Origin of the sequence: Pedobacter sp. BAL39 (genome assembly GCF_000170795.1) — a bacterium.
In the GTDB taxonomy this organism is placed as follows: Bacteria; Bacteroidota; Bacteroidia; order Sphingobacteriales; family Sphingobacteriaceae; genus Pedobacter.
In genome coordinates this window covers 1-57,671 of record NZ_ABCM01000020.1, presented here as the reverse complement: position 1 = coordinate 57,671, position 57,671 = coordinate 1, and the positions used below count along the sequence as shown (strand labels likewise).

At 45.9% G+C, this 57,671-nt stretch carries 49 protein-coding genes (1 of these 49 running past the window's edge); 24 read left to right on the top strand and 25 right to left on the bottom strand.

From position 1 onward, the window contains the following. The 8 genes from PBAL39_RS20370 to PBAL39_RS20335 all read right to left on the bottom strand — a co-directional run. Positions 1 to 1,154, bottom strand: the 5' portion of a protein-coding gene (locus PBAL39_RS20370; protein ID WP_008245111.1) for a BamA/TamA family outer membrane protein. 64 nt of this gene lie to the left of the window's left edge; the window shows 1,154 of its 1,218 coding nt (coding positions 1-1,154); its start codon is at positions 1,152 to 1,154; its stop codon lies beyond the left edge, outside the window. An 89-nt stretch (positions 1,155 to 1,243) separates the two neighbouring features. Further along, positions 1,244 to 2,887, bottom strand: coding sequence for an alpha-L-fucosidase (locus tag PBAL39_RS20365; protein ID WP_008245109.1), 1,644 nt, complete (start codon positions 2,885 to 2,887; stop codon positions 1,244 to 1,246). A gap of 13 nt (positions 2,888 to 2,900) precedes the next feature. After that, the gene (locus tag PBAL39_RS20360; protein WP_008245107.1) at positions 2,901 to 4,436 is read right to left on the bottom strand and encodes a SusD/RagB family nutrient-binding outer membrane lipoprotein; all 1,536 of its coding nucleotides are present in this window, start codon (positions 4,434 to 4,436) and stop codon (positions 2,901 to 2,903) included. Positions 4,437 to 4,453: 17 nt separating this feature from the next. Continuing rightward, on the bottom strand, positions 4,454 to 7,873 hold the full coding sequence (locus tag PBAL39_RS20355) for a SusC/RagA family TonB-linked outer membrane protein (RefSeq protein ID WP_008245106.1): 3,420 nt from the start codon (positions 7,871 to 7,873) through the stop codon (positions 4,454 to 4,456). A gap of 51 nt (positions 7,874 to 7,924) precedes the next feature. Further along, positions 7,925 to 8,944 (bottom strand): FecR family protein, encoded by a 1,020-nt coding sequence (locus PBAL39_RS24855; protein WP_008245104.1) that lies wholly within the window; start codon positions 8,942 to 8,944, stop codon positions 7,925 to 7,927. 72 nt (positions 8,945 to 9,016) lie between these two features. Continuing rightward, on the bottom strand, positions 9,017 to 9,643 hold the full coding sequence (locus PBAL39_RS20345; RefSeq protein ID WP_008245103.1) for an RNA polymerase sigma factor: 627 nt from the start codon (positions 9,641 to 9,643) through the stop codon (positions 9,017 to 9,019). 148 nt (positions 9,644 to 9,791) lie between these two features. Beyond that, on the bottom strand, positions 9,792 to 10,970 hold the full coding sequence (gene pncB, locus PBAL39_RS20340; RefSeq protein WP_008245102.1) for a nicotinate phosphoribosyltransferase: 1,179 nt from the start codon (positions 10,968 to 10,970) through the stop codon (positions 9,792 to 9,794). 45 nt (positions 10,971 to 11,015) lie between these two features. Further along, positions 11,016 to 11,747: a DUF481 domain-containing protein gene (locus PBAL39_RS20335; protein ID WP_039867281.1), complete on the bottom strand. Its 732-nt coding sequence runs from the start codon at positions 11,745 to 11,747 to the stop codon at positions 11,016 to 11,018. A 153-nt stretch (positions 11,748 to 11,900) separates the two neighbouring features. Here PBAL39_RS20335 and PBAL39_RS20330 point away from each other — a divergent pair, with 153 nt between their 5' ends. Together PBAL39_RS20330 and PBAL39_RS20325 are read left to right on the top strand one after the other, a co-directional pair. Then, on the top strand, positions 11,901 to 13,055 hold the full coding sequence (locus PBAL39_RS20330; RefSeq protein ID WP_008245100.1) for a sterol desaturase family protein: 1,155 nt from the start codon (positions 11,901 to 11,903) through the stop codon (positions 13,053 to 13,055). 175 nt (positions 13,056 to 13,230) lie between these two features. After that, on the top strand, positions 13,231 to 13,410 hold the full coding sequence (locus PBAL39_RS20325) for a hypothetical protein (RefSeq protein ID WP_008245099.1): 180 nt from the start codon (positions 13,231 to 13,233) through the stop codon (positions 13,408 to 13,410). A 60-nt stretch (positions 13,411 to 13,470) separates the two neighbouring features. On the opposite strand, the gene tssD (PBAL39_RS20320) is transcribed toward PBAL39_RS20325, so the two are convergent. The 10 genes from tssD (PBAL39_RS20320) to PBAL39_RS20275 all read right to left on the bottom strand — a co-directional run bounded on the left by tssD (PBAL39_RS20320) (position 13,471) and on the right by PBAL39_RS20275 (position 24,079). Next, complete coding sequence (gene tssD, locus PBAL39_RS20320) at positions 13,471 to 13,866, bottom strand: type VI secretion system tube protein TssD (RefSeq protein WP_008245098.1); 396 nt, start codon at positions 13,864 to 13,866, stop codon at positions 13,471 to 13,473. Positions 13,867 to 13,931: 65 nt separating this feature from the next. Continuing rightward, positions 13,932 to 14,327, bottom strand: a complete 396-nt coding sequence (gene tssD, locus PBAL39_RS20315) for a type VI secretion system tube protein TssD (protein WP_008245096.1) — start codon at positions 14,325 to 14,327, stop codon at positions 13,932 to 13,934. Positions 14,328 to 14,597: 270 nt separating this feature from the next. After that, positions 14,598 to 15,167: an NAD(P)H-dependent oxidoreductase gene (locus tag PBAL39_RS20310; protein ID WP_008245095.1), complete on the bottom strand. Its 570-nt coding sequence runs from the start codon at positions 15,165 to 15,167 to the stop codon at positions 14,598 to 14,600. 104 nt (positions 15,168 to 15,271) lie between these two features. Then, positions 15,272 to 16,663 carry a DUF5458 family protein gene (locus PBAL39_RS20305; protein ID WP_008245092.1) on the bottom strand — a complete coding sequence of 464 codons (1,392 nt, stop codon included), beginning with the start codon at positions 16,661 to 16,663 and terminating at the stop codon, positions 15,272 to 15,274. Positions 16,664 to 16,674: 11 nt separating this feature from the next. Continuing rightward, on the bottom strand, positions 16,675 to 17,124 hold the full coding sequence (locus tag PBAL39_RS20300) for a hypothetical protein (RefSeq protein ID WP_008245091.1): 450 nt from the start codon (positions 17,122 to 17,124) through the stop codon (positions 16,675 to 16,677). A 33-nt stretch (positions 17,125 to 17,157) separates the two neighbouring features. Then, a complete protein-coding gene (locus PBAL39_RS20295; protein WP_008245090.1) occupies positions 17,158 to 19,644 on the bottom strand; it encodes an ATP-dependent Clp protease ATP-binding subunit in 2,487 nt (828 codons plus the stop codon). A 3-nt stretch (positions 19,645 to 19,647) separates the two neighbouring features. Further along, positions 19,648 to 22,011 carry a type VI secretion system protein TssR domain-containing protein gene (gene tssR / locus PBAL39_RS20290; RefSeq protein WP_008245089.1) on the bottom strand — a complete coding sequence of 788 codons (2,364 nt, stop codon included), beginning with the start codon at positions 22,009 to 22,011 and terminating at the stop codon, positions 19,648 to 19,650. Between the two features lie 74 nt (positions 22,012 to 22,085). Next, positions 22,086 to 23,036, bottom strand: a complete 951-nt coding sequence (locus PBAL39_RS20285; RefSeq protein WP_008245088.1) for a PKD domain-containing protein — start codon at positions 23,034 to 23,036, stop codon at positions 22,086 to 22,088. Positions 23,037 to 23,061: 25 nt separating this feature from the next. Then, positions 23,062 to 23,553, bottom strand: coding sequence for a type VI secretion system transmembrane protein TssO (locus PBAL39_RS20280; protein WP_039867280.1), 492 nt, complete (start codon positions 23,551 to 23,553; stop codon positions 23,062 to 23,064). A gap of 4 nt (positions 23,554 to 23,557) precedes the next feature. Further along, positions 23,558 to 24,079: a hypothetical protein gene (locus PBAL39_RS20275; protein ID WP_008245085.1), complete on the bottom strand. Its 522-nt coding sequence runs from the start codon at positions 24,077 to 24,079 to the stop codon at positions 23,558 to 23,560. A gap of 146 nt (positions 24,080 to 24,225) precedes the next feature. Between PBAL39_RS20275 and PBAL39_RS20270 the strand changes: the two genes are divergently transcribed. Together PBAL39_RS20270 and PBAL39_RS20265 are read left to right on the top strand one after the other, a co-directional pair. Next, on the top strand, positions 24,226 to 24,660 hold the full coding sequence (locus PBAL39_RS20270; protein ID WP_008245083.1) for a GPW/gp25 family protein: 435 nt from the start codon (positions 24,226 to 24,228) through the stop codon (positions 24,658 to 24,660). Between the two features lie 80 nt (positions 24,661 to 24,740). After that, positions 24,741 to 26,609, top strand: coding sequence for a type VI secretion system baseplate subunit TssF (locus PBAL39_RS20265; RefSeq protein WP_008245080.1), 1,869 nt, complete (start codon positions 24,741 to 24,743; stop codon positions 26,607 to 26,609). Between the two features lie 13 nt (positions 26,610 to 26,622). On the opposite strand, the gene PBAL39_RS20260 is transcribed toward PBAL39_RS20265, so the two are convergent. Next, a complete protein-coding gene (locus tag PBAL39_RS20260; RefSeq protein ID WP_008245079.1) occupies positions 26,623 to 27,561 on the bottom strand; it encodes a type VI secretion system baseplate subunit TssG in 939 nt (312 codons plus the stop codon). A 112-nt stretch (positions 27,562 to 27,673) separates the two neighbouring features. Here PBAL39_RS20260 and PBAL39_RS20255 point away from each other — a divergent pair, with 112 nt between their 5' ends. Together PBAL39_RS20255 and PBAL39_RS20250 are read left to right on the top strand one after the other, a co-directional pair. Beyond that, positions 27,674 to 28,567 (top strand): TssN family type VI secretion system protein, encoded by an 894-nt coding sequence (locus tag PBAL39_RS20255; RefSeq protein ID WP_008245078.1) that lies wholly within the window; start codon positions 27,674 to 27,676, stop codon positions 28,565 to 28,567. Positions 28,568 to 28,607: 40 nt separating this feature from the next. Beyond that, entirely contained in the window at positions 28,608 to 29,765 is a 1,158-nt protein-coding gene (locus PBAL39_RS20250; protein WP_008245077.1) for a hypothetical protein, read from the top strand. A 43-nt stretch (positions 29,766 to 29,808) separates the two neighbouring features. Here PBAL39_RS20250 and surE read toward each other — a convergent pair whose 3' ends face one another. Continuing rightward, the gene (gene surE / locus PBAL39_RS20245) at positions 29,809 to 30,558 is read right to left on the bottom strand and encodes a 5'/3'-nucleotidase SurE (protein WP_008245076.1); all 750 of its coding nucleotides are present in this window, start codon (positions 30,556 to 30,558) and stop codon (positions 29,809 to 29,811) included. 77 nt (positions 30,559 to 30,635) lie between these two features. On the opposite strand from surE, the gene PBAL39_RS20240 reads away from it, so the two are divergent. Further along, positions 30,636 to 31,556 (top strand): diacylglycerol kinase family protein, encoded by a 921-nt coding sequence (locus tag PBAL39_RS20240; RefSeq protein WP_008245075.1) that lies wholly within the window; start codon positions 30,636 to 30,638, stop codon positions 31,554 to 31,556. 79 nt (positions 31,557 to 31,635) lie between these two features. On the opposite strand, the gene PBAL39_RS20235 is transcribed toward PBAL39_RS20240, so the two are convergent. The 3 genes from PBAL39_RS20235 to PBAL39_RS20225 form a co-directional block, all read right to left on the bottom strand. Beyond that, a complete protein-coding gene (locus tag PBAL39_RS20235; RefSeq protein WP_157274137.1) occupies positions 31,636 to 31,848 on the bottom strand; it encodes a DUF3606 domain-containing protein in 213 nt (70 codons plus the stop codon). Positions 31,849 to 31,909: 61 nt separating this feature from the next. Further along, positions 31,910 to 32,149, bottom strand: a complete 240-nt coding sequence (locus PBAL39_RS20230) for a hypothetical protein (RefSeq protein ID WP_008245073.1) — start codon at positions 32,147 to 32,149, stop codon at positions 31,910 to 31,912. A 100-nt stretch (positions 32,150 to 32,249) separates the two neighbouring features. Then, positions 32,250 to 32,714: an NUDIX domain-containing protein gene (locus PBAL39_RS20225; protein ID WP_039867289.1), complete on the bottom strand. Its 465-nt coding sequence runs from the start codon at positions 32,712 to 32,714 to the stop codon at positions 32,250 to 32,252. 187 nt (positions 32,715 to 32,901) lie between these two features. Here PBAL39_RS20225 and PBAL39_RS20220 point away from each other — a divergent pair, with 187 nt between their 5' ends. From PBAL39_RS20220 to PBAL39_RS20140, 17 genes are all read left to right on the top strand, one after another. Beyond that, entirely contained in the window at positions 32,902 to 33,447 is a 546-nt protein-coding gene (locus tag PBAL39_RS20220; protein ID WP_008245070.1) for a sigma-70 family RNA polymerase sigma factor, read from the top strand. A gap of 85 nt (positions 33,448 to 33,532) precedes the next feature. Continuing rightward, a complete protein-coding gene (locus tag PBAL39_RS20215; RefSeq protein ID WP_008245069.1) occupies positions 33,533 to 34,186 on the top strand; it encodes a hypothetical protein in 654 nt (217 codons plus the stop codon). A 14-nt stretch (positions 34,187 to 34,200) separates the two neighbouring features. Further along, positions 34,201 to 35,439, top strand: coding sequence for a hypothetical protein (locus PBAL39_RS20210; RefSeq protein WP_008245068.1), 1,239 nt, complete (start codon positions 34,201 to 34,203; stop codon positions 35,437 to 35,439). Positions 35,440 to 35,518: 79 nt separating this feature from the next. Continuing rightward, the gene (locus tag PBAL39_RS20205) at positions 35,519 to 37,903 is read left to right on the top strand and encodes a TonB-dependent receptor (protein WP_008245067.1); all 2,385 of its coding nucleotides are present in this window, start codon (positions 35,519 to 35,521) and stop codon (positions 37,901 to 37,903) included. Between the two features lie 42 nt (positions 37,904 to 37,945). After that, on the top strand, positions 37,946 to 39,148 hold the full coding sequence (locus PBAL39_RS20200; protein ID WP_157274136.1) for a DUF4374 domain-containing protein: 1,203 nt from the start codon (positions 37,946 to 37,948) through the stop codon (positions 39,146 to 39,148). 82 nt (positions 39,149 to 39,230) lie between these two features. Continuing rightward, complete coding sequence (locus tag PBAL39_RS20195) at positions 39,231 to 40,346, top strand: PepSY domain-containing protein (RefSeq protein WP_008245065.1); 1,116 nt, start codon at positions 39,231 to 39,233, stop codon at positions 40,344 to 40,346. A 39-nt stretch (positions 40,347 to 40,385) separates the two neighbouring features. Continuing rightward, positions 40,386 to 42,686, top strand: a complete 2,301-nt coding sequence (gene mbhE / locus PBAL39_RS20190) for a hydrogen gas-evolving membrane-bound hydrogenase subunit E (RefSeq protein ID WP_039867279.1) — start codon at positions 40,386 to 40,388, stop codon at positions 42,684 to 42,686. Positions 42,687 to 42,688: 2 nt separating this feature from the next. Further along, positions 42,689 to 43,099: a Na+/H+ antiporter subunit B gene (locus PBAL39_RS20185; protein ID WP_008245063.1), complete on the top strand. Its 411-nt coding sequence runs from the start codon at positions 42,689 to 42,691 to the stop codon at positions 43,097 to 43,099. Between the two features lie 2 nt (positions 43,100 to 43,101). Continuing rightward, a complete protein-coding gene (locus PBAL39_RS20180; protein ID WP_008245061.1) occupies positions 43,102 to 43,455 on the top strand; it encodes a Na+/H+ antiporter subunit C in 354 nt (117 codons plus the stop codon). After that, on the top strand, positions 43,452 to 44,969 hold the full coding sequence (locus tag PBAL39_RS20175) for a proton-conducting transporter membrane subunit (RefSeq protein ID WP_008245060.1): 1,518 nt from the start codon (positions 43,452 to 43,454) through the stop codon (positions 44,967 to 44,969). Before PBAL39_RS20180 ends, PBAL39_RS20175 begins: the two co-directional genes overlap by 4 nt. 12 nt (positions 44,970 to 44,981) lie before the next feature. After that, positions 44,982 to 45,458, top strand: coding sequence for a Na+/H+ antiporter subunit E (locus PBAL39_RS20170; protein ID WP_039867277.1), 477 nt, complete (start codon positions 44,982 to 44,984; stop codon positions 45,456 to 45,458). After that, positions 45,455 to 45,730, top strand: coding sequence for a cation:proton antiporter (locus tag PBAL39_RS20165; RefSeq protein ID WP_008245058.1), 276 nt, complete (start codon positions 45,455 to 45,457; stop codon positions 45,728 to 45,730). Before PBAL39_RS20170 ends, PBAL39_RS20165 begins: the two co-directional genes overlap by 4 nt. Next, positions 45,723 to 46,109, top strand: a complete 387-nt coding sequence (gene mnhG / locus PBAL39_RS20160; protein WP_008245057.1) for a monovalent cation/H(+) antiporter subunit G — start codon at positions 45,723 to 45,725, stop codon at positions 46,107 to 46,109. Before PBAL39_RS20165 ends, mnhG begins: the two co-directional genes overlap by 8 nt. Before the next feature lie 484 nt (positions 46,110 to 46,593). Beyond that, positions 46,594 to 47,226, top strand: a complete 633-nt coding sequence (locus tag PBAL39_RS20155) for an RNA polymerase sigma-70 factor (RefSeq protein ID WP_157274135.1) — start codon at positions 46,594 to 46,596, stop codon at positions 47,224 to 47,226. Positions 47,227 to 47,318: 92 nt separating this feature from the next. Beyond that, a complete protein-coding gene (locus tag PBAL39_RS20150) occupies positions 47,319 to 48,353 on the top strand; it encodes a FecR family protein (protein WP_008245047.1) in 1,035 nt (344 codons plus the stop codon). 238 nt (positions 48,354 to 48,591) lie between these two features. After that, entirely contained in the window at positions 48,592 to 51,822 is a 3,231-nt protein-coding gene (locus PBAL39_RS20145; RefSeq protein ID WP_157274134.1) for a SusC/RagA family TonB-linked outer membrane protein, read from the top strand. 10 nt (positions 51,823 to 51,832) lie between these two features. Next, positions 51,833 to 53,530: a RagB/SusD family nutrient uptake outer membrane protein gene (locus PBAL39_RS20140; RefSeq protein ID WP_008245043.1), complete on the top strand. Its 1,698-nt coding sequence runs from the start codon at positions 51,833 to 51,835 to the stop codon at positions 53,528 to 53,530. A 210-nt stretch (positions 53,531 to 53,740) separates the two neighbouring features. On the opposite strand, the gene PBAL39_RS20135 is transcribed toward PBAL39_RS20140, so the two are convergent. Both PBAL39_RS20135 and PBAL39_RS20130 read right to left on the bottom strand, forming a co-directional pair. Beyond that, entirely contained in the window at positions 53,741 to 55,852 is a 2,112-nt protein-coding gene (locus PBAL39_RS20135; RefSeq protein WP_008245041.1) for a discoidin domain-containing protein, read from the bottom strand. A gap of 32 nt (positions 55,853 to 55,884) precedes the next feature. Beyond that, the coding region (locus PBAL39_RS20130) for a beta-galactosidase family protein (RefSeq protein WP_008245039.1) at positions 55,885 to 57,671 on the bottom strand (1,787 nt) is incomplete at its 5' end.

Here is a 57,671-nt window from a genome sequence, read left to right as displayed (position 1 = left end):
CCGAAATTGGTATTGGATCCTTTGTTGAGTTTGATCCTCAGGCCGGAACCTGCTGCCGGATGCCAGGTCTGAAACATAGAGCCTGTACCGGTAAGGGTCGTGACATTCGCAAAGACCACAAATCCAAGGAAGCCATCCTCGGTAATGTCCCGGCGAAATTCACTTTCGAAGTATAACAATGACCTCCCGCGGTACCTGTTTTGTGCAAAGCCTCTTCCTGACCGGTTACTGGGATCCCAGCCCAGGCTAGGCAGGTCCAGATATGGGGTCTTGCTATCAAGTGCCGTCCAGAAATAAGACCAGAAGGCCAGTGTATTCTGCTGATTGGGCTTGGCAGGATTTAAGGAAACATATTTCCTCAGATCAAGGTACATGGAACGCCAGGTAGAATTGCTGCCCATCATGACCGGATTGACGCGATAAATAAGGTTGGCATAACAGCCAGGCATTGGGTTAATGGAATTGTTCCTGGTGTCGTATAACAGGTTGAGACTGATACCGGAAGAAAACGAGTTTTCTGAAGTCCCATATTTGTATCCAGTATGCTGGATTAGGTTCAGGTTGGGTTTGTCACTTTTCATATTAAAGTGATAGTCCAGATTATAGCCAATACCGGCAAAAAAATAAGGCGTGATGCGTTTCAAGGCACTCTGATAAAAACGGATATAGTTATAATCCAGCAAGATGCGGTCAGCATTACCACTACTGCCAAGTCCCCAGGTATTCTGCGGATACACAAGGAAGCGGGTATCGCCCTGAAACAACCAGCTGTTGTCCCTCAGCCAGATCCTGGTACGCAGTGGTAAGCCAAAGCGATTGTGTAAATTCCAGTATGGTGCAAAGGAGGCTGTGGAAAGATTTGTGGTGGCCTTTGGTCCTAGATACATACCTGCCGTAGTACTCGTCACCAGTGTATTGCCTACACCCCCCGGCAGGGCATTACTTACAGGAAGTACTGAAAAATAAAGTTTGCTGTGCTCTTTTGGTTTGATGGGCTTTGGCGAAATGCGGAACATCAGCTTGGCTACATCAATCAAATCGGTCTGATTGGCAGTATCCTTTACCACATTATTATGCGGCATCATATTTCTCGCATTTTGCGCACACAGCGCATAAGGCATCAGAAAGATGAATAGGATACTGATTTTTAACATAGATTACTGGGAATAATTAACCGCCTATTGACAATCCAATATATGTAATATTTCGGTAAAAATAATTATTCCCAATAATTATGCTAAAACTATTTATTGCTCCACACTTTGTTCTCACCCTCCACTAACACTTGCTGCTGCTCTACAATGGCTTTATACTCATATGAAACGCCCTTCTTTAGTCCTTTAATCTGGACATCAAAGCTGCCCTCTTTTTTGACCGGTGTCCATATTGTTTCCTTCCATGCCTCTGCATATAAAGTTTCTACCTGCCCTAGATAAGGACGATAATAAAACCTGGCGCGTGCTGCTTTTACCGTTCTGTAATTAAGCAGCCTACCTTTCATCAGTACGACACCCTGCCCTGCCGGCTGTACATCACCGGTCTGCACCATGGCAGCCTCTTTAAATACAGGGTTTACATTTTCGAGTTTGATGACTACAGGATTGGGCCAGCGGTGATCATCATAGATGCGCTGAGCCTTCAGCACCGATAGCTCCAGACCATTGTCAGTTTGCCGAAAGCGGCTGCTCACATCCAGGTCTGGCTTGTATTCCATAATTTGGCTGTTTTGTCCCAGCACGCTGATTTTCGTATCGGCTGTGCTTTTTGCGGAGCGCAGTGTGAAGGTACGGCGCTCTCCTTCTTTCCAGTTTCCGGCATCCATAACAATGGCAAACAAGATATTATCTTTCCTGGTAAACCATATATTTCCTTCTTTACTTACCACCCAGCTGCGCACATCATCCATCGCTTCATGGTTGATGAAGTACCAGCCTGCCATTTCCCGCAGCCGGTTTTCCTGCTCCTCCGGCAGCGCCCCATTTGCCTTAGGACCTACATTTAGCAAGAGTGACCCACCCTTTGCCCGCGCTTCAATCAGTAAATCGATCAGCTGGCTGCCGGACTTATACCTGTCGTTTGTCGGCTGAAACTGCCAGGCCGTGCCCATAGTAATCGGCGACAACCAGGGCTGGGTAATTTTAGTACCCGGAAGGGTCTGCTCGGGTGTTTTAATCGCACCCCTGGTAATCAGGATGTCCGGTTGCAGGCGCCAGGAAGTTTCTTTAACCACCTCCTTAGGATCACCATCAATGAACAGCACATCCACCTTCCCATACTTCGTCATCAACTCTTCGACCTGTTTCCTGTTGTAATCGTCGTATGCCATTCTTGTGCCCTCATCCATCCGGACATTACTTCTGCTGATGGGAATCTTGTGGTCGTATAAAAAGCGAAAGTCTTCAGGAGAAAAGTAAAAACCCACATCCAGCCCCGCAGCCCTTGTGGCTTCCACGAACTCCTTCAGCAGATCTTTTTTGTAGGGCGTTTTGGTGATGTTGAAATCCGTGGTTTTCGTATCCCAAAAGCAAAACCCTGCATGGTGTTTGGTGGTAAAACAAATGTACTTCATTCCAGCCAGCCTCGCCAGCTCCGCAATTTCTTTTGGATTGAAGCTGGAAGGGTTAAACGTCTTGGGAAGGTCGTTAAAATAACGATTCACAAAATCATCCGAGGCGCCAACAAGGGCGTGACTGATCACGATCCCCAGCTGCGCATCTACGTTAAAATGAATAAATAAGCCCGCGCCCGTATTACGCAACCATTCCTCTCTTGCGGGCTTATTTAAATTGTAATTGCTGGACACTTCATCTTCCACGACATCGTTACGCTGTGCAACAGCGATGTTTCCTGTGAACAACAGGCAAAAAAGCAAATAACTATATTTCATCAATACGTATAATTTACAAAGGTCTCTTATCCCACCATATCCTTGTCAGAAATTCATCGGGCCCCTGCCGGCCGATGGCGTCCTTCAGTGAGGCACCATTCAGGTTTTGTTCCGATAAGGGGTACAACATCCTGCGGAAGATCCGTCCTCCTGTAGCATTACCCGCGTAATTTACGGGTACCAGCGCCGGATACCCCGTTCTGCGATACGCATTAAACACCTCCTGCGCATCCGGGAACATGCCAATCCAAAACTCTGTATAGAGCTGCCTCATCTGCACATCAAATGAACCTGCAGTATTCAATGGGTGATATTTAATATATGTACTGATCTGCAGTTCCGAAATGATGCCGTCTGTAGGTGCTATAATTGCCCATTGTTTCATGGACGAACGGATGGCACTTTCATACAACGTTGCGGCATTGCCTGTATGCCAGCCCCTGAGCGCGGCTTCTGCCAGCAGGAAGTTGCTCTCCGCCGTGGTAAAGATCAGCTTTGCAGTGCCCAGGCCCGCCACCGTTTTCAGGTTAGGTTCTGAGTAGGTCACAAAGTCGGCAGGTTTGGCACTCAGCGTTGCCGCCATCCCCTTTTGCAGGGCAGCGGTGGTGTCTGGCACTTTGTTGACGTAGACGACCGACCAGATGCCCATGCGGGGATCCTTGTTATTTTTCATATAGGTGATGAAGGGTTCCTGATATTTCCCGCCTTCGGCATTACTGGTACCATCGGCCTTGATGTAATCATCGTTGTACAATTTAAGTGCTACAGGGTTTTTATTGATGTCCTGCCCCGCTGCCGAATATAGGATCTTCGCAATGTCCAGGTCTTCGGTAATTACTCCTCCGGCAATGGCTTTCTTCACCCAGGTCTCCGCCAAAGGAGCATCAACCTCAGTCAGCCGCATGCCCAACCGCAGCATCAGGGAATAGGCGAATTTTTTCCACTTGTCTGTACTGCCCGCATAAATCAGGTCGGCAGCACCAAAGGTGGGCTTCCCACTGTTGAGGCTCAATGCAGCCTCCTCCAACTCTTTCAGTAAATCGGCATAGATGGCCTGCTGCGCATCATACTTCGGCGTGTAAATAGCTTGTGTAAAGCCTTTTGCAGCTTCAGAATAGGGAATATCTCCATACAGGTCAGTGATCCGACTGTAACAGTAGGCCCTCCAGATCCGCGCAGCCGCAAGCAGGTTTACCTTCTCCGGATCGGGAGCAACATTGGCAATGACCAGCTCAATCTCGTTGATTTCCTGATTATAAGCTGCACTGAACACGGCACTGGATTGCTGACTCTGACTGGACACATATTTGGAGCCAAAGCCCGCTACATCATTGAAACTGGTGGTGTATTGCATGGTGCCCAAAAGCAGAAGCAGGTTGTTTTTGGCGCCATCGTAGAGCGCCTTGGTAAACACAAAAGCCGGCTGGATGTTGGCTGAGGCTTCTGGATCAGTATTGATCTCCTCAAAATCTTTGGTGCATGATCCTGTACTGACCGCAATTAGCAGCAGGCAAAGGAGCGATTGATATTTATGTTTAAAATTTTTCATTTTTAGGGCCGTTGATGTTAGAATTTAACCATTAAGTTCAAACCGAAGGTTCTGGTTCTTGGGAGTCCGATGGATTCAAATCCCTGCGCATTGCCATTGGTGAAGCTGGACTCCGGGTCGAAGTTGTCTGTCTTCTTGTATAAGGTAGCAATGTTCCTGGCAACCAGGGATACACTTGCCGACTGCACCTTAACGAACTTCAGGCTGCTCACCGGAATGTTGTAAGAAAGGATTGCCTGACGTAGCTTGATGAAACTGCCATCGTGTACAAACAACTCTGAGTAATTCCTCATGTCATTATAGTACCCGCGAAGTTCGGTTAAAGGGATAGTGGTCGAAAATGGATTTCCTGACTGGTCTACACCAGACAGTGCCAATCCGTTCTCCCTGCCTGGAAGCGTAGACTTCATCAGACCAAGGCGTGTAGCATATACTTCCTTAATTGAAAATACCTTATTGCCAAACTTACCATCTACCAGGAAGCTGAATGTAAAAGCCTTATATTTAAAATCCTGTGTCAGTCCCATGGTCAAGGGCGGTACGCCATCACCTAGCTCCTGCAAACCGGTCGCCACAGGCCTCCTCGTACTTGCATTGTAGACGATCTGCCCCTCGTCATTGCGCAGGATGCGGGTACCGACAATCGTTCCATAGGAGCTGCCAACGGTTTGATTGATGTAAGCCCAGTTTCCTACGGAGTTGGTCATCTGGAAGGTATTGGTACCATCAACCAGCTTGATCACCTTACTTTTGTTGTAAGACATATTATAGCTGATGTTCCAGGAGAACTCGGAACTCCGCACCGGAGTGCCTGTAAGCAAGGCTTCGATACCTTTGTTGCTGAGCTCACCCACGTTGAGCACCGCATTGTTATATCCTGACGTCGACGAAATTGCCGCAGTAAGGATGTCGTTTGTTGTCTTACGGTTGTAGTACGTCAGGTCCAAACCTAATCTATGGCCAAACAGCTTTAATTCCATCCCGCCCTCGTAAGTAGTAGAGGTATAGGGCTTCAGCGCTTTGTTGGTGACGTCGTTGGTCGTTACATTCTGAAGCGGCTGCCCCGAGCTTGGGATATTGCTATAGGTCTGATTGATCTTATAAGGGTCTGCTGCACCCCCTCCTACTTCAGCCCATGACGCCCGGAACCTCAGCATATCAAAAGCCTCCGGCAGCTCAAAAGCATCCGTGGCCACAAAACTACCGCCGACACTCTGATAAAGGATGCTGTTGTTGTCAGGGCTTAATGTAGAAAACCAGTCGTTCCTGGCAGTGTAGGTCAGGAATAGCATATTTTTGTAATCTACATCTGCCGATCCGAAGATAGAGTTGGTGCGAACACGGTCGTGACGCGGGATGGTGCTGGCTGTAGCCAGGTTTTTGTAACTATAGAAATAAGGGATGGTAAAAGTGTTGCCATCCATGTTGAGTTGTTTGTTCTCGAAACGGCGACTGTTGGCACCTCCTAGAACGGATATCCCAAAATTCTCATTTATTTTTGCCCTGTAGTTCGCGGTCAGCAATCCATTGGTCTCGGAGACATCAGACTTGATTCCCCAATACTGGCCATTAGGAATGTAAATGTCTCCTGTAGGAAGGATATTCGTATAGTTGTAGTTATAAAAATCCCTGCTGATGACCCCTTTCAGGGTAAGGTTTTTTAACACATCATAAGTGATGGACCCCTGTCCGATGAACCTGTTTTTGGTATCATTCTGTTTGTATTTGTTCTTCACAAAGTAACCATTAGTTGCAATGCCGGCATCATTCCAGGGTGTTTGGTTCCCGCTGGCATCAAAACCCGGGGCCAACCACCGTACATCTACCGTATTGGCAACTTCATAAGGTGTCCAGTTGGGATTTCCCAATGCATCGCCGGCGAGTGTCCTGTTGAAACCACGCTCCAGGTTATACTGTGCAAGCCCTTCCACCGTGATCTTATCGTTGATCTTGGCATTGATGTTCAGGTTGGCAGTTTGCCTTTTAAAACGGGTAGTGGAGATGATGCCCTTGCTGTCCAGGTCTGCGACTGAAAGGCGGTATACTACACCATCGTTACCGCCGGAAAAGGCCAGTGTATTGGTAAAATTGGTCCCTGTATCGTAAAAATGTTTGATGTTATCTTTCTGCGCACTGTAAGGATGTGTCAGTCCATCTGCAGCAACGTAGTCAGAGCCATCGATTTTCGCACCGAAGGAAAGACGGCCAGTGGCGATGGCGTCATTTTGGTTCATAGGCTTAACACCATTTAATCCTTGTCCGTATTCATACTGATAGTCATTGTCGTTGATGGCCTGTTCCAGAGTATAGGTACTATTGTATTCTATTCCTACCCCCTTCTGTTTGACCCCCTTTTTGGTGGTGATGAGGATCACCCCGTTGCTGGCCCGCGAGCCATACAATGCCGCTGCTGTTCCGCCCTTCAGGACGGTGATGGACTCAATATCGTCGGGGTTGATACTGGAGATTCCATCTCCGCGGTCTACATTGTTACCCAAAGTATTGGCTGTTGCTGCATCACCGGGCACACTATTGTCAATAGGCATCCCGTTGACCACATACAATGGCTGGTTGTTGCCATTGAAGGATCCATTACCGCGGATAATGACGCGACTGGAGCCGCCTGGCCCGGTAGAAAGTCCGGTAGCATTGACACCGGCAACCTTACCGCTGAGGGCGTTGGCCACATTGTTTTCCCTGGCCTGCGTAAATTCAGAACCTTTTACTTCTGTAAGTGAATAACCAAGTGCCTTGGTGTCTCTTTTAATCCCGAGGGCAGTGACCACCACCTCGTTCAGCTTGGCACTGCTCTCCACCAATGTGATACTGAGTGGCTTGGCAAAGTCTGTTACGGTGACCTCCTGTGGTGTATACCCTACTGATGCAATGGTCAGTGTAAGCGCTTTCCCTTTCAGCTCCGCAGGAATATTCAGGCTGAAGTTGCCTTGTGCATCCGTAGACGCCCCTGTTTTAGTGCCCTTGATGTAGACCGTGGCACCGATTAAGGGCAGCTGGTCCGTTCCGGAGATCACTTTTCCTTTGATGACGTCCGCACGCTGAATGTGTACCGGCATTTCCACAATGGTAAACTGAGTAGCACTGATCCTGTTCAATTGCAGAGGAGTGTCCTGTAGCATCAGCTGGAGCGCCGCGGATGGATCTGTAAATGTGGCGTCCTCAAATTGAGAAAGTGGAATGGTCTTATTGTCCAGCAAGCCTTCCCGGTAGGCAAGCTGAATGTTAAATTGTCTCTCTACCCCTTCGATGGCACTCTTCAGGGACGTTCTGATTGCTGCAGGTGGCTGAAGCCTGTTGGTTTCTTTCAGGTGGACATTGTTCTTCGCAATGATCTGGGCATGGCTAAAGACAACTGTGCCTGAAAACAGCGTGAACAGGCAGCAGCATCTAATCGCCTTTTCAGCGTAAAATCTCCTCATAGTCGGTCTGGTTAGTTTTAGTTTTTTATTGGTTAGTTTTTTGTGTTCTGGTTACATCATAATTCTTTTATCATTTTTTTCCACCTTCAGGTCCAGCGTCGAAGAAATCACCTCCAGTAATTCCTCTACGGTAGCCACATTGATCTCACCCTCAATTTTCATTTTCAAAATACCCTCGTCACTGATGGTCACCTTGTATCCGAGATCATCCTCCAGCACCTGCACAATTTCCTGCAGCGTAGCGTCCTTAAACAGCAGCCTGTGGTCCAGCCAGACCAGCAGCTTTTGTGGTTCTGACAGTTTCGTCCGGCTGAGGTACCGCCTGCCCTGCTGCCTGATGAAATCCCCCGGAACCATCACCAGTACCTGTGGTTTTACCTGGTCTTCCTGCAGATAGCTGACCTTTATTTTGCCTTCCAGCAACCCTACATCGGTTTGTTCGCGTCTGCTCCTGACATTGAAGGTGGTTCCTAATACTTCAATATTCAGATTGTCACAGTGTACCACAAACCGCTCTCCCTCCATTATATGTTCCGGATCTTTGTTCAGGTGTTTTACTTTGAACAACGCCTCGCCACTAAGCCTCACCGACCTTTTGCCCTTTCCAAAATCATTTCCATAACTCAGCCTGGAATTTCCATTCAGGGTGACCTCTGATCCGTCCGGCAATACAATTCTGCGGATCTGGCCAAAGCGGGTATGCTGTTCCACATCCTTATTGATCAGCCAGAACAACAGCCCTGCCTGAAGCACAACCAGCAGCACAGCAGCGATCTTTGCAAACCGACCGATGTGGATCAGGGGTCGCCTGCGCCCTTCCTCCTTTACAGAGGCGGCAATACGGTCAAACAATCGATCTTCAGCTGACTCATTGTAAAAGGTTTCCTGCCTGCGGTAGTCATGAACCAGCTGCGCTGCACTTCTTACCATACCTTCCTTCTCCGGATAAGCACACATAAAGGCATTCCAGAATGCCGACGACTCTTCTGTTGGCGCCAGGACATGGCTTAGAAAAACGTCATCGTTCAGTAAATCCTCCGGTGTATAAGTATGGTATGTTCTAAAATCCATTGATTTAACTTGGTTGTTATGATTCCTATATACATGCCCCCCCGGGAATTATCCCCTCGTCCTGAAAAAAAACTAAATTATTTCTGCGTTTACACTCTGGCAGCCCAAAAAGCCGAGCAACAACAGTACATCCTTCATTTTAAAATGATCATGAAGTTTGTTCAGGGCCTTATACAATAATTTATAGGTCGAATTTGCATTCAGGTTCATGATATCTGCAATTTCCTCGTAAGCCATACCTTCATAAAATCGGAGGAAGATGATTTCCTGCTGCCTGGGCGGTAACGTGAGGATGATGCTTTTCATCTTTTCCTGCATCACACGCTCTGACTCCGTTTTGATAATCTGATGGTCAAAAGATACTTCAAAATGAAAGGGATAATCGGCATCATGTTCTACATTGACAAACCGAGTCTGGGTCTTGATCTTCCTGAAAATGATGTTCCGCAGTGCTTTGTACAAGTAGTTTTTTACAGACACCGGATTTCCCAACTGTGTCCTTTTTGTCCAAAGGTTCACAAACAGATCATGAACAGAATCTTCAATCAGACTGATGTCCCTCGTGAATTTATACCCGTAATTGTTCAGGATTTTAAAATGTGCTTTGTATAGCAAATTATATGCACTCCAGTTCCCTTCCTTGAAAGAATTCCAGTCTGCGGAACTGGCCTCGGCAAGAAGAATAGGCTTTGCTGACATATAATGCGTGGTTGATTTGACTAACTTAATAAATGTTAGCCATTAATCAGCAAAAAAACGACAGCTTATTTGCAAAAAAATTGCAAATAAGCGCTCTACGCTTAAAAAACAATGTTAGAGGAGATCAGATTACAGGAGATACCCGGGATCAGCGGATGTCCAGAATGGTTTTTGCGAGCGCAATCATTTTTTCTGTACCAGTATATTTCCCATGTTCGTCAGAAAGTTTGACCACATCAGTCCAGATTCCATCCTGCGGATGCGCGGCGGTCATCTTAATCACGATGTTCATTGCCTGCGGGCCAACATCATTTGTGAGATTGGTCCCTATCCCGAATGACATCCCGATTTTGTCTCTGCAGTAGTCTGCGATAACTGCCACCTTTTCATAGTTCAGGCCATCAGAAAAGATGATCGTTTTTGTTGTCGGATCAATTCCCATCTGTTCATAATGAGCAATCACCTGATCGGCAAACGCCACTGGGTCACCACTATCATGGCGCACGCCATCGAATAATTTTGAAAACATCTTATCAAACTGACTAAAGAAAACTGCTGTCGTATAGGTATCGGACAAGGCAATCCCCAGGTCGCCACGGTAAACAGCCACCCAATGTTCCAGTCCCATCACATTCGCCATTTTGAAGCCGTATTTTGCAGCATGAAACATAAACCATTCATGGGCATGGGTACCAATTGGCCGCGTTTGGTGTAACATCGCAAGATGAACATTACTGGTACCGATAAAACTCCGGGCACCATGGTCTGAGAGCGACTCGAGCACCAGCCGGTGTACGTCGTAGGAGTGCCTTCTCCTGGTACCAAAATCAGCAACAGTAACACCAAGGTCCTGATAACGTTCAATTTTTTTGCAGGTACGGCCAAGCACTTCGTCGTCACTCACACGTATTGCACCTGTTAGCTGATAAAACAGCTCACAGATCAATGCCATGAGTGGGACCTCCCACAAAATCGTACGGTACCACAAGCCTTCCACCTCTACAGAAAGCTGGTCTCCTTCCTGCCGGATCCGCACTTCCTTAGGGTTGTACCTATAGCCTTCCAGAAAATCAAGATATACCGGATCGAGATAAGGACAAGTCACCTGCAGGAACTGTTTTTCTGCGGTACTCAGTTTCAGCAATGCCATCTCACCGACAGCCCGGCGCAGGTGATCCTCAAAACCCTCTGGAAAGGAATGCTGCCCACGGTTGATCAGATGGTACTTTGCCCCCGCACCAGGAAAAAGACGGATTACCCCCTGCTGCATCGTGAACTTATAAAAATCGTTATCAAGGATCGACCGGAATGAAAATGATGTTGACATATGCATGTGCGTAAAATACTATTTATTCTACAAATCTGAATCCCGTTAAAAGTACCGATCGAAAGTAAGCCCATAACTCAGTAACGAGTTTTCACGATCGGTGCGCGACAGGCGGTTGTATTTGTACGCAGTCGTGAAACTCAGCCACCGGTTTAGTTTCAACGACAAGGCTAGATCTGATTTCAGGATATAATCGCGCCCATCGCGGAGCGATACCTGGTAAAAATTGGAGCCATTAAATACCACCCGCTGCCATATCTCAAACCTGAAAGACAGCCGCAGGGAGTTTCTTGTAGTCTGGTACACGTCACGTATATTACCCGCTAACAACAGGTCACTGCTGTCAAACAACAAGCCGTCACTAATATTCAGATAGGCATCCTCCCGGTCGTAAATGCTGTAGGCAATTCCTGCACCCGCCAGCAGTTGGTTATTGATTTGTAGCGACTTACTGGTATTGTAACTGGCCAGTCCCCAGTAAAAAAAATGCGGCAGGCTTTTATACAGGTTAAAGTCAAGGGTGGAAGAAAAATCATTGTTGGTCAGTTGGTCATTCTGCTTCCCATACACCCATACATTACTGGAATTTAGGCTGATGTCTTTTTTTCTGATGCCAAACCGCAATGCGTTATTCAGCAGGTATGCACGACTATCGTTGGTCTTATTCAATGAGCCTGTAGAGGTATAGTTCAACCGATAATAGGTGGAGTCGTTGAATTGCGCACTACAGGCGAAAGCGCATAAAAAGAAAAGAAAAAAAGGTAGTGTTCTCGCCATTGTAATGCAAAAGGTTCAAACTTATTTAACAAGTTTTCAGATCAATTGTTTACGACCTCCCAAGTCCTCTTTTCAATTATTTTCCAATAGAAAGAATTAAATCCTATTTTTGATAATCATAACCAATGAAAAGATAACCACACCACCTCACCTATGACCACATCAGGCATCCCTAAAAACAAGCGACTGAAAGTCGGCAACGGACAAATCAGCGGCTATATATCGATATTTCTTGCCATACTTTGTTTACTCGGCATCTTCTGCTTCCGCTATCCGGAACAACTGACTACTCCGGAATTTCGGGAGATCTACACTAAAGAAAGTATGGAGATACTGATGGCCGGAGGTATCGTAGCCTCTTTTTTCTTCGCCTTGCTCAGTATCATCCTCAGCAAGAAATTTAAGTGGGCACTGATAGGTACAGCGATAGCCGGACTGGCCATCATATTGGGCGCCTTCTCTGTGGAAGGTAGAGCGGTAGAGAAAACCAGCTGGCACTTTGGCCTGGACTGGATGCTCCTCGACCTCTTGCTCATGACCATTATTTTCATTCCACTGGAGCTGTTTTTTCCAAAAAACAAATCGCAGACGAAGTTCCATGAAGAATGGCGTACCGACCTGATGTATTTTGTAATCAGTCACCTTTTCATTCAATTTTTTGGTATCGTCACACAGAAGCCGGCAGTGCTGTTCTTCGGCTGGATCGGTCTGGATCAGGTACATGCCTGGGTGCAAAGCCTGCCATTTATTGTAGCACTATTTCTGGCCTTCTTCAGTACAGATCTCTTCCAATACTGGGCACACCGCCTGTTTCATACCAGGGTCTATCTGTGGCGCTTCCACTCCATTCATCATTCAACCAAAAGCATGGACTGGCTTGCCGGCAGCCGTACGCATTTTATGGACATCTTTTTCACCCGCGCCATGACCTTCATCCCGCTTTATGTGCTGGGCTTCTCTAGTACTGTTTTCAATGTGTACATCATCTTCATTGCCATTCATGCCGTATTGATTCATGCAAATACACGCGTCAACTTTGGATTTCTGAAGTACATCTTTACCACTCCGCAGTATCACCACTGGCACCATTGTGAAGACCCGAAATACTACGGACATAACTTTGCGTCCATCTTTCCCTTTATCGACATGATCTTCGGCACCTACTACCTGCCCGGCAAACAGTGGCCTGCAGGCACCGGCGTACATGAAGCACAGTATCCAAAAGGATTTGTAAAACAAAGCATCTATCCCTTTACGAAAAGTCCGTTTGATACAGACCTTAATATGGAGGAACGCAGCGACAGATAACTAATTCAGGTAAAAAAGACGTGACAAATGTCGTAAACAGGCTGATTTGATAAATAAATCATAATAATTCCTAAATATAGCCAAACATAATTCTGCTTATATTAGTTATCAATTCAACACTCCTTCATACACGCGAAAGGAGTATTTGGTTCAGAAAAAAACTAATCTAAAGCATATGGCAATTTATTTCGACTACCCCTCTATTCAGGACTATTCTGCTATTGTTGGCATCTCGTCTGATCAGTTTTCCGCTGAGTATATCGACCTTACCAAAGAGAATGATCATTATCCGCAGCAACAGCAGAATAACTCCGGGGAACTCCAGAACAGCGACAAATTTTCAGCAAGAGGCTAAAATGAAAAAGCCACACCAACCCATTATGGGTGGTATGGCTTTTCTACCGAACGGCCTTAGTTAAGCTTTTGGCCAGTCGTTGGTATGTTCTGCATTACCGAGCTTCAGCTTACGTGCGGAAAGCACAAAGCTCAGCGTCATAGGCGTGTTGTCATTTACAGCAATGCCTTCATTGTACTGGATGATGTATCCATCTTCAAAAGACAATTCTTTCATTTTTGCATCTTCTTCACCTTTCTTAAAGACAATTGTTCCTGAAAGTGGTTTATATTGGTTGTTTACCATTGACTCAATTACAGAAGTATCTTCTGTAGACTCAATCTCAATGTGGATGGTACCACCGTAAACACCTGATGAAGGACGGCCCTTAGCGTCAACGTCCCTGTTTAATGAAAAGCTGCATTGCAACACATCGAATTCTTTCGATCCTAGGTTTAATCTGGTTTTAAAAGCCATGATAGTAATTCTTAATTTTTTGTAAATAGGATTAATTAGTAGATCAACTTAAAACTACGTTTAAGTTACGCCTTTGGCCAGTCGTTGGTATGCTCAGCATTACCAAGTTTCAGTTTGCGGGCAGAAATCTGGAATTTCAGCGTCATCGGGCTATCGCCGGTGATGTTAATTCCTTCCGAATACTTAACGATGTATCCGTCTTCAAAATGAACTTCCTTCATTTTTGCATCCTCTTCAGATTTTTTAATCAAGAGTGTACCACTCAATGGTTTGTACTGGTTGTTCACCATCGCCTCGATCACAGAAGTGTCTTCGGTTGACTCAATCTCAATGTCGATTGTTCCACCATACACACCGGAAGAAGGTCTTCCTTTTGCATCTACATCACGGTTTAGGGAATAGGCACAATGAAGCACATCGTACTCCTTGCCCGAAAAGTCTAATCTTGCTTTGAAAGCCATAACTTTAGTTTTTGGGTAAATTTAATTATGTTAATTACTATTTGTAAACTCAAAAAGTTTGCCAATATTATTGACTTATTAAATAAATGCTCAAAAAACCATCAGAGGAGATTTTCATTATACAATTTTTCAAAAAAAATATCCAATAACAATACCACCCGACCTCCGAACGGTCACTGAAATGCCCGTTTTTTAAACACTCTGCTTCGGAAAGGGGCACTGATATTAAGAAATCATTAAAGTATATTAAGAAATTATGAAAGAAAAATGTTACATAATCTTGGCACCGAAAGACTCCAGTTTGCGCAACCATTTCTTGCTGTAGTCATTGTCCAGCGCGTATAATTGGCCCATGGTATTGGTGTGTACCGGGTGAAAACGGCAGTTTTCAAAAACTGTTCTTTTTATAGACAGGTAGGTCACTTTTTTGTCCTGTTTCCAATACTCAAACGTCTCTTTATCAAGGATCGAGATGATTCTGGCGGACCGCCCGCTGAAATTATTGCTGATGTTCTGGCTGCGTGAAAGAAATACCTGATCGGGCATAAACAGGCGGTCAAAAAAACCCTTGATCCTTGCAGGAATCGACGACAGGTAAACCGGGCAAAACAACACCACATGATTGGACCAGGTAATCATGTCCAGTGCCCGCTTGAGATCAGGCTCAAGTTCGTTCACCCTGTTGTTGAACTGCTTATTGAAATTGAAAATCAAATCTACGATGGCCACCTCCTTAACGATTGCTCCCGCCGACTCCGCCCCTTTACGATAGGCCTCAATCAGGTGGTTAGTAGCATCAGTCTTTTCCAGATCGCCATTGATGATTAGTAATTGTTTCATTGATCTCCCAGCAGTATGAATTATTGGGGGACTAAATTATAAAAAAATATCCGGATCGGAACTTTTCAGTCCCGCCGGATATCTTCTAAAAGTATTTATTGAACTTATTGCTGGGCGTATTCCGTATTCCAGGTGGTATCCTCATCCTCTCCTTTCTGACCATCAAGCTTCACAATGAAACTTTTGGCTGGAAAGTATGGAGTAATGTGAATGTCCAGGTGGATTTTATCTTTCTGCTGCTCATCACGCTCAAAACGCATGATTTTAAAGCGCTCAATCAGACGATCAGGCCCCTGAATGCCATCCAGGAACTTCACAATCTGACCACGCAGGTCCTGCTCAGTTTTGGAGGTCCAGTTTTCAAAAGCACGTCTGTTTAAAAAGTCGAACAATACTTTCGTAACGTAGTCAAATACACGGACAACAGAATAAGTCTGCAGACCAATGTTATCGCCATTGAAAAGTGTTTTGGCGGAGAAGGCCATTACCTTGCCGTATTCATTCACCATCGGTACCAATCCGATGCGCTCCAGATGCGAAATCTCGCTCTTTTTAAGATCGAATTTCACGCCATCCACATCATTGATGGCACCATGTTTTTTACCGGCAGTAACCTGCGACATCAGTGTATAGTACATCTTACCCGCCAGTGCGGCTGATCCTGGAACAGTCAGGTCATCTTCTTCGCCCACCTCTGCTACTTTTCCACGTCCTACCAGCCAGTTACAGGTCATGATGACGTTGGAACGAAAGGCATCACCACCGGTCAGGTTCGCCGCGGTAAACAGGTCAATTACATCGTCAGGCTGATCCAGATCGGCAAAATCGGTTACCAGCATTGCCTTATTTTCATAAGCAATCTTACCCCATTTTTCCACCACCTTATTGGAGCCCATATAGCCTGGGATCACCATCAGGGAATAGTTCTCACGAAGGTCAAGACGGTCATATTTCTGTTTCAGCTCATCACCCACATATTCGATAAACCTTGGGTTGTCCAGATCTTTGATCTGGTCCATAGATGCATTCAGCAATACCACATTTTTCAGCTTATCAGCTTCTGTATTCTGATAAAACAGGTTCACTGAACGATAGGCCTGCTCCAGCTCCTTGGTCGTCTCCAGGGCCGTTGCAATGTTTTTATTAAGGTTTTCTTCAGCAGCCTGCAGCTTCTCTGTGCTTTTATCCAGCATAGAGGCCACAGAATCAGAATCTTCCAGAACGTCAATCCAAAGCTGAATTTTCTTTTTCAGTTCTTCTCTTTCTTTTTTCTTCTCATCACCGGTCAGGAAAATCTGCTTACGCGCTTTCCTTTCAGGGTTCAGGTTCTGTAATCCGTCAACCGTAGCTTCCAATAAATCGAAACCGCCCACCCTTGCCAGTTTATCTAAACTCTCCTGCAGGGAAAGTTTTTCTTTAAGCTGCTTTTCAGCAGGCTTAAACTCCGCTGCCGAAGATGCAGCTGCTGTCATTTTTTGTTCTTCTGGAGTTGCCATGTTCAATTTGTTTAGGATTTATTTTCTTCTAATTCGGATATAAAGTTTTTCAGCGCGCTGATGAAAGCACCTTTTGTTTCTTCATCATCAAGCGTCGCTTTAAGGGTTTTGTTGGATTTGAGCTGCTTGATCACATTCAGCGACATCTCTTTTTCGATATTGACGTTATTGAGGTGTGTGCTCTGGTTCACGATGCTCTTCACGCTGAAGTCACTCAGGTTACCAAACTGGATGGTTTCAGTAACAGGCGCACCGTCATGCTTCTCAAAGGTCACATTTACCTGTGGTTTATAGTGGTTAAAAACCTCCTGAACAGTTTTCAATCCTTCTACTTTCTCAGGTTTTATAGGTTCATTATCTGTGAGCTTCTGAATAAAAAGCGTCTTATTATGGGCAATGTCAGCAAATGCTTCCGAAGTATCTATCTTCCTTTCGTTACCACCAATCTCATAGTTAAACATAATCTTTATAATTAAGGGTTTATGATGTATAATTTAGTTTTCATTAATCGTCCATTCCAGCTGATCATCCGTAGGATGCTTTTTCACCTGAATGAAATTTCCTTTTTTCAACGCTCCTGAAATGATATACTTTGATATCGGTCTTCTCAACTCATTACGGATTACTCCCGACAACTGACGGGCTCCGTATTTTGGCGTAAACCCACTTAATGCCAGCATCTTCGTTGCCGCTTCATCAATCTCAAAAGTTATGCCTTGTTTGTCAAGGGCCTCTACCAGGCTCCTGAGCTGAATCTCAAATATGCGCACCACATTGTCTTCACTGATCGGCGCAAAAGGCACGATCTCCGACAAACGGGCAAGAAATTCAGGCCTGAAGTGCCGCGCCATGATTTCCATCAGCTGCTGAGACGTAGGTACAAGCGACTTACTCAACTGCTCTGCAATCCATTCACTCCCGATATTGGAAGTAAAGAGGATCAGTGCATTTGAAAAATCACCCTCCTTACCCAGTCTATCGTGCATATGACCTTCATCGAGAATCTGCAGAAAAGTATCAAATACCGATGGGTGCGCTTTTTCGATCTCATCAAAAAGCAATACCGAGTAAGGCTGCTGCCTGATTTTATTGACCAGCAAGCCTCCTTCTTCATAACCTACATATCCCGGAGGCGCCCCGTATAGCAAAGCTGCAGAATGCTCTTCCTTAAATTCAGACATGTCAAAACGGATCATTGCCTTTTCATCATTGAAAAGAAACTCTGCAATTGATTTTGCCAGCTCCGTTTTCCCGGTACCCGTAGGCCCCAGAAGGAAAAAAGACCCAATAGGCTGTCCCTTTTTGTTCAGCCCGCTGCGCGATTCCAGGATCGCATCTGCCACGGATTTTAACGCCCTGTCCTGACCAACCACCCTTTTTTTCAGGTAACCTTCCATATTCAGCAGCTTCTCTTTTTCCTGTGCCTGTATTTTACCTAGCGGAATCCCCGTTTTATAGGATACAATGGAAGCGATGTCCTGCTTTGCCACTTCATCGTGTTTAGTCTCTGCAAGCACCTTTAGCGCATCCAGATTTCTGCTGATGTAATCCTTAAACTCTTCAACTGTCTCAAACGCATCTACCTGCGTTTCGTCAGTCAGCTGTCCCACCAGGATCGGACTGACCTTATCCTGCATCTGCTGGTACAACCAGCGGTAATCTGCAAGCTGATCGTCGGCCACCTCAGCTTCGTTTAACTGCAGCAGGTCCGCATCAAGCTCAGCAAGCACCTGATCGGAAGTATCGTTCATCATCTTCATCGCTGCCATCGTGCGGTCCAGCAGATCAAATGCCGCATCCGGCAAACGGCGGTCCTTCATATACCGCTTTGCCAGCCTGACACATTCAGGGATCGCATCCTTCTGAATTTTCAACTGATGGTGCTGTTCATATTTCTCTGCGAGCTTCTCCAGCATTTTGATGGCTGAAGCTTCATTGGGTTCCTGCACCTGCAACACCTCAAATCTCCTGCTGAAGGCCTGCTCGGGCTCAATGATTTTCCGGTATTCATCCATGGTGGTGGCACCGATCACTGTAATCTCACCCCTGGCGAGCTCGGGCTTCAGCAAATTACCGACACCACCGCCAATAGGACCTTTATTGTCCAGCAAAGTATGGATCTCATCGATAAAAAGGATGGCCTTATCATACTGCTTGATTTCTTTCAAGATATTCTTCAGACGGTCTTCGATCTCACCTTTATAAGATGCACCTGCAATGAGCGAACCTAAGTCAAGCTCAAACAACTGCACATTTTTCAGGATTGCAGGAACATTTCCCGAAAGGATGTCCTGTGCCAACCCGTCTACCAACGCGGTTTTACCGACGCCTGCATCACCCGTAATGATCACATTGGGCTTCGTCCGCCGCCCAAGGATTTCCAATACCATCCTGGTTTCTTTATCTCTTCCGATGATCGGGTCTGTCTTTCCATCCCTTGCCTGTGCAATCCTGTCGATACAATACTTGTGCAGTGCGGCCTTCGCTCCTTCTGAACTGCCAGTTTTGGCATCAACAGTAGTACCGGGCTTCACAGCCTGCTTCAGTTCTGTATCATCAAGGTATAAATCCAGGATCTCCTTCTCTTTAATTGGAAAAGACTTCAGTTGGTCTGGTGGAAAACCTACAGTCGGCTTACACAAGGCCGTCAGCACACAAACCGGCGTAATCAGGTCAAGCCCAAGTTTGATGCGCACCAGGTCGGCCTCCTCGAAAATACCGGCGATCTCCCGGCCACCTTTGACGTCATCGGGGGCAACGGCTACCTTATCGAGCTCATCAATCCGCACTTCTGCCCATTCACTGATGTAAGCCTCATCCTTATCAATGGAGTTTAGAAATCCTATCAATCCCACTTCTTTGTGCATCAAACCCTTTAACAGGTGCGCTGCCGAAAACTCAGCATTGTGATACTCCTTAGCCAGGGATTGCGCGACACGAATGGCCAGCCTTACTGATTCACTGATATTTGAAATATTCATAAGTTATAGCTGTGCAGTCTCCTTTTCTGATGTTGGTTGTTCAAAATTTTTCTGGGTGATGTAGTAGTAGGTTTTTCCGTTTGAGATGAACTGCTGATTTAACTGAGATTCTCTTTTGAAGTTTTCACTGGATGAAATCAGGAACTTGAGGTAAGACTCAAAGTCCGACTGCGGCATCTTGTTTTCTTTTCTCAGGTCATTGACGCTATATTTGGTCAGCAGGTCATTGGTTACCGGTAAGCCTGTTACCGTCTGGATGTACTGCGATAGCTTCATGGATTTCACCTCTCCCTTCGAAAGGTTCAGGTCCAGGAATTTATCGGCTATATTCCAATAATTTTTCGCCAGGTCTTTGCGGAAAGAAGACTGATCAGGCTGTAAATTCTGACCGATCATCAGAGAGAAAATATCATTGATCTGTTTATATTCCATGGTATTCAGCACGATGGAATACTGCATCAGGTGGTTATTTTTCTCTACCACATCCGCTGCTACCGGTACAGCGGTAAAATACTTAAAGCCATTATGCGGCATCCTGTCGGCTACGTCAGCAGACACAGGAGCTTCCAATTGCTGCTCTACTGCATAAGCAAGGTTTTTACGCGCAATGCCCGTCAAACGGAATGCACTGTCCAGGGAGCTGATCTGATTGGAAATGTCATAGTCTGTCTCCCGGATGAACCTGCGCATGGCAAACGTCATCGACTCATTGGAGTTCACTGACCCTTTTGTAGGAAACACCACCCCACCCTGAATCAGGCTGTTTTTTGGATAATCCAGATAAAAGGAGATGGAGTCTGTACGGCTTGTATTATAAGACTGCGATTCCGTCAGACCTTCTCCTTTAACCAAGAAGCGCTTTTTACGTTCCGCAGTATATGCTGCAGAATTGGAAACAAGTTTTTTCGACTGAAGCACAAAGTTATTAAATGAGGGATCGTAGTCGCTGTACATCTGAATAGACAATAACCGGGCATCAACCTGCGCAAACGCAGAGGTCAGCTGGTTTAACCTTGCATTAGAATTGCCTTCATTACCTGTACTGCCAATAAGCACCACCAGGTTGGTTTCATTCTTATGATCTTTCAAAAGCTCCAGACCTGCGGTCAGCCCGTCGTAAACCGGCTGCTGAACCACTCTTCCGTTACAGCGCTCTGTTTTTTTCGCTTCGCCCGACAGGAAAGAAATCAGCTGCCTGTAATCCGCTGACACTGCAGGCGACTTCAGGATGCCCGGTGCAAGGCAGTTGGTACCATCGCGGTAAACCACTGCACCATAACTGATTTTATGATTTCTTCCGTAGTCATTGAAGGTGTTTTCAAAAGACTGAATGGTATTGATCAGTCCGGAAAAATACTTCGTCATCGGACTACCGCCATCAATCACAAAGATCACATTGATCTTATGGATGTTTTTTCTGAGGTCGAGGTAATTCTGATAAGTTAATGATGCCCCGTTGATCGTAATGATCTTATTATTTGTTTTGGAGTACACGTCATTTGCCACACCTACATTCAGGGAACCATCATTGGCAACCATCACCGGCGAACTTCTCATGAACACATTATCCCAGTCCAGCAAAGGATCAGATTTCGCACTGCTCAGCACCATCGATACGGAATCATCCTGGTCTCTGCTCGACAGCTCCTTCGGAGAAATAAACAAACGGTCACCCCAGCTGTGCACAGCCTCACAGGCTACCCAGCCATAAATGCTCTTACGTGCACTGTCTGCCACCAGCTGATCCTGGTTACCTACCAGGTATTTCTTTCCGTCTTCTGATTTTTTATAGACATAAGTGATCTCATGTAATCTGATCTTTGTGGTTCTCTTTTTCAGTTCTGGAGAACTGTAGATGTATAAAGAATCGGTATTGTCGTAGAAAAATTTAGCTTCCGTCAGCGGTAACTTGCCATTGATGATGGCAATGGATTTCTCCGGATAGCCCGTTTTCCCATTGGAGTAGGAACGCTGCCATAACAACAACTTTGATTTTGGGATCCAGCCATAGCTGATCGCACTCTTCTTATCGTTGATTTTCCTGCCGCGGATCATTCCTGCTTTGTACTGAATCAGTTTCAGGTACCCGTTTTCTTCCTTGGAGACGTAAAAAGGCTCCATGAAGTTGAGTTTTTTCATGATCAGGCTACCACCAGGGGCGGTTGTCGTGTAGTTTTCATCACGGTCGGAAAACACAATCCAGGGAAGGTCGCTGCTCCCTCCGGAAACGGAACTGTTAGTCATTTCTGAGGGCTTCTCATAAGCCTCAGGCATATATTTTACTTTTTTACCAAAGGAGGCTGGCGACTGCGCATGGAGCTGTGCCGAGCCAAGGGTAAAGAGCATTAAGATGAGCATTCTTTTCATAGTCTGTATTTTATCTTTCTAAGGCGTATTCTTTTTCTAAGGCTTATTCTTTTTCTTCAGCTGTCAGCAGGCGTTTATTTCTTCTCAATTTTTGCAGAGTGCTGCTTGATGTTGAGCAGGCTTGCACAGGTGGAATTCGGACTGATGGTCAGTTGCGCTTCATCAACGGTAATCTCCCCGCCGAAAGTGAGCCCCATACAGTAGGAATAAAAATCCATTGACTTTTTAACACTATCCTGTTCCACAGCAACGGTTACTTTCTCATTGTTGCAGAGGTACTTTCTGATCAGGTAATAATAGTTGGTGTTGAAATCAGCACCATTGGCAATTGCCTGCAGGCGACTCCTGATGTCGTCAATCACCTTGCGCTCTCCCTCACCCGGCATCACCATGATGCCATCCAGGTCTGCATCTGGATCGGTAATGAAAATGGTATGGTAGATCGGGCGACTATCCCTCTCCGTGGTCAGTCTGACCAGGTATTTACCTGGCAAGCGATAAGTATAAAGTGCTGTTCTTCCTTTCACATCGACGCGGTTGGTCTCACCGAAGGCCCATTGAAAGTTGTTGCCATTGCCTTCTGCCTCCAGGCGGACTTCTTCGTTGATCACTCCTGATGTAGGGCCACTGATGCTGACCAGCGTATCTACAGCTGCTGCAATGGTATCGCTTACGGTCACCGGAAACTGCTCACGCAACTCTCCATCTACGGTCAGCCGCACAATGTAAGATCCGGTTTTTGCATAACGGTAAGTCCCGTTTTGTGTTTCAGATTTCGCACCATTTCCAAATTCCCAAACCCATTTTTTTGCATTTTTTGTATTGTCGGTAAACACAAGATCCTCATTGAGAAACAATTCATCTTTAAGAATCCGGGCATCCACGGTACGTTTATCAAAAAGAGAACTCTTGAAAAGAAAGATCAACGCGGCGATGATGATAATGGCAATAAATATCCAGAGGAAGATGTACCCCTGCGAATTACTGCTTACTGATTTTCCATTGGTAGTTGTAGAGTCGGCCATGTAATTTTTAGTATTGAGTTTTAATTTATCTGCTTTGGTTACCCATTGTCGCCCTCAGCTGTCTCGTAGACAGCTTGCAGTCTTCCAATGATTTGTTAAGGTTTTCAATATCTGAGTTGTTTCCCTTCAGCTCCCTTCGGTTGTAAAAAAGATCATTATAAAGCTGTGATACCTGCAGGAAGGTTTTGTACCGCTGGTCATAAGCTTTCCGCTGATAATTGGATTTGATGGAACTGAGGGAGTTTTTAATGTCATTTTCGAGAAATACGGCCTGTACTTTCGGATCAAAAGACATGATCTGTTTGTAGGTGGTATCTACAGTTGCCCGTTGTTCAGCTATCATCTCCTCAAACTCAGCATTGCTGCTCAGCTTCTCCGAAAGCTCGGCTTTTGAGACTACGCGGCCGTCAGCATGGTCATTGAACAGTCCATAGCTCAGCAGCATCGTGGTGAATAGAAAAATTCCTATAAAAAATAAAAACTGATCCCTTCGTTCTTTTACACTAAGTTTTATCATAATTCTATCTGCTAAATATCCCTCGGCTCAGTCTTCTGGCTGCACTCTGATTTAAATCAAAACAGGATTGAAGCTGTGTCCTCACATTTTCAATCTGAAAACGCGTTGTGAACAGGGAATCTTGAATGCCCGCCATCTGCGCTACGTCATCAGTCATTTTGCGATACAGCTCAAAACTGCTGACGTCCCGCGGCTGCTTCTTGATGAGCTCCTTGATCTTGAAATTGGTATTCTGGATATCTTCCAGCAGAATTGCCTGGTTATTGATCTCCGAGGCGTTCATCGAAGTATATTTAGAAAGTTGATTGAAACGGAGTAGAATAAGATCAAACTTCATATTGATGTTTTTCCTTGTCAGAAAAAGCTGATCCGTCTGCTTAACTTCCCGTTCGAGAAGTGCGTACTCCCGCCTGGATGCGGCGAAAAATAAATAGACACAAAATATTGCAAATGCAGTCAGTGCAATAAAATTTAGAACAAAGAGCTGGTAAGACTTCCTAAGTTCTTCTGCATTAATAGGTTTCATAAGGCGTTTAAATAGGAGATGATTTGTTTGGTAATTTTAAATTAACATGTATTCTATAAATTCTTAATGTTTGAAATTTTTTATCAGTTTTCGGCACAATATTCTAGGTTCAATTACCAATTACTGTTCCATTCATCAAGATTGATATGTCAGAATTCTACTACAACAAACCCTTTCGGCTAAAAAGCATCTTTGAAAACAAGGATCTGGAGGAGGCCGATATGGGTAAATCCATCTCTAAAAACATCGAGCTGATCATCTTCAGCAGGTATGGCGAACACCGCTACAATCCCAGCTTCGGATGTGAGATCTGGGACCTCGATTTCGAGCTGATTGTAAGTGAAACCATCTGGGAAGAAAAGTTCCGCCAGTCCCTTTTACGCGCTGTAGAAACGTATGAAACACGTTTATATCAGGTAGAAGTAGAAATCAAAATGAGCGAGGTAGAGAAATTCTTTTCGGTGAGGAATGTAACGGAAATAAAAAAGAAGGTAGACATCTCCGTCAGGGGTAAAATGAATGTTACCGGAGAAAAATATTATTTCAACACCGCTCTTTTCCTAAGTCCATTATCCAGCTAAGGGCAATTGATCTATTTTCAGGAAATTAATGAACAATATTATAGACACTTAAGAAAATAACGTTTTAGCCATTGCCATAAATGAAAAACATATTTTATTCATCAAAAGACGAGATCAGGAACAGGATTCTAAAAAATGCCCGCGACTACTGGGGGATAAAAACAGCAACAGATTTTGACCCATTGGTAAAACTGCTGATTGAAGCCTTAAGTACCGAGCTCTTCAACGTCTCCAATGAAGTAAAAAACCTCGAAAACAGGATTCTTGATAAAATCTCGAGGATCCTGGCCTCAGACACCCTCACTACTGCGCTCCCTGCCCATGCGATCCTTCAAGCCAGACCTTTTGAAGGCACCGACGTCCTGGAGCCTACTGCACAGTTTTTCTATAAAAAGAAAATCAAAGGCAGCATTGATGAGAGCAAAGAGCAGGCAATCGATATTTTCTTCAGTCCCTTGAAGCCCGTTAAGGTATTTAATGCAGCGGTCAGCTATTTTGTTACAGCAAACCACTTTTTTCAATTTGATGGAAGCCACAATAAAACACTGATTGCCAGCACCCCCAACAAACAGGCTGACCTTCAAAATACCGTATTTCTAGGTGTAGAGGTATCTCCTACCCTCACTAATATTCAGGGGATGAGCTTTTTCTTCGACTGGAAAAACTACCTCGTCAATGAGGAGCTATATGACCTGATCTCACTAAGCCAATGGACTTTAAATCACCAGCCAGTGCAACTATCGCTGGACAACTTCTACCTTGAAAAACAGAAAGCTGTCGATCCGGCCTTCGAAAAGCACGACGTATTTCAGGTATTGACTAAAGATGTACATAACCTGTATGCTAACCGATTTCTGACCATTGATCAGCAGGACCTGCTGCCACCAGACAAACACCTGGGCAGCTGTCCGGAAGTACTCAGTCAGCGTTTCCCTGCAGCTATTGAACAGATCAAAGTCCCGATGCTGTGGTTTAAAGTACAGTTCCCTGCTGCATTTACAGAACAATTGCTCGATGAGCTTCATATTGCGGTAAATGCCTTTCCGGTAGTGAATAAAAAGATGAACGACATCAAACACCGGCTGAAGATGATGTCAAACATCATCCCTGTAAAACTCCAGGACAATGAACAGTTTCTCTCTGTACATGCCCTTTCTGACAAACAGGGACATCCCTATACGGAAATCCCACACAGCGAGGATGAAGAAAAAAGTACAGGCTCTTATGCCATCAGGTATGGGGGAACAGAACGTTTTGACAACAGAAATGCAAAAGAGGTAGTGGATTATCTTTTTGAGCTGCTGAGGGATGAAAAGGCTGCATTTTCTGCTTACGGATCTGAATTCTTAAGCAGCACACTAAAAGACCTGGAACAAAACATTTCCATCATCGAACAGAAAACAAAAACACAGCTCAGCAACATCAAGGAACTCCTCAATTACATTATTGTAAAACCGCAGAATGGGGCCGACATCATGTTCCTCGACTTCTGGACTACCAACGCTGAACTGGGCAACACCATCCGCTCCGGAAGCAGGCTGCAAGCTTTTGAAAACAGCAAAATCAAACCCGAAACACTACTGCTGCTCAGCAATACAATGGGTGGACGTTCCAGGCTGAATGCCAGCAACAGGGTGCAGGCTTATAAGTACGGATTGACGACGGCAGACAGGATTGTCACCAAATCTGACATCATCAACTTTTGTCATTATGAACTGGGAAACAAGGTCAGCAATATAGAAATCAGAAAAGGCCTGATGACTTCTCAAGACCCCAAAGCAGGATTTATCAAAACCACGGATATCGTGATTGAGCCCACTGACCGCCAGCAGCTTAATGAAGAAGAATGGAAATCCATACTCCTGCTCACGAAATCAAAACTGGAGAACCGGAGCATCATGAACATCCACTACCGACTGTTTCTGAGTACGTATTCCGTTTACAGGTAGTCGCCAGTTAAATTTACAGGTAAACGGTATAGCCGAGGTAAGAGTTGGCCGCATCTAGCCCAAGCTCTGCAACACGTTCATGTTCAGTCGCAATCAGACTGATCTCCACGGCAACGTCTACCGGCATCAGGTACGCCACAGTGAGCGCAATAATATGGTCATTTGCGGTGCCCGGCATAAAATCCAGCAACCGGAGCGTGCTTGCTGGCCCTATTGAAATGTCCAGCTCCTCCTCTTCAGCGATAAAACTGTCGCCGATGATGCTGTTAATCCCCAGGGTACCGGATCCCAGCCTGAACTGCATCGGTTCCTCAATCGGCACTTTACGAAAAGGAAAACTGTTGTAACTGACCTCTACATTGACATTAAAAAGAAGACTCAACAATTGTCCTAAAAATTTTACATCGTTTCTTTTCTGATGGATGAGTGGCAAAAAGTTCATCCAGATGATGCTTTGTTCTCTGTTGAACAACCTAAACTCCGTCCATTCAGAGGCAAATATCTGCGTGAGATCCGCATAGGTAGTCTTTTTATCCAGTCGGTTCTCGTACAGCTCAAGCAGAATTTTCATATGATTCAGCTCCGCTTCAAAGGGCATAAAAAATCGGCGTGCATCTTTTTCCTCCGCCCTGCGCAACTTCACATCTTCCACCATATCCTCCTCAGACATGCTTGCGCTGCCCGTAGGTGGTTGATGGAACAAACCTTCCGGCAACATATCGTAAAGCCCTTCTCGATTGATTTCCAACGTCAAGCACTCTGTACGCTTGCTTTCCGAATAATAAAGTTGATGTCCGCTGATTTCTTTACTGAAGGCCCTTTTTTTATCGCCAACAGGCAGGACTGCAATCTGATCGGACTGATACTCACCGCTTTCGATGAGCTCGGCAGCCTTGACTATGGCTTTATAATCTGTATTGAGGTCATTTTTTAAATATAGCGATTGCTCCATAATCAACTTTTGTATCATATTAAAGGATACCTTAATAATTGTACCAGTTTACCGGAAAAATTTAAGGTATTATATTTGATAAGCTCAGGGATAACAAAACAAGTATATTTTAATGGACGTTCAATCAATTTTTACCAGATACCTGCTTTTTCCGATCATCTTCGTAGTTTCTGCTGCCGCATTATCTGTCGTCAACAAAAAAAATCAGTTTCTGAATAACAAAAAACTTATTTTGTCTATCCTCGTAATGGGTATTGCCCTTGCTTTGCCCGGATTATTGGGATTCCTGAGTTTTGATTTTATGCCTTGGGGTTACATCATCTGCCAGTTATATTTCCTGCTCACGGGCAGTTTTGCAGTTTTCCTCCTCACAAAATATTACCCTAAAGAACTAATTGAACGAAAATTCTTCATATTCTTCTCTTTACTCATCAGCTGCCTCCTGAGCTTTTACCTGTTTCAGCTGGCCTTCAACTGGCTCAGCGAGATCCGCTTTGGACTGTGGGCGGCAACCAGCATTGCCATTGTCATCGTACCCTTCTTTTTCTGGTGGGCTTATGTTGCACTCATCAGCATCCCAACGGAGATTTACAAAGTGTGGCAATACCCTTCTTCACCATTGATTATTGACATGGACCACCTGGACTTCGACCGCATGCTCGTCCTTGAACTGGAACTCTACAAAAACACCGACGATCCGGAGCCCTTAAGGGTGAAGGTGAAAGCACCTGAAAACATGGTCTTTGGCCCTTGGTTCTATAAGTTCATTGAAGATTACAACCTGAAGTTCCCTAAAAACCCCGTACAGTACCGAACTGATCATCAGGAAGCTTACCAATGGATCTTCTTTATCAAAACCTCATTTTTCAAAAAAAACATTTTCATTGATCCCGATCTTGACATCCTGAAAAACGGCATCACCGAAAAAATGACCATTTACGCAAAACGCGTCTCTGAAAATGCCATCGCACCTGAAAAAATTGGCGATGAGGCCATATTTATTTAACAATTAACACGATCATCACACCATACCTATTGTTACCATTATGATAGCTCCATTAAAATATAAACCAGTAAACTGGATCGACGGCATGAAACTTTCCAGCGGGCATTTTGTGGCCGCAGATCAGTTCAACCAGGACTTTGTAAGGGATGCCAGCTCTGTGTTTTTAACAGGATACAACTATGGGCTCCTCCCTCCTTTCGCAGGACAACAGTCCTCACACAACATCGAGATCATGGAACGGGCAACCAATCACATTGAAGTACGTGTGAGACATTGCAATGCCATCACTGCTGAAGGATGCAGAATTGATATTTTCAATGATGCCGATATGGAGTCGCAGCTCAGCTACAGCCATTATTTTAACCCGGAGACGACAGACCAATCAAAAACCATGATCTACAATGTGCTGCTGATGGTAAATCCTTTTGGCAGGGTACCTTCAGGCACCCCCGATCCTCAGGACACACCGCCACGTTATCCGGAGATCTCCAAAGCCTACAGCATTGCTATTTTGCCTGCCTCGGAAATTGCACCACGTGCTGCGGACAGCTACCACCTGACAATCGGTCAACTGGTCCAGGAAGGCGGCCGCGTCAGCGTCAACAGCAACTACATTCCTCCAAGCAGCAGCATTGTCAGCCATCCCATACTCATCCGCTACTACGAGCTGTTCAATAAATATTTCAATGACCTTCAGCTGTCTGCTTTCAAGATCATCGACAAAACATCGGGAAAGGACGCCATCACTACGCTGGGTAAAAATATACGCCTGCTGTCCGAGAAGCTGCTGGACTACATCTCCCAGCTGTTTTTCGCTTACAGAAACCTGGGCTTCCAGCAATCGCCCATCTTTATCGCCGGGCAGTGTTCCAATCTTGCCCATGTCTTTTTTACAGGAATAAAGCTGATCGATCCCCGGGAAAGAGAAGAAATGTTAAAATATTTCTATGAATGGAGGGATGTCACCCCTGGAAACTTCGAAGAGCTCCTGGCCAGAAACATTGAACTCGTATACGATCACCAGCAGATCCACATCTCCATGGCCACCATTGATGAATTTCTGAAAGTCATGGTAGCCTTGTGGAATAAATTGAGTACCCTTGAATACATCGGGCAACGAAAAGAAAACATTGTTGTTGCAGAACAGCAAATGGTACAGCAGGTACAGACAAAACGAAGCTGGACCTTGCTGGACTAATCCCATACCGGACAGCCTCTATATAGAGGCTGTCCTATACCAATTACAATTGTTTATTCAGTTCGACAGCGCTGTCCAATTGTTTTTTCAGTTCATCTTCGTTGGTGAGGTCAAGACGCAGTGGCGTGATAGACACAAAATCATGCTCCACAGCCCATCTGTCAGTTCCCTCCTCAGCTTGTTCTAGTGGGGTTACTGTAATCCAATAATGTTTACGTGCCATTGGATCCAGAGCTGGCACTACCTTGCCGTCATACAACCTTACCGACTGCCGTGTCCACCTTAACCCTTTTGGCTGCGGCGGAAAGTTCACATTGTACAAACCCAATTTTTTATTTTCAAAGATGACTTCCAGGGCCTCTTTTACATAGTCTGCAAAAGCATTGAAATCCGGCTCTGTTTTGCCCACGGGTGTGCTCAGTGCTATTCCTGTAATGCCTAGTAATACGGCCTGTTTAGCCGCTGCCAGCGTTCCGGAATGCCACATCGAATTCCCGAGGTTGGGCCCCATATTGATTCCCGAAAGTACCACTTCTGTATCCGGATAGATGTGCAGTCCAAGGGCGACACAGTCGGCAGGCGTACCATTCACCCGGTAAGCCTCCTTTCCATCAAAAGCGATAGGTGATTTTTTCAGCGATAGTGGTCGGGAGTGTGTGATTGCATGTCCCATTGAGGACTGTTCCACGTCAGGTGCTACAATTCTTACCTCTCCAAAAGCGGCTGCTATTTTTGCCAGTGCGGCAATTCCCGGACTGTAAATTCCATCATCATTGGTGATTAATATCTTCATAGGACTTTGAATTAAATGTTTATAAATAAATCATCTGTAATTAAAAACCTTCATAAGCCGACTATTGTTCCAACAATATGAAAAAAGGCGGAAAATTAATCCGGTTGGTCCACAACCCAACAGCAGGTGAAGGCAGGTATACTAAGAAAGAAATCATTTCGTTGATTGAGTCCCATGGCTTCAGATGCGCCTATACTTCTTCCAAACGACGGGGCATCAGGGGTGTCGATCCGGAGACAGAGTTCATCGCTATCGCAGGCGGCGATGGTACGGTAAGAAAGATTATTTTGAAACTGCTTGATAAAAAACTGAAGTATAAAAGACCCATTGCGTTGCTTCCTTTTGGTACCGCCAACAACATTGCCACTGCACTCCACATCAGCAGCAACAACAAAAGCAACATTACCTCATGGAACAACTATCATCTGAAAAAATTTGATGTTGGCCAAGTGGTCGGATTGGAAACCATAGAATTTTTCATTGAGTCTTTCGGCACTGGGCTATTCCCTAAACTAATGTCCACGCTTAAAGCGACAGATACTACAGCTATCGACACGCCCGAAAAAGAATTTAAGCTTGCCCTGGATACGCTGCATGAGCTTTCCATGAATTATGAGGCCACGGCTGCAACGATAGAAATAGATGATCAGGTTTTTGAAGACCGGTTTTTATTGATTGAGGTCATGAACATTTCCAGCGTAGGGCCCCACCTGAAGCTCAGTCCCGATGCCGATCCAGGTGATGGTTATTTTGATGTCGTACTGGTGAGGGAATCCGAACGTGCACTGCTCAGCAGCTATTTTGAGAAACGTAAGACACATGAGCGCATCAAGTTTCCAGTGAAGACCATCCGCACCAAATCCTTAATTATCAACACCTCCTGTCAGGATCTGCATAGTGACGACCAGGTATTGGAGAACACCTCCACAGGCCAAATGCACATTAAAAACCTAGATAGTCTTTTGGAATTTGTGGTCAATAAAAAGTCCGAAGTTTAGGATTCAGCTCCATCAAACCTACAAGCTTTCCCGACGTTTTTTATCAACACAAAAAAATATAAAAGATGGAATCGGTTTCTTAAACTGTTGGCAGATATTCCTGATGAATCTGGTTGCAGCTTTTCAAATAGATAATAATCTGGTCAAGCGCATTACTTCTGGAGGCTCTTACCGCCGTTTTTAATGATTCAGGGCGCACGCCAAGCTTTTCAGCCCAAAAATTAAGTTCTTTTACTTCGGATAGGTCGAGCAAAATAGAGTTCAGGTGATTCATCGTTACAGAATTACTCATATCAGGGAATTTTGAGGTTAACATTCTGTAAACACCTAACTTTCAAAGATGTTTTAAAAAATTACCTTAAAATATTGGAGTATAAACTGGGCACCTCTTCATGTTCTTCTATGGCTGCCCCAATTTGACGGGCATATTCATCATCAATCCAGTCTGTGGTTTCCCATATCGTTCCGTGTTCGGAGGTTTTGTTGACAAGTTGGGCAAGCTTTAAGTTATTGCGGTAGATCAGATACGTTCCATCTTCCTGAGGTCTGACAGTGAGTGTCGCACCTCCAATTTTCACTTCGTATGGGCTCATTTATTCTTTATTTGCGGAAAAACACGCAAAGTCGTCAAATAGTTTTATCAAACCCAGTAATGTTGATAACTTACTGTATATCAACACACACGAAAATCATCTATTTCTTCGGACGTAACAATGCGTCAAGTGCACTCAGCAACGGTCTTTGTTTTTCGAGGATGTGGTTGCATGCCTCCGTCAGATTAAACCAGGCAGCCCTGTCATTCTCCGGAAAAGCCTTGCGCTGTCCCGACTTTGGCGGCCATTCCATCTCAAAGGTATTGCAGGTTAGCGTATCCGGATCAAAATCACCTTCTACTCCCCAACAGTAGACTGCCTTCCCACCAGTTTGCCTGATCGGCGGCAATTCCATGAAATTTCCTGAGGGCCTGAAACCAGTCTCTTCCTCAAATTCACGCACAGCTGTGGCCATCAGCTCCTCCCCGGGCTCAGGCTCGCCCTTAGGAATGGACCAGAAACCCTCATCTTTCCTGACGTAAAATGGACCGCCTGGATGTACCAGCAGGTACTCTAAACCATAATCACTTTTCCGGAACAACAATATACCTGCACTTATTTTCATCAGCTTTTTTTTAACCAATCCGTTTCTTTTCAATCAACACGGATTCATCCCATCAGCAATAAAGCTAAACCCTATGCATACATTAAATTAAAACACGTAATACACAGAAAAGTTACAATTTCGATTATTTGCATTTATAATAATTCTAAATAATAGTATATTTGCAACGAACCAACCTTCCAATACATTGTCAGAAAGCGCATTTAGTACTTCCAAGCAAAGTAAATTCCGAATCGACCGCCGTTCTTTCGAAACGATCTATAACCTCTACTGGGAAAAGGTGTATGCGGTGTGTTACCACAACATCCGTGAAAGCGAGCCTGCCAGGGAAATGGTCCAGGACATCTTCAAGTCGCTATGGGAACGCCGGGAGGAGCTGGAGGTGGAGAAGGTCAGTCATTACCTCATCCGTTCTGCAAAGTTCAAGACTTTTGAATATATCCGCAACAAACAGAGCCGCGAGAAACACATCTGCATTAAAATGCAGGACTGTAGCGGATCCACCAACTGTACAGAAGAACGCGTGTTTTTTAATAACCTGAAAGAAAAAGTGAGCCACCTGGTAGAAGCATTGCCCTGTAAGTGCAAAATGGTGTTCAGGATGAGCCGGGATCAGGGACTTAGCAACAAACAAATTGCCAGTCACCTGCTGATTACTGAGCGCGCAGTAGAGTACCACATTTCAAAAGCAACCAGCATATTGAAAGTAAACCTCTCGGATTACCAAAATTGAATCAATTTTTCCATTTCGTTTCACATGGCTTTTCAGCTATTTTGTTTTAATTTAGACGGCTAATCAAGATTAGTCAAACCGCTGGATGAAGATCAGTAAGGAACTTATAGAAAAATATCACCGGTCAGAATGCACACCTGAAGAAAAAGATGTTGTAGAAGACTGGCTGTTTGCCGACTTTTCTACTGAAGAACTCGTACTTCCCGCAGGAGCATCCAAGCAGCAGCATAAGGAAGAAATGTGGCGCGAGATCGCATCCATCCTTCCCGAAGACACAAAGCAAGAAGAAAACCCCGCTCACTGGCACCTGAGTTTCTGGACTAAGGGATTTGCAGCATCACTGTTACTGGGGCTTATTGGCTTCACCGCCTTTCAGCTGATGTCGACTCCCGGCGCTCCTGCAACAAGACAGCTGTCAGTCAACAATAGCAGCGCCATAGACATCCGGCATGTCAGCTCCAGCGGCTGTAATATTGCCATTGCGCCAAATAGCTATGCCACCATTAACTACCAAACCGGAGACATCAGCCTGTCGGGAAGCATCGTAATCCGTCCAAAGAAAAATATCGCCATCGTCCTGAAGGGTACCACAGAAAAGATGACTCTGAAAGCGGGAGAAACTTATGTAATCTTCAATGACGCTTCCGGAAATGACAAAATCATTGTTATCAATGAAAAACAATTGTCCAACCTTCCCCCGGTTATACAAAAACAAATTACAAATCAGTTCAATATCTAACATCCCCGATCTTTATGCGCTATCCGGCAAAAAAAGCACTGCTTTACCTTCCGTTACTAATCATCGCGGTACTGCTCCTCTCCTGCCAGCCTAAGGATTCGGCCAAAAAAGCAACACCTCAGAAATACAGTATTTACATCCTTGGGAAGGACAATCATGAGTACTTGCTGGAGACCAATGACCTTTCCTCCGGAACGCTATATCCGGAAAAAACAGGCGTGCCCATCAGTGAAGAGCAGATGGACAGGGACATCATCGTCAAAGACGGCTATTATTACCATTTGAATTACAAAACAGCTGCTTTTTCCAAATACACGGTGCAGTCTGACGTGCTCACAGAAACGGACAGCCTCCAGATAAAGAACTTTTCTATTGAGAACTTTTACTGGATCTCAAAAGACACCTTATTACTGACGGGGCTGAACTACAATAAGTACAACCGTGTGAGATATGCCCTGGTGAATGTCAGTACGATGAAACTGATCGCCTCCGGGGACACTGAAATTGCCGTTCCCGATGGAAAATTTTCATCTATGTCGATCGGACTTACAGAGCGGCGCGGTGGCCAGCTCCTGATTGCCTACACTTATCATGAGGAACTCAGCCCATCAAGTTACACCACCTGCGACACCACTTTTCTAAGTACCCTGAGCTATCCGGAAATGCGGCTGCTGAATACCTCAAAAGAACTGCGATCCACCTACCCCGGAGGTACCAACGCCATCCAATCCTATACTTTCCATGATGAAAAGAAAGACTTTTACTTCATGACCTGCCCTGGGATAGCATTAGGCAACCGCCCGGACCTCCCAACAGCCATTTTCAAAATCAAGGCCGATGAAAATAAGATAGACCCGGATTATTTCTTCAACATCTCCGCATCAGAAATACAAAACCATGCTTACGGAATGTGGTACCTCGGCAACGGAAAAGCCATCATCAGGGGAGAAAGAAAAGACTTATATAAAGGCATCAGTGACCACCACAGCACCGCCCATTTCGAATTCTATCTCCTTGATATCAAAAAGAAAACCGTTCTTAAAAAGCTGGACCTTCCACTGGATAAGGGAACAAGACGGGAATGTGTACTCGTGGAAAACGACGTCGCCTACATCTCTGTCAATTCACCTAAAGAGGGGAACGATATCTGGATGTACGATCTTAAAAACGAATCCTTGAAAAAAGGACTTCATTTGAGCGGTAACACCGATTTCATCATGCGTATCGACAAGCTCCATGAAGACTCTAATTAAAATTTAACACTTTTTTTGCTTGGCACCTTCGGGATGTGCGTAGTTGTGCTACTAGTAGGGTAAATACAAGCTTAAAACAATGTTATATCGCAGAACTCTACTCTTACTACTACTCAGCACTTTATTCTTCAGCACTTTTGCTCAGAATAACGCTACCATCTCCGGACAGGTAAAAGATGGTACCGAAACCATTATTGGTGCCACGGTCACTATAAAAGGAACCAAAAATGGCGTAATCACCGATATCAGTGGTCGCTATGAAATTAAAGGAATAACCCCTGGAACCTATACGGTTATAGTTTCCTATATCGGTTACCTGAAATCTTCCCAGTCTGTCACACTCAGCGCCGGACAGCAGAAAACACTAAACTTCTCCTTAAGCAAAGACCCACAGCAACTGGACAACGTCTCCATAGATGGTAAAACCAAAAATCAGGAAGTCAAAGAATCGGGCTTTGCGGTAAATGCCATTGAGACGAAAAAGTTTGCCAATACTACGGCAGACCTGAACCAGATCCTCAACAGGAGCACGGGCGTCAGGATCCGGGAACAGGGTGGACTAGGCTCAGACTTCAAATTCTCCATCAACGGACTTTCTGGCAAACAGGTAAAATTCTTTATCGATGGCATCCCTATTGAAGTGATGGGCAGCGCCATGTCGCTGAACAATATCCCTGTAAACCTCGCTGAGCGCCTGGAAGTCTACAAGGGAGTAGTTCCTGTAACGCTTGGTGCCGATGCCATGGGCGGTGCGGTCAATGTAATCACCAATCAGAAGGTCAGCAACTACCTCGACCTGAGCCATAGCTATGGTTCCTTCAGCACCAACCGCTCCGCATTAACGGGGCAGTTTGTAGATCAAAAAACAGGGCTTATCTTTAAAGGTAGCGGCTTCTTTAACTCCTCAGCCAACAACTATAAAATGAAGGATGTAGAAATCCTGCAGGGTGGAGTAAGGGATGGCGACCAGATTGTAGATCTGAACGGGGCGGAATTTGTCAGTACCGATATCAGGCGCTTCCACGACAATTACATGTCTGCAAGTGGACAGGCAGAAATTGGCGTTGTCAACAAAAAATGGGCGGATGTCCTGTTCATCGGCGGCGGCTACAACGAAAGTACGCAGGATCTGCAAACCGGTTTTGAGCAGAAAATCGTATACGGAAAAGTCCGTAAGACCAGCAGCTCTGCTAATGGGACCATCCGTTATAAAAAGAATGACATCTTCACGGAAGGCCTCAATCTGAGCGCCTTTGCATCGAGAACAAAAGACGAATCCAAAACCACAGATACCCTTTTACGCCAGTACTACTGGGATGGTACCTGGACAGTTAAAAGCTCCCCAGAGATGGGCTCCCTCAAACAAATAAACAACATTGCAAGGCCCCGGACTTATGCTATGGCCAACATGAGTTATCTGATCAACAACGAACACTCGCTGAACCTTAACTATACTTTTGATCACCTGAAAAATAAAAATTACAACCAGTATTTCGCCAGCAGGGACTCAATGCCGGGACTGATGAAAAAACAAATCGTCGGCCTCGCCTATCAGCAAAACCTGCTTGATCAGCGTTTGTCCAATACTGTATTTGCCAAATATTATCGGCTCGGCCTGGAACGCCCCAAATTAATCAGCGGCAGCTATTCGCTGCTCGATACGACCTTCAGCAATTGGGGCTATGGTGTTGCCTCAAGATATAAGGTAACCCAAAACTTCGGGCTGAAAGCATCTTACGAACATGCATACCGCCTTCAGGAAGCAGAAGAGATGTTTGGTGATGGCCTTAATCTGCAACCCAACCCGGACCTGAAACCTGAACGCAGCGACAACATTAATATCGGTGCATATTATTCGTTCAGACTGGACAGACACAGCTTTTTCATTGAGGCTTCCGGGTTTTACAGAAATGCAAAAGACTTCATCTACCCTGTTCCTGATCTGCGCTCACAACTGTTGAAAAATGAGAACAAGTCAGACGTACTCATCACAGGTTTTGAGTCTGAACTGCGATATGCGTACAGCGAGCTGCTCTCCCTCAACCTAAACCTCACTTACCAGAATGCAGTAAACAAAACCAAAACAGGCTCAACAGAATCCATGGTACCTGAATATACCTACAATAATAAAATCCCCAACCAGCCATTCCTGTTCGGAAATGCAGACTTTGGCATCGGCAAAGACAACCTGCTGGGAAAAGATACAAGACTGCAGTTCAACTGGTTTACGCAATATATCAACTGGTTCTACCTGACCTGGGAAAATGCAGGAAACCCAAATGGCAAGTCCGACATCCCAACGCAGTTTATCCACAATGCTTCGCTGAGTTACTCAATGGAAAAAGGCAAATACAACCTATCCCTGGAGTGCCGGAATCTTACAGACAACTTGTCCTACGACAATTTCAAGCTACAGAAGCCAAGCCGGTCCTTTTCCGTTAAATTCAGATACTTCATTCAGTAATCAGCTACCCTATTTTACAAACCATATCATTTAAACATGACCATGAATAAATTATTTCAACACACCACCAGATTCCTGACCATCATTTTGACAATTGCACTGATCAGCGGATGTGAAAAAAGAAACAGCGGGCAGTTCGAAGATGGCACAAAATATTCGGCGGTCCTTTGTGTCGGCTCCTGGCCAAATACAGCCTATTACATCGCGGGCATCCCCTCCCTCACAGAAGGAGTAGTCAGCATCAAAGGAAACGGTGCAGAGATGACCGGAAAAGTTTATGCTCAGGATGTCATCCAGAGAAACGGCTTTTACTACCATGCGAATTTCGGAAGCGGACGCCTCGGCAAATATCATGTGGAAAATGGCGCCCTCATCACAGATAAGGAAATCCCTTTCACCTGGTTGAACTGGAGTTCTTATACTTGGATTGATGACGAAACACTTGTCATCTTTGGCGACGGCAACAATGAAGCTCGTTATGCCATTCTTAAAGTAGATAAAATGACTATAAAGACAGGCAAACTTGACTTAAACACCATTCCTACCGGATTCAACACCTACAACATCGGCTTTGCGCAATACAGGGACAATAAAATCTTCCTGGGTTACGGATTTGGATCAAATGACTTTTCAAACTACCCGAACATGCCGGTCAGCAAGAAAGCAATGGTAGCCGTAATCGATTATACCAACATGACGGTAGAAAAATCTCTTGAGGATTCACGCACCACAAGTATGGGCGGGCCAACAGTATATGCACCGACATCTTTCGTCGACGAGAACAACGACCTTTATTTTGTGAGCGATCCTCCAAATATGTACGACGCCCAAAGTCCATCCTACATCTACCGCATCAAAAGCGGCAGCACAGAGCTGGACCCAACCTACGCCTTCAACTATTCAGCGGCATCAGGAAATGATAAGGCACCGGCAATGTGGTACATCGGCAACGGCAAGGCCATTGTCAGATCGAGAGTAAGCGGGTTGTCTATTGATGCGGACCATTCATTCACTCTGATTGACGCAAGAAATGGCACTTTCATCAAAAAACTGAATCTTCCTGTTGACAAAGGGGAACGCATGGTTAATGCGGTAATTGTAGAGGATGGCAAGGCCTTCATCTCTGTCAATGCGGCCGACCGCGATTACGTATGGCAATATGACCCTACAACAGATCAACTGACGAAAGGTGTCGAATTTATTGGTGGCATCGACTATATCCTCAGGATTGAGAAGTTAAGATAATCTCACAGCTGAGACCAGGGGCCTAAAACTGGTCTCAGCTTTCATTTCGCTTCCCCGCCGTACCATTTAAAACACCACATCAATGACATTAAAGAAACTAAACGCATGGCTGCACCTATGGCTCGGGCTTTTCTCCGGCATCGTGATTGTCATCGTTGGCCTTACAGGAGCGCTTCTGGTTTTCGAGCAGGAAATCAAAGGTCTCATCTATCCTTTCCTTCACGCTGAAAAGCCTGCAGGAAAATCTTTTTTGCCACCTTCCGTACTGGCATCTGCCGTAGAGCAAAAACTCCCCGGCAAAAAGGTCAGCTCCATCTGGTACCACGGCGAAGGTCATACCGCACATGTCACCATCAATGCTGATTCTACGGTTTACATCAATCCTTATACCGCTGAGGTAATCGCCATGGCCGATGATGAAGACTTCTTCCACATCATGCTGGAAGGACATACACACCTCTGGCTCCCGGTGAAAGTCGGACAGCAGATCGTCAGCTGGTCGACCCTCATATTCCTGATATTGCTCGTCACCGGCCTGGTCTTATGGTGGCCAAAAAAATGGAATAAAAAAGGCAAGGAACAAAGTTTCAAAATCAAATGGAAGGCAAAATTCAAACGTGTCAATTACGACCTTCATAATGTCCTGGGCTTCTATTCACTGATCGTTGCCCTTGTCCTGACCCTAACCGGACTCATCATGGGCTTCGCCTGGTTTTCCAAAGGGGTGTTCTGGCTTGCAGGTGAAACCACATCCAAACCGAGGATTGAAGCACTTTCAGACACCAGCTCCAACCCCAGGCTCGTAGAACGCATCCAGGTAGACCGCGCATGGAAACTGGGAATGACTACCATTGGAGAACACCTTACGGATCAGATCATCACGGCCTTCCCTGAAAAAGCATCAGACCCCATTTACCTCTGTGTAGACATGTACCGCGGTACCTGGCGCGACGTTTACCTGGACCAGCACACACTGAAAGAGCTCCCTGCGTCCGGTATCAGATTGCGCGATGCGAAGCTCGCCAACTGGATCCAACGTTCCAACTATGGCCTACATGTAGGGGAAATAGGTGGCATCACGACCAAAATCATCTATTTCCTGGCCAGCACCATCGCTGCCAGCCTTCCCATTACCGGCTTCTATATCTGGTGGGGAAAGCAGCGTAAATCATCAAAACGCAGGCGCGCTTCGCATTAAAGGAAACAATTAGACCAATAATCCTGTTATCTTACATCTATGGTTATAGCTGTACTATCAGGATTATTGGTTTCTTTATTATTGCTGCTGCTGGATTTTAACAAAAGATGGCCGGCGTTCCTGGTGTCCTTATATCCCGCAACACTCACGATATACTTCCTGAGTTACCTGCCTGGGATCCTGTATGGAGAGACGCTCAATGTCAGCCAGCCATGGATCCCTTCCCTCCAGACCAACCTGGACTTCCGCCTTGATGGGCTTTCGATGCTATTCACGCTTTTGATCACCGGAATTGGAACGCTCATCTGCCTTTATGCCGCGGCATATATGAGGGCAGATCCAAAGCTGCGCAGCTTCTACGCCTACCTTTGTGTATTCATCACCGCCATGCTTGGCCTGGTGCTCTCTGATAACCTCATCCTGTTGTTCATCTTCTGGGAGCTGACCAGCATCAGCTCTTTTTTCCTCATCGGCTTTAAGTATGAAGATCCGGCCTCCAGAAAAAGTGCACTCATTGCACTGGCCGTTACCGGTGGGGGTGGCTTTATGCTGCTGTCCGGATTCCTTCTCATTGGGAGCATGGGACAACACTACTCCATCCAGCACCTGCTCAGCTATCCTCCTATCCTGACGAATGACAGCTTATACCCCCTGATCCTCGTTTTCATTTTTGCGGGCGCCTTCAGCAAGTCCGCACAGTTCCCCCTGCACTTCTGGCTGCCAGGGGCGATGAAAGCGCCAAGCCCGGTATCGGCTTACCTGCACTCTGCAACGATGGTTAAGGCAGGTGTGTACCTGCTGGCCCGGCTTAGTCCCCTGCTGGGCAACCAGCCTTACTGGAACTATACCCTGATGACTGTTGGTGGTTTTACCATGTTATATGCGGCCTTTCATGCCCTTTTCCGTACAGACCTCAAAGCCATACTCGCCTACTCCACCCTCTCTGCCCTGGGCATGATGTTTTTCCTACTCGGAATTGGTACAGAACTCGCCCTGCTGAGCCTTGTCACCTTTATTGTCGTCCATGCCCTCTATAAAGCTGCAATGTTCCTGATCACAGGGGTGATTGATCATGAAACGAAAACACGCGACATCACCAAACTGGGGGGCCTCCGCAAAGTGCTGCTACCGCTCGCCATTGCCGGAGTGCTGGCAGCCCTCTCCAGTGCAGGCATACCCTTTACTTTTGGTTTCATTGGCAAAGAGCTGATTTATGAAACCAGCCTCGCTGCCTTGCCCTTTGCCTTCCTGCTGACTGCCGCGGTACTGGTCGCCAACATCCTGCTTGGATATGCAGGTTTTATCTCCGGCATCAGGCCCTTTTTCGGCGAACTGTCTGCTGAACATCGGGAAGTCAAAACGCCCTCCTTCTGGATGTGGGCACCTCCACTGTTGCTTGCCTTTGCAGGGATCCTTTTTGGTGCCTTCCCTGTACTTAGCCAGGACCTCCTACATCAGGCCGCCAACAGCATTGGTGCTTCAACACCCTTACCTCCGTTAAAACTATGGCATGGCTTCAGTCCGGTACTCTTACTCAGTGTCTTTACCATCCTTGCCGCCACGGCGATGTACTTATTCCTCAAGCCCAGCACCAGTCGCCTGCAATGGGTCAGCCGGTTTGAAAACTATTCGCCAAAAGCAATCATCAGCGGGGTGGCCGCAAAAGGAAAACAGGCGGCAGCGAGCTATACTCATACTTTGCAAAATGGGTACCTCAGGATTTACGTCATGATCATCATGCTATTTCTGATTGCCCTGATCTGCTGCAGGATCTTTGACCACCTTCATTTCGACATCGACATTGCGGCATTAACCCCAATTGGAATCTACGAAGTTGTCGTCACTGCGTTAATCATCGTCGCCATTGGTATGATCCTCTTTACGCATTCCAGACTGGCCTCCATTATCGCCATGAGCATTGTCGGTTATGGCCTTTGTCTCATTTTTGTATTCTATGGTGCACCGGATCTGGCGATGACGCAGTTTACCATCGACACCCTTACCGTGGTGCTCTTCATGATCGTGCTGCTGCGCCTGCCCGCCTTTCTCAACCTGTCCAACCTGCGCATCAAAATCCGCGACGGGCTCATCTCTGCGGCATTTGGACTACTCATTTCCGTGATCGCCTTGATGGTCCTTCAGGAGCCCACCAACAAAGAAATCAGCCGCTTTTATGCCGATAATGCTTATCCGCTTGCAAAGGGCAAAAATGTGGTCAACGTGATTTTGGTCGACTTCCGTGGATCTGATACTATGGTGGAAATCACTGTGCTGACCATCGCCGCAATTGGTGTCTACAGCATGCTTAAACTAAAAATGAACCCCTCAGAAAAAGAATAACTATGAATTCAATCATACTCAGAACTGCCTCCGCTTACCTGCTGCCCCTACTGCTGCTCTTTTCCATTTTCATCCTGCTGCGCGGTCATTACGAACCTGGAGGTGGTTTTGTAGGCGGCCTTACCGCCGCGATCGCTTTTGTGCTGCACCTGATCGCTAATGGCCTGCAGAAAACACGGTCGCTCCTACGTTATCATCCCGGTGTTTTCATTCCTACGGGATTGCTGCTTTCCTTCGCCAGTGGTGTTGCACCGATGTTTGTCGGCCGTCCTTTCATGACCGGCCTCTGGCTGTCGGAGCCCATCCCCGTGTTGGGCACCATCGGCTCCTCGCTCTTCTTCGACGTCGGCGTATACCTGGTCGTCCTGGGGGTCACACTAACCATTTTGTTCACCATTGTTGAAAACACTTAAGAATGGAACTGCTACTCGTCATCCTGATCGGCGTATTATACGCCTCTGGCCTGTATATGATGCTGCGCAGAAGTATGGTCAAGCTGCTCATCGGGCTCATCCTGATTGGCAATGGTGCCAATCTGCTCATCTTTTTGCTGGGCGACCTGAGCAAGGGCAAACCTCCGGTAATTGATGTGGCCCTCACGGCTTTTCAAAATGCGTATGCAGACCCAGTACCACAATCGCTGATCCTTACAGCCATTGTCATCAGCTTCGGCCTGCAATCCTTTGCGGTCGTCCTGCTGAAACGTGTATATATGATTACTGATACAGATGATCTGGATCAGCTGAACTCAGACGACCAGGACATATGACAGACCACTACCTCATCTCGCCGATTCTGACACACCTTTTCAGCGTCATCCTCCTGCTCTTCTGCTGGAAAAAAGTACGCCTGCAAAAAGTCATCAGCATCAGCTCCAATGCAGTCATCATGATGATCGCCGTTTTTCTGTGGATGAAAGTCTGGAACCAGGGCATCCTCAGCATGCAGGGCGGCGACTGGCAGGCTCCTTACGGCATCACCTTCGTTGCAGACACCTTCAGTGCAACCATGATTCTCCTCACGGCGGTTGCCGGATTTGCGGTAGCCACATTCTCGGCCGCCGGAATCAGCAAACAAAGGATACAGCACGGCTATTTTCCCATCATGCACCTGCTATTGATGGGCCTTAACGGTGCTTTTTTCGCCGGCGACATCTTCAACCTGTATGTTTGGTTTGAGGTGATCATCATCGCCTCTTTTGTGCTGATGACCCTGGGCGGCAAGAAACCCCAGATGGAGGGTGCTATTAACTATGTCACCATGAACCTGCTGGCTTCAGTCATCTTTCTTACCGCCATTGCACTATTATATGGACTCACAGGAACCTTGAACATGGCCGATCTGTCGCTAAAGGTAGCCCTTGTCCAAAACCGCAGCATGGTCAATGTCACTGCTCTTCTCTTTTTCGTCGGCTTCGGCATTAAGTCTGCCGTTTTTCCGCTATATTTCTGGCTGCCATCGTCCTACAATACACCACCATCGGCTATTGCCGCACTCTTCGGGGGCTTGCTGACTAAAGTGGGAATTTATGCGCTGATCAGGATGTTTACCCTCATTTTCCCTCCTGATGAATTCCTTCATTACCTGTTCCTGTTTGTGGCGATTGCCACCCTGCTTACCGGCGCCGCTGGAGCACTCATCAAAAGGGATTTCAGAAAAATGCTTTCCTACCTCATCATCTGCCACATTGGCTATATGGTGGCCGGACTTGGGCTATTCACGAAGTCGGGAATGAATGGGGCCTTGTTTTACCTGTTTCAGGATATCGTAGTCAAGACCAACCTTTTTCTGATTGCCGGCGTCATCTTCAAAATGATGGGTACCATGAACATGGACCGACTCGGCGGACTCGCCAAGAGCCATCCGAGGTTATCGGCATTAATGGCCATCGCCTTTTTTACCCTGATCGGCATCCCTCCCATGTCCGGCTTCTGGCCCAAGATCAGCCTCATCCGCGAGAGTTTTACCACCGACTCCTACCTGCTGCTAGCGGCACTCATCATTGCCAGCTTCCTCACCATGTATGTGATGATGAAAATGTGGACCGATATCTTCTGGAAGGCGCAGACGCAGGAAATACCCCAGGGCAAAAATAGCTTTGATGAGCTTCGTCCGCACCACCGGCAGCTGCTGATCATCCCCATCGCTTTCCTCTGTCTGCTGAGCCTTGCCCTTGCCTTCGGTGCCGAGCAGGTCGCACAGGTCAGTAACCGCATCACCACAGAGTTGATGGAACCTCAGGGATATATTGACGCCATACTGAAACCAAATTCCAAACCCTAAAACCAGCAGGATATGATCAAGCAATTTCTAATGAACCTCATACTGACCTTTATCTGGGTTGGGCTTACAGGAAGTTTTACCTTTCTGGATTTCCTTTTCGGTTTTCTGATGAGCTATTTTATACTAATGCTCATCTTCAGGGGCAATGCGAGTTCGAAATACTTTGACAGGGTGCCCAAAATCATCATTTTCTCCGGCTACTTCCTGAAAGAACTGTTTCGCGCCAATATGCAGGTCGCCTACGACCTGGTCACACCAAATTACTTCATGAAGCCCGGCATCGTCAGGTATCCCCTAACCGCAGAGACGGATTTCGAAATCAATATGCTGGTCAACATTGTTTCATTAACACCCGGTACCCTGATCCTGGACGTCAGCGACGACAAAAAGGTACTGTATATCCACGTTACCTACATCAACGACAAAGAAGAATTTATCAGTCATCTCCGTGAAGGATTTGAAAAGAAACTTTTAGCCATACTAAGATGAGTTTAGTCAATTACCTCCAATACGTCATTCTACCCATACTCAGCATATCGGTCATACTGGTCTTTATCCGTTTTGTGAAAGGTCCGCGTATTACCGACCGGGTGGTGGCGCTCGACCAGCTCATCACTATTGCCATTGCCATCATCACCGCCTATGCCATGATGTCCAAACAACATGCCTTCCTGGATGTGGCCATCATTATGGCGCTGATCGGATTTCTTGGCACTGTAGCCTTTGCTTATTACCTGGAAAAAAAGGAGAAAAATGAATGACATCATTATCATGGTGCTCAGCACCCTCGGCGCCCTATATATTCTCGTCGCCTCGGTAGGCGTACTCAGAATGCCTGATTTTTACCTCCGCCTTTCGGTTACTGTAAAGGCTGCTACACTCGGCATCGGCCTCACACTTGCCGCTGCAGCCCTGTTTTTTGGGGAAACAGCGGTGACCACGAAACTCGTGGCCATCATTTTGTTTCTTTTGATCACTGCACCCGTCGCAGCACACATGATCGGACGTGCTGCCTATTTTACGGGAACAAAATTATGGAAACATACCAACTTCGATGAGCTGAAAGGTCAGTACAATGAAGAAACACATGAGCTCAGTAGCAAGGCTCCAAGCCCTTCGACAGAAGACAAAAGCAATTAATTACATGAACCGGCATCCACCGGTTCATGTGTTATTAACTATCTAAATTTCGCCAAAAAACTTTGACAAAAGCCTTAATATCTAAGCGATTAGCCTAAGTTGTAAAATTTATTTGAATTCACGTAACAATATTTTTATAAAATAATAACATTGGTCACTTTAAATTTCCACATTTTATGATATAAAACTTAGAGGAATTTTTTAAACATAAAAAAAATCCATCTGTGATCGAGTTGGTCAAATCAGTCCTTGAGCACCTTGTATACGACAGGTCTTGTTCAAAGCCATCGTTAGATTTGTGCAAAGCGGACATTTTCAGCTGAGTTGGTTAACAGTCAATCGCTTTTGTAGTCATCTGATAAACCGGTATATCATCCAATTTGGAGGTAACAAAAAAATAGGAAAGCGTATAAAAAGCAAAAAATTAACTGTTAATTTGGATGGAAACGAACAACCCTGGAAACCGGGTTCGGGAATAAAATCAATGAAAAGCAACAACGATCAGAAAATTTCAGATTTGTGGCAAAACATCTGCGATCAGCAGGATGCCGCTTCCTATGAAATTTTATTTCACCTGTTGAATGCGCAGCTGATCAAGTTTTCCATGCAGTATGTTCAGCTGAGGCAGGTAGCGGAAGAAATTGTGGTAGATGTGTTCCTCAAATGCTGGATGAAACGTAAGGAGCTGCAGCATGTGGAAAACCCGCGCACCTACCTTTATACAGCCGTCAAAAACCAGTCGCTCAACTACAGAAAGAAATATTCCGGATTGATGGTGGTAGACATAGACCAGACCGGCAATTACGAGTTGGTAGATACGTCCAACCCGCAGCTGCAACTGGAAAAGAAGGAGCTAATGGAGAAACTCAATAACACCATCGACGGCTTGCCTCCGCAAAGCCGCATGGTGTTTAAACTAATCAAAGAGGATGGCTTAAAGTATAAAGAAGTGGCCGATCTGTTGGATATCTCTCCCCGCACCGTACAAAACCACCTTCTCACTGCAATTCTTAAGCTCAATGAGCGCCTCGCTTCCTATTTTGAGAAAAATGGCTATCCTATGAAGGAGGGATTTCTCATTTTTATGCTTTCTAAAGTCCTTTTTACTTATCTCTAGGAAGGAACTCTTTTTTATTTCATCTTTTTTCATTTTCGACTAGGCATATTTTTATTTTTTGCTGTCTATGCTTTAAAGACCGTAACTAAGCCATGGACCAGACCAGATTTTCTAACCTTATCCTCAACAAACTGAAGCAGGAAATTTCTCCTGCTGAAGAACAGGAACTGCAGGTGCTGGTGTCATCAAATGAGGTCTATGCAAAACAATACCGTTTTTTCATAGAGTACTGGAACGATCAGGAAACAGACAACACCAATAGTCAGCGGCTGTTTAATGACCTCCGCCTTCGTATTGAAGCTGAAGAACAAAAGAAAACCCTTTCATTAAGACCTTCAAGAAGATCATCGCTGCCTTTAGCTGCGGCAAGCATCGCACTGGTGCTGACTGCAGGTGTCTTTTATTTTAAATGGCCCGCCAGTCAGCAGCTGAGAAGTGCCGCTGGTATGTCCACCTCAGTGCGCAGTCAGAAAACCATCACACTGGAAGATGGGACTACTGTACGTCTGAATGGCAACTCCAGCTTAAGTATGCCGAGGATGGCGGCGCACAAACGTGAGATCACCCTGACTGGGGAAGCCTATTTCGATGTCGCCAAAGACCATAAACGTCCTTTCACCATTCATACGGATAAAATGGACATCCTTGTGCTGGGAACGGCATTTAATGTACGTGCGTATCCGGGCGAGCAGCAGCAGCAGACGGCACTCATACACGGCGCCATCAAAGTGACGCTCCACGACCGCCATAAGTCGGTCATTTACCTCAAACCAAATGATAAATTAATAATAGATGAAACGGAAAAATCAACAACAGCATCTGCCGGGCGACTGACCTATAACCTTGGCAAACTGGAGCACTATGATGCTGCAGACACCACTGCGATCATGGAAACTGCATGGATAGAAAACCACCTGGTCTTCAGGGACCAGCCTTTTGAAACCTTAGCCAATCAGCTGGAGATCAGATATGGAACGCCGGTAATCTTCCATTCAGAACACGCAAAAAAATACCGCTTTAACGGCACTTTTAAGAAAGAAAACCTTCAGGAAGTACTGTATATCCTGAGCAGGACGGGTACCCCTTTTGCCTATGAATTCAAAGAGGGAAAAGTGTATATCAATTAAACATTAATAAACCACCACTAACCAAGAACAAACATGAAAAAACGCTACCATCCGGAACAGACTTAAAGAATGGAACTGCCATAGGCAGTCCCATCAGCATTCAATTTAAGACCAATCAACATAGCCCTTTTCGCAGAAGGGCTGTATCTATGTACCTTAAGATCGTAAAATTATGATTTTTTTTCAACACCATGAAGGTGTCAAGGAAAACTATTGGCTGATAAAATTACTCATCACCATGAAGTTAACATTCATTATGATCATTTGCCTTAGCCTTCAGAGCATGGCAAATGTCTACTCCCAAACGAAAATCTCCCTCCGCATGGAAAGCGTAGCGCTTAAGAAGGCACTTGCGGCCATCGAGGAAAAGAGCGATTTCTATTTTGTTTACAGTGAACAGAAAGCAATCAGCCAGCTTAAAGTGAGCATCAACAGCAACGAAGAACCTGTTTTAGAGGTCCTCAAAAAGATGCTCCTGAATACCGGCTACACCTTTGAGCCTATGGCCAACAACCTCATCATCATCAAGCCGGTAGGTGCCCAGCAAACGGTATCCGGGGTCATCACCGATGAAACGAACCAGCCTATGCCGGGAGTAAGCGTAAAGGTCAAAGGAACCACCAGAGCGGTAATCACCAATGCCAAAGGTGCCTACAGTATCCAGGCTGCTACAAATGAAGTCCTGGTGATCAACTACATCGGCTATGAGCCTGTAGAAGAGACTGTAGGAAGCCGCAGCACCATCAACATCTCGCTGGTTACTTCCAACCAGGGACTGAACGAGGTGGTAGTTGTCGGGTATGGCACGCAGCAGAAAAGGGAGGTCACCAATGCGGTATCACAGATCAAAGGTTCTGACATCCGAAAAAGCAGTGCCCCGGCCATTACCAATTCCCTGGCCGGACGTGTACCCGGACTGGTCGTTAACCAACGAAATGGTGAACCCGGCCGTGATGAGGCTTCAGTATTGATCAGGGGACTAAGTACTACCGGCGACAGCAATCCACTTATTGTCATCGACGGAGTGGCTAACCGTGACGGAATATCCCGGATTGACCCCAATGACATTGAAACATTTACCGTATTGAAAGATGCCTCAGCTGGGATCTATGGTGCCCAGGCGGCAAACGGGGTAATTCTCATCACTACGCGCCGTGGAAAGACAGGAGCATCTCAATTCAACTATTCCTTCAACCAGGGTTATGTTAGTCCAACACGCCTCGTTAAAATGGCTGACGCAGGATTATATGCGACTATCGTTAATGACATTAACCTGCAAAGTGGAACAGCGCCGTCCTTCAGTCCTGAACAGATCAGTCAGTACAACAGCGGTCAGCTTCCTTCAACCAACTGGCAGGAGGAGATCCTGAGAAACCATTCCCTACAGAGCCGTCACAGCTTAACCATGGATGGCGGAACCGAAAACGTTAAATATTTTCTTTCTGCGGGTCTTTCTACACAAAGCGGACTCCTGAAAAAAGATGAAACCACCGGTTTCAAACAATATAACTTCAGATCAAACATTGATGCACAGGCATCAAAAAGACTGAAAATTGGCTTGGATCTTGCCGGAAGACGTGAGAACATTGATTTCCTTCAGGTAGAACAACAACTCTTGTTCCAGGGTGCGCTCATTGCAGCACCAAACATTCCTGCGACAATCAATGGCCTCCCTACCGCTGGCAGACAGGGGTACAACCCTCTGGCTATTGCTCAAGGAACAGGGTATGACAAAGAGGAAAGAAATACACTAAATGGTACGCTTCGTTATACCTACGACATACCTGGTGTAGAAGGCCTATATCTGGACGGGTATGCTGCATACGACTATATTCAGGGCTTTAGAAAGGTTTGGTCACAACCATGGACTTATTATGAGGCGGATGCTAATGATGTACTGGCACCAAAATCGTTCGGGCCTGCACGTGCATTGAGGCAATACTTTACCAGAAGCAATTCTTTAACCTTAAATTCCAAAATCAACTATAAAAGAGCCTTCGGAAAACATGATGTTGCAGGTTTCCTTGCTTATGAGCAGAATGAAGGCAGACAAGATCTCTTCGATGCCCAGAGAACGGGCTTTGTATCTTCCCAGATTGATCAACTTTTTGCAGGTAGCCTTGGCAATATGACCAACTACGGTGAAGCATTTCAAACAGCACGCCAGAATTACTTCGGTCGCTTTAGCTATGCTTACGACAGCAAATACCTGCTTCAGGTGCATTTCCGCTATGACGGATCACAAATCTTCCCTTCTGGAGAACGCTTCGGCCTTTTTCCGGGTGTGTCATTGGGTTGGGTAATGTCTGAAGAAGCATTCCTGAAAGACAATCCCGTCATTTCTAATTTGAAACTGCGCGCTTCATGGGGTAAATCTGGTAACGACCGTATCGACCCTTTCCAGTTCCTGAATAAGTTCACCTACGGAAACGGTGGTTACGTCTTCGGGGGGCAGGATTTTCAAGCATTGAACCCTGGGGTTGCTGCAAATCCTAACATCACCTGGGAAAATCAGGTCAGCCGTGATATCGGTTTTGAAGCTGGTTTCTTTCAAAACAAGCTGACCATGGAAGTGGATGCATTTTTTAATAAACGCACCAAAATCCAGGCACCACGAAACATCACCGTTCCCCAGTATACTGGTTTATTATTGCCCGACGAAAACATTGGAAAAGTAGACACCAAGGGTATTGAGGCTTCGCTAACCTATAATGGCAACTGGAATGAAATGAAATACAACATCGGCGGTAACTTTTCCTTCGCCAGAAGTAAAGTGATCTTTATTGATGAGGGCAATACTTACCCCGAAGCCTATCAGAAACTGGAAGGCAAACCTCTGGGCTCTCCACTGCTGTACAATGTGATCGGCATTTATCAGAATGAAGCAGATCTGGCTAACTTTCCAGGACTTTCGGGCGTAAAAATCGGCGATTATATTTATGCAGATACCAACGGAGATGGAGTGCTGAACAGCAATGACCAGATACGCGTGCCATTGTCCAATGTACCTCAGATCCAGTTCGGACTGAACCTCGGTGTGAGCTACAAAGGATTTGATCTTAGCGCCCTCATTCAGGGGCAAGCGAAAGCAAGACAGTACATGGATTACACCGTTTCCCTTGGAAACAATGGACCTGACTACTTTCTGAGCAACGCATGGAGACCAGATGCTACCGGCAATGAGCTTGCACGTGCAGGAAGAAGTCTTCTTGGTCAGAACAACACCAGCTTTTATCATGACGTTTCATTTGTGAGGTTAAAAAACCTGGAACTTGGATACACACTACCGAAACCACTACTAGCTAAAATTGGAGTCAAAGCATTGCGTTTTTACACCAATGGGTACAATCTCCTGACCTTCGACGGACTCAAGAAAAAAGGTCTTACGGATCCTGAGAATGCCAATGAAAAAGGATGGCGATATCCGCTGACCAAGAGCATCAATTTTGGGGCTAACTTAACTTTCTAATTACTGAGACATGAAAACGAAATATATATTTTATGCAATCCTGGGTGTAACACTCAGCTTTTCATCCTGCAAACAAAATATACTGGACTTAAAACCTTTGGACTCCTTCAGCGATGCCGATGTATTTACGGACGCCGCCTTACTTGGTCAGTTCGTGGATGGCACTTACCGCGGTATGGGCCACCCTTATGGCGGGGAAGGCGATAAGTTTATTGAAGGCATGACCGACGACGGATACAGTCAGCACAATGTGCAATACAGAAACTATACCGCGGGTGCCATAGGCCGTGATCAGGGGGAGTCAGTCAATGACAACCTCTGGTCAAACAGCTACGCGAATATCCGCAGGGTAAACCTGTTCATGGAGAAAACACAGGGTTCAGCGATTGACCCTACAACGCTCCAAAACCTGACCGGACAGATGCAGTTCCTCAGGGCCTTTTTCTATGCAAAGATGATGATCTGGTATGGTGGCGTACCCATCATTGAAAACACTTTTGAACTGGGACAGCAGAACTACGACCTCGGCAGAAACTCAGTAGAAGAAGTCACAGCCTTTGTAGTCAAAGAATGTGATGAAGCAATTGCCAAACTGCCGTCCTTCTCAGGCTCAGTTCCTTTTGGCAGAGCCACGAAAGAAGCGGCAATGGCCTTGAAAGCCCGTACGCTGCTTTATGCCGCCAGTCCTTTATTCAATACAACAAATGACCAGAGCAAATGGATCGCAGCCCGCGATGCGAATAAACTTGTAATGGATATCAGCACCGTAAATAACATCATAGATGCCACTGATTATGGAAATCTATTCGGTGGTAAGTCGACGAATGATGTCATCCTGTCCCGCAGTTTTACCCAGAACAATGCCCATGGTGGTGGCGAATGGGGTGTCAACATGTGGTTCTACCCAGGCTCTATGAACGGATGGGGAACATTAGTACCTACCCAGGACCTGGTGAACAGCTACGAACTAACCAACGGCAAATTGCCATCCGACCCAACTTCAGGATTTGATCCACAAAACCCTTACATCAACCGCGACCCGAGGTTTGCCAAAAGTATCCTTTATCAAGGTGCAACCATCATGGACCCTGAGCGGGGAGCCGTTCGTGAGATGCAGTATTTTTACGACAAAAACGAACCCAGCAACACGGCCAAAAATGGCATCGATGGAAAAGGAGGCCCTTCACAGCCATGGAACAACTCTCCTACTGCATACAATTTTAGGAAATTCCTGGATGAAGGGAAAAGAGCACAGCAGAAAGGCGACCAGGAGAACCTGAGCCCCTGGATTTATTTCAGAAAAACAGAGTTCTTCCTGAACTATGCGGAGACCCAAATTGCGTTGGGTAATGAGGCAGAAGCAAAAAGAGCATTAAATATCGTACGTTTAAGATACCAAATGCCGGACATTACTGAAAGCGGCACCGCTCTGGTTCAACGTTACAGAAATGAAAGACGCGTTGAACTCAGCATTGAGCAACATCGCTTCAATGACATCCGCCGCTGGAAATTGGGTGCTACAGTCTTTGCTAAACCAGCTCTAGGTGCCCGGATCGACAAAAACGGAACAACTTTAGAATACAACCTGACAAGTGTGGTCGACAATGAGCGCCGGTTCCTGGAAAAAATGTATCTGTTGCCAATTCCTTTTGCTGAAATTCAGAGAAGTAATAATAAACTCACTCAAAACCCCGGTTACGAAAACTAACGCTTAACTGCCGACAAAGACATTCCGGCCGTCTGAAAAAAAATCAGAACAGTTGATCAACAAAACCGGCAGCGTGCTAAATAAATAGAGTACATCAAACAAATAAGGAAGTCAAAAATACCAATACGAAAAAGGGTTCTGCGGTAATTGCAGAACCCTTTTCCATTCATCACCCTCCAGATATTCCGGGAGAGATCTGATCCTTAAAAACTATTGGCTGATCACACCGATCTCCGCAGCAGTCACACCATTTCCTTTCACACTTCTCAATCCCTGGAAACGGAAATATCTTGCCTTCACCGGGGCCGACAACTTCAGCACCTGATTGATCGGGTTGGCCCTGATGTTTGAAAACTCCCCACGAAGTACTTCCTTCCATTGCTTTCCGTCATCACTAACCTCAAAAACATATTGGTCAACCATGCCTTCCAGCTTTTTATCCTGGCGTGGCAGATAGCTGAAAGCCGAAATTGATTGGACTTTACCCATATCTATGCTCAGCCCCGCAGGAACAAACTTGCCGGTACTGTCTTTCTGAACCGTGCTCCAAAAAGTATTCGGATTTTCATCCAGAGCCAATGTTGCCTTACCCTCCTCGGGACCGTCCAGCAGCTTCCAGCCCGACTTACTCATCTCGAAATCAGCCGTCACCGCCTCACTGCTTTTCCCGCCTTCAACTGCAATCGCGCGCACAACCCCACCATCCTGAAGATCAAAAGCATTTTTGTAAGCTGTAGATTTCGTGCTTGGCATGCTGCCATCAATTGTATAAAACAAGCCTGAAACAGGCGCCGTGGTGCTGATGCTCACTTTGCCTTCCAGGTCCCTGGCAATCTCAGGTTTGGTAAGATGTGCAGGTTCTTTATATAAACCGAAGTCGCTCAATGCAATACAAACCGGCGATTTCAATATGCGCAACCTCACTTTATCAGTGCTGATATTCTGCGGAAGACGGATCAGCCTGTTGGGCCCGATGCTCGTAGCCTCCGCAATTTTCTGCCATTGCCCCTTTACAAAAGCATCTACCTCCAGCGCCTCAATACGCTGTCCCAGTTTGATGTTCTCCCGCAAACGGATCACGTTAAACTGCTGTCTGCCCTTCAGCTGCAGCGTCAATGAAGGGTCTGTTACGCCATCATCAGTGCTCCAGTACGAGTAGCGGTCGTCATCCAGTAAAAATTTAGGCCCATAAAGGTTGACACTTCCAGCCCGCACATTGCTCGCCGAAAGCTTAGCTCCAGCAGCCAGGTTGTGTGCGAAAGTCTGACTTAACAAATTGCCAAATTCTTTTAGCGACTGTACATCCACATCGTCCAGCAGGCCATCCCTGTTCGGAGAAAGCCCCAGATCAAGGTCGGCACCACGGCCCACACTTTTGTAGTAGAGGTCCAGCAGTGTATAAGGAGATTTCACTTTGGCATTCTGACTGGCGTGATAAAACCAACCCGGGCGCAGGGATACATCACACTCCGCCGGCAGCCAGTATTTACCATCACGGTGCCCCTTCACCGCTTCCCAGTATTTCACATATCCATTCGCGGGAATACGCCCTTCATCAGGAGCTTTTGGTTCATAAGTAGCCCAGGAGGTTGTACCCGCATGACCTTCCTCATTCCCTACCCAGCGTACATCGGGACCAACATCACCGAAAATCGCCGCATCAGGCTGCATCTGCCGGGTGATGTCCCAGGTCTGCGGCCAGCCATAATAGCTGGTATGGTCAATCTTGCGGGTTTCATTCTTGCCGCCATAATACCCATCACCGCCATTGGCACCATCATGCCAGGAGATGAACAGCTTTCCATAGTTGCTATACAGCTCCCGAAGCTGCTCCCGGTAAAGGTCTACATATTTCTGGGTACCATAAAACTCACTGTTCCTGTCCCATGGCGAACAATACACACCGAGCTGCATGCCCAGCTTTTCACAGGCCTTTTGATATTCGGCCATCATATCCCCTTTTCCATCCTTCCATTTGGTGCGGCTAATGTTGTGGTCCGTGGTTTTTGTTGGCCAGATACACAGTCCGTCGTGGTGTTTCGCTACAACCACCACCCCTTTAAAGCCACCTGACTTTGCAGCGCCGACGATCTGCTCGGCACTGAATTTCGTTGGATTGACGATCTCCGGATTTTCATCCCCAAAACCCCATTCCTTATCGGTATAAGTATCCACACCAAAATGAATGATGCAGTACATGCCCATCTCATGCCAGTTCAGCTGGGCCTCGCTCGGCAGCGGCCCATAAGGTTTAGGTGCCTCCTGCGCAAATACCGAAAAACCGGTACCCATGAGCAGTAACATAAGCCATCTTTTTTTCATCTCTTTTTCTGTTATTGTTTAAATATCAGGGTTTATTTCTTTTTCTGCTGATCCAGGATCGGATTGGCAATGGTGCTCACCTTTGTATGACCGGCACCCAGCTGATCAAAGATCACCAGCTCATTTTTTCCTTTTTTCAACCATACTGATGGAATGTAGATGGTTTGCTGAGGGCCTTCAGACCAGTATTTACCCAGGTTATGGCCATTCAGAAACACAAAACCTTTTCCAAACGACTGCATATCAAGATAAGTGTCAGCTACATCAGTCAGCTCGAAAGTTCCTTTGTAAAGTGCTGGCTGCGGGGTTTCAACTTTTGTTTTGCCATATTTAAAACCTTTCAGATCAGCAAAAGGCAGTTTAAACATTTGCCAATTTTTCAGTACGTTGCCGTCCAGAGAAACCTCCCTGGTGATGCCATGCCTGTTGTCTGTCAGGAATGGTCCATAGTTGATCCTTCCATTGTTTTCCACAAGGATGTCGAGCACTGCATTTTGGGCAACATCCTGCAAGAGGGTACTGTCTTTCTCCAGTCGGCGGTCCAGCGATGCCACCTGTTTACCATTGATATAGATCGTCGCATAATCGCGCAGCTCCTTTACTTTCAGCAAACCAGCTTTCGCAATTGTTGTGCGGTAAAGCACAAAACCATAGGCCTGGTCCAGGTCTTCAAAAGCAAGAGGCAATGCTGAAGTCACTGCCTTAGGCAGTTGGTTGAAGATTGCGGAATAACTGCTCAGCGGTATATCATTGATCGCAATTGTCCGTTTTTTCTCTGGTACCGGAGGCAACACTGTTCCTGCCGGAAGGTGTTTTTCAATTACTGCCCTGAATTTTAAAAATTTATCTGTTGGGTTTCCAGCCTCATCCAATGGCGCGTCATAATCATAACTAGAAACCTGTGGGGCATAGGGTTCTTTGACATTCATATTTGCACCGTTCATAAAATCGCGGGTAGTACCGCCGTGGAACATGTACATATTGATGGAAATTCCTGCGCCCAGGATGTCATCGAGTTTCTTTGCTGACGCATCTGCCGACACCCTGGCATGTTTTTCTCCCCAGTGGTCAAACCAGCCCGGGTACCATTCTGCCACATAATAAGGGCCCTTGCCTTCATGGTGTTTGTTGATCAGCGCCTTCACTGCAGCAGGATCTTCCAGTCCGTTTACCGCCGGAAGGTAGCCAGGAAGGTAACCTTTTGTCATCTGGTCAGCACCATCGCAGGTAAAAAGAACACCATCAAAACCAGCATCCCTAAAAATCTGCCGGTTCAGGTCCATATAACTTTTGTCGTCACTGTAGGATCCGTATTCATTTTCGATCTGGATCATGAGGATATTTCCACCATGGGTCACCTGCAGCGGCACCAGCTCCTTTGCAAGTCTCTTAATGTAACTGGTATAGGCATTGATGAAACGCGAATCTTTACTTCGTACTTTCATCGTCGGATCCTTGAGCAGCCACCATGGATAACCACCAAATTCCCATTCCGCACAAGCATAAGGGCTCGGACGAAGCACTACCCACAGCCCCTCTTCTTTCGCAATACGCACAAATTCAGCGATGTTGTTGTTGCCGCTAAAATCATACCTGCCCTGGGCAGCTTCATGCGCGTTCCAGAATACATAGGTACCGACGGTATTCAATCCCATGGCCTTCGCCATCTTCATGCGGTCGCGCCAGTAAGCTACCGGGATCCTTGCACAGTGCATCTCTCCCGAGATCATCTGCAATGGCTTGCCATCCAGCGAGAAAGCATCGTCTCCAAGTACAAAAGTATGGCCCGGTTGCTGCGCATCAAACTCATCGCATACAG

What these genes read in the sequence shown, in the direction of transcription:
- PBAL39_RS20255 (WP_008245078.1), top strand. Translation starts at nt 27,674, where the DNA reads ATGGACGTTCAATCAATTTTTACCAGATACCTGCTTTTTCCGATCATC.
- PBAL39_RS20335 (WP_039867281.1), bottom strand. Translation starts at nt 11,747, where the DNA reads ATGGCGAGAACACTACCTTTTTTTCTTTTCTTTTTATGCGCTTTCGCC.
- PBAL39_RS20165 (WP_008245058.1), top strand. Translation starts at nt 45,455, where the DNA reads ATGAGTTTAGTCAATTACCTCCAATACGTCATTCTACCCATACTCAGC.
- PBAL39_RS20285 (WP_008245088.1), bottom strand. Translation starts at nt 23,036, where the DNA reads ATGGCCGACTCTACAACTACCAATGGAAAATCAGTAAGCAGTAATTCG.
- tssD (WP_008245096.1), bottom strand. Translation starts at nt 14,327, where the DNA reads ATGGCTTTCAAAGCAAGATTAGACTTTTCGGGCAAGGAGTACGATGTG.
- tssD (WP_008245098.1), bottom strand. Translation starts at nt 13,866, where the DNA reads ATGGCTTTTAAAACCAGATTAAACCTAGGATCGAAAGAATTCGATGTG.
- PBAL39_RS20225 (WP_039867289.1), bottom strand. Translation starts at nt 32,714, where the DNA reads ATGAAAATAAGTGCAGGTATATTGTTGTTCCGGAAAAGTGATTATGGT.
- PBAL39_RS20310 (WP_008245095.1), bottom strand. Translation starts at nt 15,167, where the DNA reads ATGAAACAATTACTAATCATCAATGGCGATCTGGAAAAGACTGATGCT.
- PBAL39_RS20135 (WP_008245041.1), bottom strand. Translation starts at nt 55,852, where the DNA reads ATGAAAAAAAGATGGCTTATGTTACTGCTCATGGGTACCGGTTTTTCG.
- PBAL39_RS20250 (WP_008245077.1), top strand. Translation starts at nt 28,608, where the DNA reads ATGATAGCTCCATTAAAATATAAACCAGTAAACTGGATCGACGGCATG.
- PBAL39_RS20150 (WP_008245047.1), top strand. Translation starts at nt 47,319, where the DNA reads ATGGACCAGACCAGATTTTCTAACCTTATCCTCAACAAACTGAAGCAG.
- tssR (WP_008245089.1), bottom strand. Translation starts at nt 22,011, where the DNA reads ATGAAAAGAATGCTCATCTTAATGCTCTTTACCCTTGGCTCGGCACAG.
- PBAL39_RS20185 (WP_008245063.1), top strand. Translation starts at nt 42,689, where the DNA reads ATGAATTCAATCATACTCAGAACTGCCTCCGCTTACCTGCTGCCCCTA.
- PBAL39_RS20355 (WP_008245106.1), bottom strand. Translation starts at nt 7,873, where the DNA reads ATGAGGAGATTTTACGCTGAAAAGGCGATTAGATGCTGCTGCCTGTTC.
- PBAL39_RS20295 (WP_008245090.1), bottom strand. Translation starts at nt 19,644, where the DNA reads ATGAATATTTCAAATATCAGTGAATCAGTAAGGCTGGCCATTCGTGTC.
- PBAL39_RS20365 (WP_008245109.1), bottom strand. Translation starts at nt 2,887, where the DNA reads ATGAAATATAGTTATTTGCTTTTTTGCCTGTTGTTCACAGGAAACATC.
- PBAL39_RS20145 (WP_157274134.1), top strand. Translation starts at nt 48,592, where the DNA reads ATGAAGTTAACATTCATTATGATCATTTGCCTTAGCCTTCAGAGCATG.
- PBAL39_RS20235 (WP_157274137.1), bottom strand. Translation starts at nt 31,848, where the DNA reads ATGAGTAATTCTGTAACGATGAATCACCTGAACTCTATTTTGCTCGAC.
- PBAL39_RS20260 (WP_008245079.1), bottom strand. Translation starts at nt 27,561, where the DNA reads ATGGAGCAATCGCTATATTTAAAAAATGACCTCAATACAGATTATAAA.
- PBAL39_RS20210 (WP_008245068.1), top strand. Translation starts at nt 34,201, where the DNA reads ATGCGCTATCCGGCAAAAAAAGCACTGCTTTACCTTCCGTTACTAATC.
- PBAL39_RS20155 (WP_157274135.1), top strand. Translation starts at nt 46,594, where the DNA reads ATGAAAAGCAACAACGATCAGAAAATTTCAGATTTGTGGCAAAACATC.
- PBAL39_RS20175 (WP_008245060.1), top strand. Translation starts at nt 43,452, where the DNA reads ATGACAGACCACTACCTCATCTCGCCGATTCTGACACACCTTTTCAGC.
- surE (WP_008245076.1), bottom strand. Translation starts at nt 30,558, where the DNA reads ATGAAGATATTAATCACCAATGATGATGGAATTTACAGTCCGGGAATT.
- PBAL39_RS20325 (WP_008245099.1), top strand. Translation starts at nt 13,231, where the DNA reads ATGGCAATTTATTTCGACTACCCCTCTATTCAGGACTATTCTGCTATT.
- PBAL39_RS20215 (WP_008245069.1), top strand. Translation starts at nt 33,533, where the DNA reads ATGAAGATCAGTAAGGAACTTATAGAAAAATATCACCGGTCAGAATGC.
- PBAL39_RS20170 (WP_039867277.1), top strand. Translation starts at nt 44,982, where the DNA reads ATGATCAAGCAATTTCTAATGAACCTCATACTGACCTTTATCTGGGTT.
- PBAL39_RS20300 (WP_008245091.1), bottom strand. Translation starts at nt 17,124, where the DNA reads ATGTTTAACTATGAGATTGGTGGTAACGAAAGGAAGATAGATACTTCG.
- PBAL39_RS20280 (WP_039867280.1), bottom strand. Translation starts at nt 23,553, where the DNA reads ATGATAAAACTTAGTGTAAAAGAACGAAGGGATCAGTTTTTATTTTTT.
- PBAL39_RS20205 (WP_008245067.1), top strand. Translation starts at nt 35,519, where the DNA reads ATGTTATATCGCAGAACTCTACTCTTACTACTACTCAGCACTTTATTC.
- PBAL39_RS20180 (WP_008245061.1), top strand. Translation starts at nt 43,102, where the DNA reads ATGGAACTGCTACTCGTCATCCTGATCGGCGTATTATACGCCTCTGGC.
- PBAL39_RS20195 (WP_008245065.1), top strand. Translation starts at nt 39,231, where the DNA reads ATGACATTAAAGAAACTAAACGCATGGCTGCACCTATGGCTCGGGCTT.
- mbhE (WP_039867279.1), top strand. Translation starts at nt 40,386, where the DNA reads ATGGTTATAGCTGTACTATCAGGATTATTGGTTTCTTTATTATTGCTG.
- PBAL39_RS20275 (WP_008245085.1), bottom strand. Translation starts at nt 24,079, where the DNA reads ATGAAACCTATTAATGCAGAAGAACTTAGGAAGTCTTACCAGCTCTTT.
- PBAL39_RS20140 (WP_008245043.1), top strand. Translation starts at nt 51,833, where the DNA reads ATGAAAACGAAATATATATTTTATGCAATCCTGGGTGTAACACTCAGC.
- PBAL39_RS20270 (WP_008245083.1), top strand. Translation starts at nt 24,226, where the DNA reads ATGTCAGAATTCTACTACAACAAACCCTTTCGGCTAAAAAGCATCTTT.
- PBAL39_RS20200 (WP_157274136.1), top strand. Translation starts at nt 37,946, where the DNA reads ATGAATAAATTATTTCAACACACCACCAGATTCCTGACCATCATTTTG.
- PBAL39_RS20345 (WP_008245103.1), bottom strand. Translation starts at nt 9,643, where the DNA reads ATGTCAGCAAAGCCTATTCTTCTTGCCGAGGCCAGTTCCGCAGACTGG.
- PBAL39_RS24855 (WP_008245104.1), bottom strand. Translation starts at nt 8,944, where the DNA reads ATGGATTTTAGAACATACCATACTTATACACCGGAGGATTTACTGAAC.
- PBAL39_RS20240 (WP_008245075.1), top strand. Translation starts at nt 30,636, where the DNA reads ATGAAAAAAGGCGGAAAATTAATCCGGTTGGTCCACAACCCAACAGCA.
- mnhG (WP_008245057.1), top strand. Translation starts at nt 45,723, where the DNA reads ATGAATGACATCATTATCATGGTGCTCAGCACCCTCGGCGCCCTATAT.
- PBAL39_RS20265 (WP_008245080.1), top strand. Translation starts at nt 24,741, where the DNA reads ATGAAAAACATATTTTATTCATCAAAAGACGAGATCAGGAACAGGATT.
- pncB (WP_008245102.1), bottom strand. Translation starts at nt 10,970, where the DNA reads ATGTCAACATCATTTTCATTCCGGTCGATCCTTGATAACGATTTTTAT.
- PBAL39_RS20305 (WP_008245092.1), bottom strand. Translation starts at nt 16,663, where the DNA reads ATGGCAACTCCAGAAGAACAAAAAATGACAGCAGCTGCATCTTCGGCA.
- PBAL39_RS20230 (WP_008245073.1), bottom strand. Translation starts at nt 32,149, where the DNA reads ATGAGCCCATACGAAGTGAAAATTGGAGGTGCGACACTCACTGTCAGA.
- PBAL39_RS20330 (WP_008245100.1), top strand. Translation starts at nt 11,901, where the DNA reads ATGACCACATCAGGCATCCCTAAAAACAAGCGACTGAAAGTCGGCAAC.
- PBAL39_RS20360 (WP_008245107.1), bottom strand. Translation starts at nt 4,436, where the DNA reads ATGAAAAATTTTAAACATAAATATCAATCGCTCCTTTGCCTGCTGCTA.